The following is a 57,671-nucleotide window of genomic DNA, read 5'->3' on the forward strand; positions in this document are numbered from 1 at the left end:
TGGTTGGTTCCAACATTGTGGTTATTGTATTGCACCCAACTGAGAACCGCTATAGAACGCGAGTTAATCGACAACCTGCCTACCCCCCGTAAATCATTGTGGGGTTTATGTGCTGATTTGGGACAAGCACCTTCAGAATCTGAAATTGATGCAGCCCGCAGTGAGGAATGGGCTAACTTCCCACGGGAGGACATTTAATGCTGCGTGCTGTCGGTGATACTCACGCAGCAGTCATCTGGTACATTTTTGGTGATGAGACTAAGCCGTCTTAATTGTAAAAAAAAGTAACCAAAATATTATTTTTTCAGGAATGAAACTGCTAAGCACTGAAGTTTCTCAACAAAATGATTTTAGTGTTTAGCGCGATCAGGTCAATCATATGCTTGTCCAAGGAATTATCCTGCGTAATCGCTACGAAATTGCTGCACACCTGGGAGGCGGAGGATTTGCCGACACTTACTTGGCGAGAGACAGAGATTTACCTAACCATCCCTATTGTGTCGTAAAACACCTTAAACCGACAAGCCCCGATCCAGCTGTTTTACCCATTGCCAGACGTTTGTTTGAAACGGAAGCGCAAGTTTTGTATTTATTAGGTCAGCATGATAAAATTCCAAAGCTTTTTGCCCACTTTGAAGAAAATGGAGAATTCTATCTCGTTCAGGAATTTGTTGATGGGTATGATCTAAGCAAAGAGCTCACTCCTGGCAGGCGTTTTAGTGAAAACGAAGTCGTTAACCTGTTGCAAGGAATCTTGGAAGTATTGGTGGTTGTCCATCAACGGAATATCATTCACCGAGATATCAAGCCTCAAAATCTCATCCGCCGCCGAACAGATAGCAAGATTGTGCTCATTGACTTTGGTGCAGTCAAAGAAATTGGAACTTTAGCAATGAACACTCAAGGTGTTGTTAGATCTACCATTGCTATTGGGACTCCTGGCTATATGCCGAATGAACAAGCCAATCGTGATCCTAAATTATGTAGTGATGTATATGCCGCAGGTATGGTTGCTGTCCAAGCGCTGACAGGCTTATTACCTCAACAGTTACTCCAAGATCCTACAACAGGTGAACTCATCTGGAGTCATTATGTACAAGTCAACAAGAAGCTAGAAGAAGTTTTAAACAAAATGGTGCGCTACCACTTTAATCAGCGCTACCAATCAGCATCTGAGGCGTTACAAGCAGTCAATGCTCTACCGCCACAACAACACACTCTACAACCATCTTCACTATCGCATAGAGTTGCTCATGTCATCTCACGAATTCCTCGATCATTTCTATGGGGAGGTTTAATTGGACTGGGCGGACTAGCAATAGGCGTCGTTGCTACTGTTGCTCTACTCAGTCGCCCTCAATCTCCATCTGCGCTACCTGTCACAACTCAACCTCAAACACCAATAACCTCTGCACTACCGACAACATCTTCATCAACAACCCCAACTGTATCGACACAGAATGTTAACTGGGCGAGCAAGCCACAATTCGATGGGGCTTCTGGTTTTTCCGACGGGCTGGCACAGGTAAGAATTGATGGCAAGTGGGGCTATATCGACAAGAATGGCACCGAGGTAATTCGACCGCAATTTGATGAAACTGATGATTTTTCTGAAGGACTAGCGCGAGTGTGGATTGTGGGACAGAACTGGGGCTATATCGACAAGGCTGGAAAGTTTGTCATTCCACAGCAATTTACTAAAGACAATGCTGGGAATTTTTCTGAAGGACTGGCACGGGCATGTTTTGTAGATACTTGTGGCTATATCAATCAGAGAGGGGATTTTGTAATCGAGCGGAAATACGGTGGAGCTCGCGACTTTAAAGAAGGGCTGGCAGTCGTAAAGATTCGTAGCAAATGGGGTTACATCGACAAGAGCGGTAACATTGCTATCCAGCCGCAATTTGATGATGCTGAGAACTTTTCTGAAGGACTGGCAGATATAAAGATTGGTGACAAGTGGGGTTACATCAACAAGAGTGGTGATATAGTCATTAAACCGCAATTTGATGACAATTTTAGATTTTCTGAAGGGCTAGCGGCAGTAAAGACCAATGGCAAGTGGGGCTATATTGACAAGAGCGGCAACATCGTCATCAAGCCGCAATTTGATGACGACTATGGGAACTTTTCCGAAGGACTAGCGGCAGTAAAGATTAATAGCAAGTGGGGTTACATCGACAAGAACGGAAATCTCGTAGTCAAGGCGCAGTTTGATGAGGTTCGTGAATTTTCTGAAGGGCTAGCGGCAGTAAAGACCAATGGCAAGTGGGGCTATATCGACAAGAATGGCAACTTCCTGATTCAATCACAATTTGATGATGCTGGGTTTTTTTCCGAAAGCTTGGCGTGGGTAACTCTTGACGGCAGCACGTTCGGCTATATTCGCAATCCCTTAAAATAGGGTGTGTTATTACTTTGTCCGTAACGCACCGAAATTTCATTTTTCATTTTTCATGGTTCAATTTTCACTACCCGCCTTCTCATCCACAGCGCCAGCACACTCAAAAACACCAACCCAATCACCCCTGCCAAAGGATTATTATTCACTCCCGTCACCCAATCGGGAACTTGACCAGAATATTTCATCAATCCCCCAACATCAACAATATAGTATCCCCAGACTAAACCACCATGTAGACCAATCGGTAAACCTAGGCGTCCCCTAGAACCCCGCTTTGCCCACACTAGTGTTAACCCTAACAACAATAAGCCAAAAAATTGCGGTGAGGTACGAATGACTTCTGGAATTGGTTTAATAAAATGCGCGATCGCAAAAATAATAGCATTTGCCCAAAGTACCACAGGGGGGCTGTAATCTCGCTGCAGTTCATCCAGTATCCACCCCCGGAAAAACAATTCCTCTGCAAACGCCACACCCAAACTAGTAATTAACCCTTCTAAAACGACTCTAAACACAAAAATATTTGGTTTTTGCCACACCAGCCAACCCAGCAATCCTTCCAAGCTAAATAGAATCAGAACAGTAATCAGCCCAATAGCCAAGCCACGCAGCAGTTCTACTCCATTGAGGGGCGTTCTTTCTAAACCATAGTGCCGAAATATTTGTGATTGCTGGTATAAATATTTGCCCCAAAGGGGTAGAAACAGGAAAAATCCAATAGCTAGGGGCACCATTGTTAAGATAGTGACTAAGTTAGAGTCATCTACTAACAAGTAAATAGGTACAGCTATGGGCAACCATATTCCCAACAAACTCAACACAAAACAACCCAGCCTTATCGGGGCAGGGCGTTGGGATAACCGAAAGAGATTTTTTTTCAATTCAAATCGCCTAGCTATTCCTCAGGTTCAATTGTGCTAGTCAAACCATGAGTTTTCAAAGTTTCACAATAGAACTCAGCGTGTTCTTGAGCGCAAGTAATGACTAAGGCAAACCCATTGGTATGTGCTTCCATCATTATACTGACAGCCTGAGGCTGAGTCAGGTTTGGCACTGTGGTTAATAGAACCTGTACCACATACTCCATAGGGTTATAGTCGTCGTTATGGAGCAAAACGCGATACCGAGGCGCTAGCTTGCGAGATGTTGAACTCTTTTGTAAAGTTTCGACAGACACGGCTTTTTGCTCTCGTTTGACTGAAATGACTGCAACAGAACTTTTGTCCAAATATTGCTTAACACTTATTCATTTATTGTATAGCATACTCACACAAATATGGGGAAAGTCAAAATTTTTGCGATTTTGGGTTGAGAACTACATGAGTTTCCCTGTGCCTGAACACGCTATTCCCTTAAAATTGATAAAAATATGGTTGTCGCCTAAGCTGCATGACTATGAAGATGACCCTAGAGTTTCAAACAGGACAAATTGTGTCTTTAGAGCACAGTGACAAGAAACTGTACGCAGAAGTTATTCAAGTCGTCGTTTCTCGTCAGTTGTGTTGGGTACGTCCCCTACTGCTGATCGCCTTCACCCAAGAACCACCGCTTATCATTGATTTACGAGACGCCTCTGACTTGCTTTGGTCTGTCAATTCATTTCAGCCTGCTTTAGACACAGAATTCATGAGTTTTTTGAGTCAGATTTTGGTCAAAGAACCAAAACCCGAACACTCTTTTCATACTAAGCAACAACTCAATCAGTTTCTTCATGAAATTTGGCAAGCACAAAAAGGAAGTTCTGAGTGCTAAGAACTCAGGTGACTATAGTCTTTGCTTTTACAAAAAATCACTGAAATTTCAGGAAAAAGCTATAAAGCCAAACACTTAGAATAAGTAACCTGCACTTGGAATCAATTGAATACGACCAGCATCCATCTCTGTCATTAAGAGCTCTAAAGCTTCATAGTCAACGTCTGAAATGTAACCTGTTTGTGTCAATTCTAAGTTAATTTCATTTTCTATTTCTGGAGTCAACTTTTTAATATCAAGAGCTTTTTCTACCAATCGACGAATAGAATATCCTGTTTTCATACTGATTACACCAATTCATATCGGTAATCATTATCTCTGCTAGAATTTAGTATAAAAAGTGATTTCAAGCTTTCTGTGTCAGCGAGCTCGATCACAATAAAGACAGCGGTACAATTGCCCACAAATTACTGCAACTTGTTCAACTTTCTCTAAAATGTCCCGCTTATCACCTTTTACCCAACTGTTCAACTAGCGAGACATAGCTTTAGACTGATGTTTGTTTTTGTGGGTTTAGTCAAGCCCTGAGATGGTCAAGGAAAAGGGAGTAAGATGTAAAACGAGCGTTGCTCCCGCTTAAGTTTTTCGGTAGCAATCTAACCAAAATTTTATGATAAGAAAAACTTATAATTAACTGGTATACTCAGCTGTTCATCCCCACCCCTACAGCAATTAGAGATGATTATATTTTCCGGAATCTGAAAAAAAAGTATCTAAAAATACAGTTACCTGAGCGTTTGTGACAATCTTTAAACAGTCACTCTACAGCAATAAAGATTTAGCAAAGAGAAGTCAGACGAATGGTCGATGTGAGACGAAAAAGTTTATGTTCAAATACATCTATCTTTAAAGTTCAATAACTTTAATAGGATGTAATGATGCACGCAGTACTAGACTATCCAAAGATAAGTGTTATTAGTCCTCAAAGCTGCCTAAATGCCACAAATGCTTTAGAATTTGAAACAAATTTAACAAAAGCACTAGCACAGGATGGGATTTCTTTCTTACTCGTTGATTTAGAGTCTGTGGAATCATTAGACAGTGCAGGTTTAATGGCACTAGTGTCTACGCTGAAACTAGCTCACAAGCTGCAACGGCGCTTTAGCCTTTGTTCGGTCTCCCCTTGTCTGAAAATTATATTTGAAATGACCCAGCTAGATAGGGTTTTTGAGATATTTGAAGGTAGAGCCGCATTTGAAGCAGCTTGCCTGTCAATGGAAGAAGTGACATTGAACTAATGCCAACAATTGTTCCAAAGAAAAACGAGTGCCTCTGTTGAAACACCATTAAAATGCTAATGTTGGAGGTGAATAGCTGTAATTTTAAGGTAGCTAAAAGATAGCACAGTGGCTGTTGCAGTTGAAAAGTTAATCACATCGGAGATCGTAAAACCAGCTCGTTACTTAGGTAACGAGCTATTAGCGATTCACAAGCCTTGGCATACGGCAGAAATCCGTTGGGTTCTAACATACCCAGAAATTTATGAAGTGGGTGCATCCAATTTAGGACACATTATTCTTTATAATATTCTGAATTCCCAACCGCGCCAGTTATGCGATCGCGCTTACCTACCAGGACCAGACCTCGCAGCAAAACTACGGTCAACAAAAACACCATTGTTTGCCGTAGAATCTAAGCGCTCACTAACAGAATTTGACATTCTGGGGTTTAGCCTGAGTTATGAACTCGGAGCAACCAACATTCTAGAAATGTTGGACTTGGCTGGTATACCCCTGACTTGGCAAGAACGCCTAGAAGTGGAAACCACTAGAGGATCTCTTGAAGCAGAAGAAAAAAATACTTTCTCCTGTGCTTCATCCTCCAGTTACCCGTTGATTTTTGCAGGAGGACAGACGGCGACATCCAATCCTGAACCATACGCTGACTTCTTCGACTTCTTCGCTTTAGGAGATGGCGAAGAACTACTAAGCGAAATTGGCTTAGTCTTGGAAGAAGGTAAAAAAGCACGATTGAGTCGTAAAGAACTTTTGCTGGATTTAGCGCAGATACCAGGCGTCTATGTTCCTCTGTTTTATGACATGGCAGAGGATGGATCGGTTCATCCGAATCACCCAGATGTACCAAAACAAATAGTACGGCGCTTAGCAAGCCCAATGCCAGCGTATTCTATAGGGTTAGTTCCCTATCTACAGCCAGTGCATGACCGCCTGACAATTGAAATCCGGCGCGGTTGTACTCGTGGCTGTCGTTTTTGCCAACCAGGAATGCTGACTCGACCAGCACGGGATGTGGAACCAGAAAAGGTCGTGGAAACGATAGCCTCGGGAATGCGGCAAACAGGTTACAATGAATTCTCTTTATTGTCCTTGAGCTGTTCTGATTATTTATCCCTTCCAGCAGTCGGGATGGAAATCAAAAATCGCCTCAAAGATGAGAATATTTCTCTTGCTTTGCCAAGTCAACGAGTTGACAGATTTGATGAAAATATTGCCAACATTCTGGGTGGTGTGCGGCAAGGGGGACTGACTTTTGCTCCAGAAGCAGGAACTCAAAGAATGCGAGATATTGTTAACAAAGGATTGACGAATGAAGAACTGCTGCGGGGTGTAAAAACAGCTTGGGAACAAGGCTGGGACAAAATTAAGCTTTATTTTATGATTGGCTTACCAGGTGAAACGGATGCTGATGTGTTAGGCATAGCAGAAACGGTAAGTTGGTTACAAAGCGAATGTCGAGCAAAAGGTAGAAGAGCACTCTCATTTAACTTAACAATTTCTAACTTTACTCCTAAGCCTCATACACCTTTTCAGTGGCACTCCGTTTCCACTGCGGAGTTTCAGCGTAAGCAAAATTTACTGCGGCAAGCATTCCGCCGCATCAAGGGCGTGAAGGTGAATTTCACTGATGTCCGGATTTCAGCAATGGAAGATTTTGTCGGACGAGGCGATCGTACTCTCGCCCCAGTGCTGCGACGTGCTTGGGAATTAGGTGCAGGCATGGATGCTTGGTATGATAGTGTTGAAAAAGCATTTTCAGCTTGGGGACAAGCAATTTTAGAAGCTGGTTTAGATTGGAAATACCGCCAAGTGGAAAAGGGCGAGTGGAATGTTATGGAGATAGGGAAATCGAGCAGTGAGGTGATGGACAAACAAACTTCACCCCATGACCTCATTTCAGATTCGCGCCTCGATGCACCACTGCCTTGGGACCACATTCACACTGGTATTGACAAAAAATGGCTCAAAGAAGATTTGCAACGTGCCCTAGAAGCAGCAACTGTACCAGATTGCTCTTTTGATAGTTGTTCTCACTGTGGTGTCTGTAGTGTTGACTTCGGTCATAATATTGTGATCAAGCCGCCTTCTATCCCAGCATTTGCGGGTGAATTTGTCCCTAATACAACCAAAGCACAACGGCTGCGTGTCTGGTTTGGGAAACAAGGGGGGTTAGCTTTAGTTGGGCACCTAGATTTAATGCGCCTATTTGATAGAGCGCTGCGGCGAGCAGGATTGCCAGTTTCTTTTACTGGTGGGTTTCATCCAACCCCTCGCATTTCTATTGCCCATGCCTTACCTTTGGGAAGCACAAGCAGTGGTGAAATTGTCGATTTTGAACTGACACAGTTAGTAGACTTAGAGACTTTTCGCCAAAAATTAGCTGATGCTTTGCCATCGGATCTTCCTATTTATCAGGTGGAACAGCTAGATTTAAAAGCAAATGCTGCTAACCAAGTTCTGGAAGCTGCCGAATATTTGATAACCGTGGCTTGCCTTCGTGAAGCGACACCTGTAGAATGGCACGGCTGGATTGCAGCAATCAAAGCCAAAGATGAGTTTTGCTGGGAACACACAACCAAGTCAGGCAAAACTCAGTTGGTAAATCTGCGCGATCGCTTGTTTGAGTTAGAATTAGTAGAGTTGCCAAAACACCGAGAGCATCAGGAAATGCCCACAGTTATCCTACGATATGTAGGTAGCTGTCGTCATGATGGGGTGCTGTTGCGTCCCGAACAAATCCTGTTTATGCTAGAGCAAATAGCAGACACCGAATTCCATCTGCTACACATTCATCGGAATCGACTGATTCTGGCAGTTTAATTTTCTTGGGGGCAATTTGCTAGTAGTTGCCCTCGTGTAGTACATCTTAGGAATTGATTTTTAACAAGGTTGCGTTAGAATGGGATGAAGAGAAATTTTCTGGCGCTGCATTAAGTGAACTGATTCACCACCCTGTTACTCAGGGCGTAAAAGCAAAGATATTAGAGTGAAACTTCTAGGGTTGTTTTATCCCAGACAAACACCAGGCAGATTAATAACACTCTCTTTAAGCTCGAATCGTGAATCAGCAATCACTAACAACAGGTTCGTCGGCTTCTCTGATTCTATGGTTTTTAAAATTAATTGAATGCCCAACCCACAATTAGGTAGTACCAAGTCACAATGACCGAGTGTAGAGAGAGTGTTGAGTTACAAAGAGTAGTGAGTGCTGAGTGTAAATACCCAGAACTTAAAACTTACAAACTTAGGAACTCTTAACTCTTCAACTCAGGAAGACCACTTGCTACGACGGGGGACTTTGGGTTTTCCAAGGAGCAGCTAGTCGCCAAAGCGCGTGAAAATGCCACTTGCACCGACTGTCGGGCATCACCAGACATCAGTCCCCTCTGTCAAGAAAGCCGTCATTAGCAATGACTCAATTGACAAGTGCGGGGCAGTCGGGATATCGTTTCGGCAGTTCCTCATGGGCAGCTACTGCGCCCAAACGAGGTCTCCAAAGTTGAGTGCAACTGGTGTGGAAACCTCTGATGAGCAACTACTGCCTGACCACGGCACAGTCCTCCCCTATACAGTGGTTTATTAGGGCTCTCTAATGAAAGGGTATTGCATCAAAAATTAACCACAGACGGGTTGACAGCAGATTGCAAATCATTGAAGTACAAAGAGTAAGGTCTAAAAGCCAGACAGAAAGCCTTTTTGACTTCTGACTTCTGACGAGTGACACCTCTACTCTGATGTAATTGCTGAAATAATATGCAACCGTTCTGGATGAATCAGGCGTGTCAACGCAGTAAAGCGCGCAAAGAGCTCCTAGGTTTGAGCAAAGAAGCGCAACTTTTACCAGCAGTGTATAAGCGGGCTTGTCGCGGCGAGAAGTGTAACAAACCGCTAAGTCTATTTGTGCTGCCAGTTTTTGAGGAAAATAATTGAATGCCAAAACAAATTATCATCGCGGAACAGCATCAAATTGCTGCAGTCTTTTCTGAAGATCAAATACAGGAACTTGTTGTAGCCACAGGTCATCACCAAATCGGCGATATTTACTTAGGAGTAGTAGAAAATGTACTACCTGGGATAGATGCGGCTTTTGTGAATATAGGGGATCCAGAACGGAATGGTTTTATTCATGTCACTGACTTAGGACCACTACGACTGAGGCGTACAGCAGCGGCTATTACAGAATTATTAACACCGCAGCAAAAAGTATTAGTACAAGTGATGAAAGAGCCAACAGGTAGTAAAGGACCAAGGCTCACAGGAAATATTACCTTGCCCGGACGCTACGTCGTACTGATGCCATACGGTCGGGGAGTCAATTTATCACGTCGGATTAGAAGTGAAAACGAGCGTAACCGTTTGCGTGCGCTCGCAATTTTAATTAAACCAGCAGGAATGGGTTTGCTAGTTCGTACTGAAGCCGAAGGCAAACCAGAAGAGGCGATTATCGAAGACTTAGAATTGCTACAAAAACAATGGGAAGTGATTCAGCAAGAAGCGCAATCAACACGTCCCCCAGCACTCTTAAATCGGGACGATGATTTTATCCAGCGCGTCTTGCGGGATATGTATGGCGCAGATGTGAACAGAATTGTAGTAGATTCCAGTACTGGTTTGAAGCGAGTGAAACAGTACTTGCAGAACTGGAGTGGCGGACAAACACCACAAGGGGTGTTAATTGATCATCACCGCGATCGCACTCCTATTTTAGAGTACTTCCGGATTAATGCTGCAATTAAAGAAGCCCTCAAACCCAGAGTAGACCTACCTTCTGGAGGTTACATCATTATTGAGCCAACAGAAGCATTAACCGTGATAGATGTCAACTCTGGCTCATTTACGCGATCAGCAACAGCCAGAGAAACTGTTTTATGGACCAATTGTGAAGCCGCCACAGAAATTGCCCGTCAGCTGCGGCTGCGAAATGTTGCAGGAGTGATTGTCGTTGATTTTATTGATATGGAATCGCGGCGTGACCAATTGCATGTTCTAGAACATTTCAACAAATCACTAAAAGCAGATAAAGCTCGTCCCCAAATTGCTCAACTGACTGAGTTAGGTTTAGTAGAACTCACCCGTAAACGTCAAGGTCAAAATATTTATGAATTGTTTGGTAGAGTTTGTTCTACTTGTGGTGGTTTAGGGCACACTGTCCATTTACCAGGAGAAACTGAAAGCCGACCTCTAGCACCAACAGAATTACCAGATCGCTTTGCATCCTCTTTGCCTTATAGAGAACCACGTCTGCCAGTTGCTCGACCGACTGAATCACGAGAAACTTCTGAAGGATATAACGAAACATACGAGAATGACAATAATTTTGCACCTTTAAATTTAGTCAATCATCCTAGTTACCAAGAAATTAGTGATAACAGAAAGCGTCGTACTCGACGTAGTACTCGTATCGAGAGGTTGAATGGCGGGAATGGCAAAGATGAGCCACGGATTGGAGCTAACTCTTTGGCATTTTTGAACGAGCCAGATTTAGATATGGATGACGATTCAGAAATTGGAGTTCCATCATCAGAAGTATCCTTACCTAGTATTAGTAAACCTTCTTGGGGTGAGCGAGCTGAACGTAGCCATAAAGTGACAAAAGTAGAACCAGTCAAGCCAGTGGTAGAACCACCGGAAATTGTGACTGTAGAAATGTCTTCTGAAGAACAGGATGTCTACGCCCAGATGGGAGTTTCTCCGTTGGAAAAGTTGAGTCGGGAAGTCAGAAATCCAAAATCTGTGATTATCAATGTCACTCTGCCTGGGCACAGTCCTGTAACACCGACTGAATCAACCTCAGAAGTTCCTATTTCTGAAAGAGTTAGCAGCGTAATCACAGCCCAGCCAGAAAACGAAGACGTTCCAGAAGCGACATCTTCTGATATGTCGGAGGATTTTGCCGCAATGACAGATGAAAGTGAAGTGAGCAGCAGCGGTAGTGATAAGCGCCGCCGTCGCCGCCGTTCTTCCTCTGTGGAGACAGATACATCTACCACATCTGAAAGTTAACAAACTTATGATAGAAACGGAGCAAACTGTTGCTTCTATTAAGTTATCAGCACCCACAAAAGAAGTGGGATGGTTAGAGTTTTCTTCCATGCACTCTAGCATTCAAGGGCTGATTGCAGGTGTAGATGAAGTGGGACGAGGTGCTTTGTTTGGTCCTGTGGTAGCAGCAGCAGTCATACTACCTGATAGCGCTTTGCCAGAACTCATAGCAGCTGAAATTAAAGATAGTAAAAAGCTATCCAGTTCTCGACGAGTACAGCTAGCCCAACAAATCTGTGGGCTGGCTATAGACTGGAAAATTGGTTTTGCTTCAACAGCCGAAATTGACCAAATGAATATTCTCCAGGCAACAATGCTAGCAATGAAGCGGGCTGTTCTCAAGCTAAAGGTACAGCCTGGTTTGTGTTTAATTGACGGCAATCAATCAGTAAAAGACCTGCCAGTATCACAACAAACAATAGTCAAGGGAGATGAACGCTCTGTTGCTATTGCCTCTGCTAGCATTGTTGCTAAAGTTTGGCGTGATGACCTTATACTTCGCCTTGCCTCAAAGTACTGTATGTATGATTTAGAACATAACAAAGGTTATGGAAGTCAGCGACATCTAATGGCACTGCAACAGTATGGACCTTCACCATTACATCGTACGTCCTTTCGTCCTTGTCAAATGACAGTACTCAGTTCTCCTGAGCGAGTATCTTCATACAAGCAAGACAAAACAAATCATTTTAGGACTTGACAGATGAGCCAATGCACACTTCACTTATGAAAAGTCTGTTGGCACAATCATTGAGTCAAACCAGTTTTCTCAATTTTGAGTTATGAATGACTGATTTAGTGGGGTATACGTTATGTAACGCTGGATAAATTTTTATGATGAATGTAACCACAGATTTACACAGGTAAACATAACTTTCTTTATCAGGACTTACGCAAAACTTACCAGGTTTATAACAAAAATCCTCTGTTTTGCAACCAAATACGAACGAAGAAACTGGTTTAGAAGCAGAGTGCGTAAGTCCTATTTATGAAGAATTCCATGACTTCTTCGTAAATAGTGTATACGTAAGCGCCTAAGCAAAGCTGTAAATCATAAAACCACGAATTTATGAAAGGCTGTCTTCACATCTGGAGAAATCTATGTACATCTGTGGTTAATCACAGCAATGTGTTCAGAACTCTTAAAACCTTCTCATAACTACTCTGGGTTGAAGATGGGTATACTTTTGTCATCAAGCCCTCTTTGTTGGGTTTGCAATATCACCCAACGGCAATAATCTGCTATCAGTTGATGTAGTAATCTTTGCTTAATTGTTAACAGAACGCTTTTGAGCAAACCATTGCCTGTTGCTTCTAATATTGCCTTGGGTGTATAGGAAAATGGTGGTGGTAAGTCTACTAACACTTCTAAATCAGCTCTTCCCTTAAGAAGGGTGCTATTAACCTGCTGTTCAGGCGATAAATACCCTTTTAAATTCAATGAAAAGCGCTGGTTAATATACTCCATACCAAGAATTTCACAACGTACTGAGCGAACCAAAATTGTTCCATTTGATTCAGCCCAAACTCTCATATCTACAGTTGGTTGAATGCTCAGTGACATAAAGTTCAGAGGACGCATTTTCAAGCGAAAAACTTCATCACCAAGCTGTTGAATGCGACTAGGATCAACTAAAGCGTTAACCAAGCGTTGAGGCTGACGCAGGTAGTGTTGAATTGGAATTGGCTGTTGTGGGATAGTAATTTCAACTGATTGAGAGGCACTAAAGCGGGTAGGCATGAGCGTATAAAATACTTATTAAGTAATTGTAATCTTTTCTAAAGAAATTGTGTTTTTAGTGAGCAAACGTAATTTATGAGTGTGGAAAGAATTTTATGATGTCTGATGACAAGCGTTCCCCCTGACGACTCCGGAATTCTGGTCAAAAAACTCAATACAAATTGAACTGTCCACACAAAACTAAACTTCATGACTTTATCAATTGCACATTTAGGACCTCCTGGTACTTACACAGAACAAGCAGCTCTTCTTTATCTCAACTGGCTGACGAAAAGTACGGGAGTTGAGGGTATATTATGCCCTTATCCCAGCAATGCTCAGACACTACGAGCTGTCGCTCAAAAAGAAGCACAAGTGGCTGTTGTACCAGTGGAAAATTCTATTGAAGGCAGTGTGACCATGACACTGGATACGTTATGGCAACTAGATAGTTTGCAAGTTCAATTGGCTTTGGTTATGCCGATTTCTCATACATTAATTTCCTGTGCTCAAAGCTTGGAAAATATCAAAACAGTTTTTTCTCACCCACAAGGCTTAGCACAATGTCAAGTCTGGTTAGAGAGGTTTCTCCCAAATGTACAACTGATTCCAACAAATTCTACGACTGAAGCACTCCTGCAATTGGAGCAAGACTTAACTGCTGCAGCTATCTCATCCCAACGAGCTGCACAATTGTACAACCTACCCATAATAGCTAGCGGGATTAACGACTATCCCGAAAACTCGACTCGCTTTTGGGTAGTCAGTCAAGGTCATTTGCCAGTCTCTCATCCCAGTACTTTAGAATCTACTCGTTATACATCTATTGCTTTTAGCGTTCCTGCTAACATACCAGGAGCGTTAGCAAAACCTCTACAGGTATTGGCTCGTCTAGGTATTAATCTTAGTAAAATTGAGTCTCGCCCAACAAAGCGTTCTCTGGGAGAATACTTATTTTTCATAGATATGGAAGCAGATGCATCCGAACCACAAATGCAATCTGCTTTAGCAGAAATATCTCCTTGTACAGAGATTTTAAAAATTCTTGGCAGTTACAGTGTTTTTCCAATCAGCGTTTTTCAGTCATCAATCCAAAATTTCTAGTCACAAGTCCATAAACCAGAGTTTTTTTGACTCTTGAAAGCAACTCACGGGCGGCGATCGCTCTTGGAGTAAGAAACGCCAATATGCGTGTTCGCCATCCGTAATCAATGAAACACTTTCGTCCCTAACTCAAGTGTCTTTTTTGACCAAACAATTGCACTCAACGGGTACTTGGTAAGTTCCCGTCGGTACTCTTTTGCCAGAACCCTACGCTTAGGGTACATCTAAGCCGCAAGCATTGTTCCTTCGTTTATGGGAAACAAGACTGTTGACTCACAACTTCTGATTAAAGGTGTCCTTGAGAACGGTACGAGCTGCTAAGTGGTTACGAGTAGAAGTCAGAATTTCTGCTTCCCGTTCTAGACGAGCAGCAGTATCCTGCATTTCTAGCAATGTTTGCTGCTCTGTAGCGACACCGTAGAGGTTACTCGCTACCCAGTAAGATAGCTCTATTGGTAAATCTGGCAAATCTTCTGGCAATTCGATACTTTGCTCGGTTAGCTTAGCTGACAGACGCACAACATCTCTGAGCAATTGTTCTACTTCAGTAGCCAAAGGTTGCAAATTTTTGGTTGGAGGGTTGTCTTCAATCCACTCAACTAAACCAACTCGATACGGCTTTTCACGGATATACTTTAAAAGGCGAAATCTTTGTTGACCCAATGTCAGCATCTTCATTCGGTCATCTGGTAGTCTCTGATAATGAACAATTTCTGCACAGCAGCCAACGTTAGCAATTGTGCCTTTGCTCGGATCTATCATCAAAACCCCGAACCTGCGATCGCTCTCTAAAATCGTGTTCATCATGATTCGGTAGCGAAGCTCAAAAATGTGCAGGGGTAAAGGTCTTGTTGGAAACAGAACTACTTCTGGTAACGGGAACAGAGGTAGTTCGCAAACTGCAATTTTAGAAGAGGATGTCATTGTTACCTTGGTATAATTTTAATCTTAAAAAGCTCTTATTATCTGCTTTTTCCCGCACTTTATTCTACATTCTATCATCTTGACTTCAATGCTAAGGCACTTACAAGTCATAAAATGTCCAACTATCGGAGTTCTTTGAGAATCAGCGAACTGCTCAAGACACGTTGGTTTTACCAAGATATGTATGAAACACCTGGGCATTTTATTTTTTGGATCTCCCTAATAAAAAGCCTTGAAGAAATATATTTCTTCAAGGCTTTGTTTTAATTTACACAAAATATTTTCGTCAGCTGTTGGTGAGCTAGAACGACTAACAAATAACGAATTACAGCTTAACTTCTATATCCACACCGGATGGTAAATCCAGTTTCATCAAGGCATCAATAGTTTTAGAGGAAGGTTGGTAGATGTCGATAATCCGACGATGAGTACGGGTTTCAAAATGTTCCCGTGAATCTTTATCTACGTGAGGCGATCGCAAAACACAGTAGATTCGACGTTTTGTGGGTAAAGGAATCGGTCCTATGGCTGTTGCATTGGTGCGGTTTGCTGTGTCTACAATCTTCTCGCAAGACGTATCCAGCAAGCGGCGGTCAAAAGCCTGTAAACGAATTCTAATCTTTTGCTGCTGTAGAGTTGCCATCTTAAATTTTCCAGGTTCTGATGAAACGTTGTAATTTAGGCATTAGGGACTAGAGACGAGCGACTGGGAAACAAGTTTTCCGATGCCCATTCGCTAGTCTCCAATCACTGCGCGTTAGGCGTTTTTGGACGCGAAAAGAGCAGAGTGGACATTATACCATCTCTGCTCCTTTTTTAGCTAAGGTGCAAAGGTACTACTTAAGAATTTTAGAAACGACACCAGCACCGATTGTACGACCACCTTCACGAATTGCAAAGCGCATTCCTTGCTCAATCGCGATTGGGTTGATGAGTTCCACAGTCACCTTAATACGGTCACCAGGCATCACCATTTCAGCAGCACTGCCATCGTCAGCTGTGAAAGCTTTGATTGTGCCGGTCACGTCGGTTGTCCGCACATAGAACTGAGGACGATAGCCAGCGAAAAATGGAGTCTTGCGACCGCCTTCTTTTTCTGTTAAGACGTATACTTCACCTTCAAATTGTGTATGCGGGGTGATTGAACCAGGCTTAGCAATAACCATGCCCCGTTCTATATCAGCTTTTTGTATACCGCGCAGCAGTATTCCGGCGTTATCACCAGCCATACCTTCTTCAAGACTCTTCTTGAACATCTCGATACCGGTTACGGTGGTGCTACGAGTATTTCTAATGCCTACTAACTCTACGTTATCGCCGATTTTGACTTTACCCCGCTCAATACGTCCGGTAGCTACGGTACCACGACCTGTGATGGAGAATACGTCTTCCACTGCCATCAAGAAGGGTTTATCTACATCGCGTTCTGGTGTGGGGATATAAGCATCTACAGCATCCATCAGTTCGTAGATTTTATCTACCCACTCATCTTCACCCCGTTGTGTCTTGGGATTAGCAGTCATTTTTTCCAGCGCCTGTAGACCAGAGCCTTTGATAATTGGAATGTCATCTCCAGGAAAATCGTAGTCAGATAGCAATTCTCGAAGTTCCAATTCTACCAGTTCCAACAGTTCTGGATCATCCATTAAGTCTTCTTTGTTCAAGAAGATCACAAGACTCGGAACACCGACCTGTTTTGCTAGCAGGATGTGTTCACGGGTTTGGGGCATAGGACCGTCGGTAGCAGCAACCACGAGGATCGCTCCATCCATCTGAGCCGCACCTGTGATCATGTTTTTCACATAGTCAGCGTGTCCGGGGCAGTCCACGTGAGCATAGTGTCGATTTTCGGTTTCATACTCAACGTGAGCGGTATTGATGGTAATACCCCGTGCCTTTTCTTCTGGTGCGTTATCGATCTGATCGTAGCCTTTAGCCACAGCTTGACCCATAGCTGCCAAGGTCATGGTGATGGCTGCTGTTAACGTGGTTTTACCGTGGTCAACGTGTCCAATAGTACCAATGTTAACGTGGGGTTTATTCCGTTCAAACTTTGCGCGTGCCATGAATGCTAATTTCCTTTACTAACTAAGCGTTCCCTTTGCTTTTAGCTATGATTGCCTCAGCCACGTTGCGAGGTACTTCTTCATAGTTGCTAAACTCCATTGAGAAGATGCCCCGACCTTGGGTTTTCGACCGGATATCAGTGGCGTAGCCAAACATTTCTGCTAGTGGAACTTTCGCAGTGACTTTGGCAAGACCCTGCTCAGAACCCATTCCCTCAATTTGCCCACGACGGGAATTGAGGTCGCCCATCACATCCCCAAGGAAGTTTTCGGGAACTTCTACCTCAACTTTCATCATAGGCTCTAACAGGACGGGTGCAGCTTTCATCACTGCTTCCTTCATCGCCATTGAGCCAGCGATTTTGAAAGCCATTTCTGAAGAGTCTACATCGTGGTATGACCCATCAACCAGCGTTGCTTTGACATCAATCAGCGGATATCCAGCTAAAACGCCTGATTCACAGCTTTCTTTCATTCCTTGTTCTGCTGGTCCGATGTACTCTTTAGGTACGACACCACCAACAATTTTAGAGACGAATTCAAAGCCGGTTCCCGCCTGTCCTGGCTCCAAGTCAATCACAACGTGACCGTACTGACCTTTACCTCCGCTTTGACGGATGAATTTACCTTCAACTCTGGTAACGGGCTTGCGAATGGTTTCACGGTAAGCAACCTGTGGCGCACCGACGTTTGCTTCCACTTTGAATTCGCGTAGCATCCTGTCTACCAGAATTTCCAGGTGTAGCTCTCCCATCCCTGCAATCACTGTTTGATTGGTTTCCGGATCGACATTGACGCGGAAGGTGGGGTCTTCTTCCGAGAGAGATTGCAGAGCCTTGGACAATTTATCCATGTCATTCTTAGTTTTGGGTTCAACCGCCACTGAGATGACAGGCTCAGGAATGAACAGGGATTCCAGAATGACTGGTGCGCCTTCGTCAGAAAGTGTGTCACCTGTCAAGGTGTCTTTCAATCCCAACGCGGCTCCTAAATCGCCTGCTCGCATTTCATCTACGTCAATCCGTTCATCTGCTTTCAAAATCACCAAACGAGAAATCCGTTCTTTCTTGTTTTTAGTGGCGTTGAAAACATAACTGCCCTTTTTCAGAACACCAGAATAGACGCGAACGAAGGTCAGGCGACCATAAGGGTCAGCCATAATCTTAAAAGCAAGAGCCGACAGAGGTTCGTTGTCGTCGGCGCGGCGCTCAACAGTTTCACCATTTGGCAGTGTACCTTGAATTGGTGGTACATCGATTGGTGCTGGCAGGTAATCTACAACCGCATCCAATAACAGTTGTACACCTTTGTTTTTGAATGCTGAGCCACAAAGCATTGGTACGATGGTACCTGTAACTGTGCCTTTACGCAAAGCGGTACGGATTTCGTCTTCGCTCAGCTCCTCGCCCTCGAAGTACTTGTTCATCAGGTCATCATCAGTTTCCGCCACTGCTTCAATCAGTTTGGAGCGGAATTCTTCAACCTGAGCCGCCATATCTTCGGGGACATCTGTTTCCTTGATATCAGTTCCCTGATCGTTGTTGTAGATGTATGCACGCATCCGCACCAGGTCAACAATACCTTGGAACTCGCTTTCACTGCCAATAGGCAACTGAATGGGAATAGCATTTGTCCGCAGGCGATCGCGCACTTGCTCGTAAACCTTGTAGAAGTTCGCGCCAGTGCGATCCATTTTATTGACAAAAACGATGCGAGGCACTTTATAGCGATCTGCCTGACGCCATACAGTTTCTGTTTGCGGCTGCACGCCACCTACAGAACATAAAACTGTAATCACACCATCCAGTACCCGCATGGAACGTTCCACTTCAATTGTGAAGTCCACGTGTCCTGGAGTATCAATAATGTTAATTTGATGATTTTTCCAACTGGTACTAATAGCAGCAGCGGTGATGGTAATTCCTCGCTCCCTCTCTTGTTCCATCCAGTCAGTTACAGCGGTTCCTTCATGAACCTCACCAATCTTATGAATTATCCCAGAGTAAAATAATATTCTCTCTGTTGTCGTTGTTTTGCCCGCATCTATATGCGCCGCAATACCTATATTGCGTACTCTCTCTAGCGGGTTTGTACGTGCCACAGCTGCCTCCTATAGTTTTCGCCTCATGATATCTTGTATATTACACTTTGTTAAGATATTATACTCTTACGGAAAACCGTCTTTTCCTAAGTAAATATACATTACATTGCGCTACAGTCACGATGATAAGCCTTGCCAAGACGCGCTATGGCGCGTCTTTATATTAGTAGCGATAGTGAGCAAAGGCTTTGTTTGCTTCTGCCATCCGGTGTGTTTCTTCACGTTTGCGAATTGCGTTTCCGCTTTCGTTGGCAGCATCCATTAATTCATTTGCCAGTTTACTTGCCATTGTGCGACCTGGACGTTGTCTGGAAAACTGTACTAACCAACGCAGTGCTAAGGTTGTACCTCGTTCAGAACGCACTTCCATTGGAACTTGATATGTTGCTCCACCAACACGACGAGCTTTGACTTCTACCAAAGGCGTCGCGTTACGTACAGCTCTTTCAAAGGTTTCCAACGGATCACTACCAGTTCGTTCCTCAATTGTTTTCATCGCATCATAAACAATGCGTGCGGCTAGAGATTTTTTGCCATGATGCATGATCCGCCTAGTAATCATGCTGATGAGGCGACTGTTGTATACAGAGTCCGGTGGAACCGGACGCTTTTGAATAACACCACGACGAGACATACTTAAACCTTTAGTTCTAAATCGCTAATGAGACTATATGCTATTGAACACCAACATTTGTGAGCTGCAAATGCCGCAGTCCAATTTTCTGAGGCTGTTTCACTGCAACTGCAGTGACACCGACTTACAAAAATCGTTGCTCTCAGGGAGGAAGCGACAAAATTATCTACTGTGATTGACTCTACTAATTCAACTTCCTTGACATCTTTCCTCACCTGAGGTGACAGTTGTCGCCGAAGATTTCATTGAGGCTTCCAAGAGTTGCTTCCCGGAAATTCCTGCTTCATTCCCTTTTAACTAGACAAGGAAAACTAGGTTTTCACTCGTCCCCGCTAGATCGAGTCAGCAGGCATGTTCATGTAACATCTACCAAGTACCTCTAGGCAGATGGTACGAAGTCGCGCGTACTTTTAGCTTTACATCGGCAGATACAGTTCATAGTCTTGTGAGACTCTCTGTACCAGTTTCACGCCTCGTTTGCCAGACCGACCGATGGGTGTTACCAAAAAAATCTTATCGTGCTTTTATCTCGACTCTAAGCCAAGTTTTGCGCAAACACAAACTCATCTTTAAGAACAAAGCTTCCCGCTTAAGGAACTCATCTAACTTAAATTTGTGTCAAAAAGGTTTTTTGTTATGAGTCATAAAGTGCTGGGTAGACATAGTGCTTCTTTTAATCAGCCACACCAACTCCTGAGTCTATGCTTACAGCACGCTACGCGTACTTTGTCAGCGCCTGACCGAGTAGAAACGGCTACGGTGAAGGAGAAGCCGCTCTACGGAAGGCACTTGCACAGAAATGGTTGCCCAATTTGGGCAAAGTGTCCGTTGGCGTCTAGAGCACTCATAACTCATAACTATTCTATTTTTTAGGACGCTTGGTTCCATATTTGGAACGACCTTGCTTGCGGTCTTTGACTCCGGCTGTATCTAAAGTCCCACGGATGATGTGGTATCTCACGCCTGGTAAGTCCTTAACGCGACCGCCGCGAATCATTACAACAGAGTGTTCTTGCAAGTTATGACCAATTCCTGGAATGTAAGCTGTGACTTCAAATCCAGAGGTTAATCTGACCCTTGCGACTTTACGTAGAGCTGAATTTGGCTTTTTCGGTGTTGTCGTGTATACTCTTGTACAAACACCCCGACGTTGAGGGCATTGCTTAAGAGCTGGGGACTTGGTTTTCTGACGCGCTTTTTCGCGTTCGTTACGTATGAGCTGCTGTATGGTTGGCATGAGTTACAGCGCGAGAAGCTGCCTTTAGTCTAAGTTTTTACAAATCCTAATTATATCTTTTTTTATGCTTTTGTGTCAAACTTGTTTGGGCATGAGTTCAGAAGTTGTAGAAAAAGAGTTACCACATCCACAAGTTGCATTTGCGATGGGGTTGTAGAAGCGAAAGCCACCGCCCATTAAATCCTCTGAATAGTCTAGGGTCAAATTATTGACGTATTTTAAGCTTTCGGCATCTATAGTTATTTGAATACCATAACACTCAAAAACACGTTCGTTCTTTTGGAACGGGTGTAAATCATCATCGCCGTCTGAGCTACTCCTAGAGGACGCATCATCCATTTGGGGTGGGAGTTCTACATCATTAACGTGCTCCGCTCGATCAAAAGACATATCGTAATACCACCCAGAGCAACCTCCAGGTTTAACAGCCAAACGAAACAAGACATTTTGCTGTTGCTTTGACTTTAAGCGCCTGATTTCATTAGCGGCAGATTGACTTAATTGAATCATAGAAGTCGCAAAGCAATTTCAAAACCTATCAATGGTGTTGTCACTGAAACTTGTACATGAGCTAAGAAATTTATAAAAAACTCGGCTTCTTGAAGAAACCGAGTTTTTCAAAAATAGCATATTTTGCCTTACTTTTGCTTCCTGCTTATTTCACAAAAGAGCTGCATAGTTGTTGATATTCAAGGTGTGGACAACTATCCTATTCCTATGTAATGGGGGTATCATTGATTTTTATCTTCAACGCGGGCGTAGTCGTCCTGAAAACGGATAATATCATCTTCTCCTAAATATTCCCCATTTTGAACTTCAATTAACACCAAAGGAATAACGCCAGGATTTTCTAATCGGTGAGCTGTACACTGAGGTACATAGGTTGACTGATTATTGCTGAGGAAAATCTCTTGTTCACCGCATACAACCTTTGCTGTACCACAGACGACAATCCAATGTTCGCTGCGGTGGTGATGCATTTGCAGGCTGAGGCGGTGTCCAGGCTTAACTTCAATGCGCTTAATTTTGTATCCACGCCCTTCTTCTAAAACAGTAAATGAACCCCAAGGACGAAGTTCAGTTGCAGCCACACCTCTTGGGGTGACAGCGGGCGGAAGGGGCAATGTGTTGGGCAATGTGTTAGTAGTTTGTATTGCTTCTTGAAATTGAGCCATATTTACCTCGTGTTATGACACAACAGACCATCAGTACTCTTAAATCATTGAAAAGCTAAGGCGTGACTTTGCGACGGTGGAGATGAGCAATCCACGCCACCTCTGCCAAAGATAACAAACTCAGTTCGCACAGTGTGATCAATAATCCCTGAAACAACTGTGTCTACACCAAGTCTTCATTAAGTCACATAGCAACTTATTCTCAGCTTTAAAGTTAAGGCTCTAGATTTCAAAACTGGACTTTACATGAAAGTTAAAGATGTGCTGAAAAAGTTTTTTGGTTTGACGAATCTTCGCTTGACAAATACAAGTTAAATTGCTCAAGTGCTCCACTAGCATGAGACTGGCTTGGATTTTGCGGATACATTTCATCTCGCCCAGAGCAAGAATTCTAGGCAATTCCACACGCTTAATCATAAATTTGCGAATCGTTATTACTGCCATTTTGAGTAGATGTCAAACTTTTTTAATAAATAATAAAGATTAACAGTATTGGCTGGAATTAAAGTGGTTTTGCGACGACTGAAGGCGATAAGCCAGAGGCTTGACGCAAAGCTTATCGCAAGTGATGGAAAGATAAGCAGCACTGGTAAAAGCCTGAAGTACAAGTACTTACCAGGTGTGATACTGACAAAATTGACTCTTAAGTTTTAAACAAATGACTAACAGACGACAATTCTTAAAAAAAATAGCAGCAGCAGTTTCTAGTTTATCTTTAGCTAGTTGTGGCTGGAGACTCGGTAATGTGCGAGCTTCTGTGACGAAAGGTCATAGTGACCAACTTTTCATTTATACTTGGGAGCAATATACAGATAAAGAATTATTCAAAACTTTTAATGCGCAAACAGGAATCAAGCTACTGGCAGATGTGTTTGACTCTAATGAAACTATGTTAAGTAAGCTGCAAGCTGGGGGTGGAGGCGCTTATAGTGTCATTTACCCAAGCGACTACATGGTGCGGAAAATGGTGAACTTGGGGTTATTAACAGAATTAAAGCATGAACTCCTAAGTGGTTTAGATAATTTATTTACCCAGTTTCAAAATCCTACTTACGATCCCAACAACCGCCATAGTTTACCTTTTAATTGGGGAACAACAGGTTTTCTTTATAATTCCGAAAAGCTCAAAAATCCACCAGAAGATTGGGACTATCTTTGGCAAAATCAAGAACAACTGTCAAAACGGATGACGTTGATGAATGATGTTCGAGAAGTCATGGGTGCAGCGTTGCGGATGCTAGGTTACTCTTACAACTCAAAAGACGAAAACGAAATCAAACAAGCATATGAAAAGTTGAAGATTCTAAAACCGTCACTTGCAGCCTTTACAACAGATGCTTGGCGCAATCAAATTTTGGCAGGAGATTTACTCTTAGCAATGTGTTACTCCTCAGATGCTGTGAAAATCTCTCAAGAGAACCCTAAATTAAAATATGTGATTCCTAAAAGTGGTTCCTCATTATGGACAGATACTATAGTTATTCCTAAAACAGCCCCAAATATTGAGGGGGCTTATGCTTGGATTAATTTGATGCTACAACCAGAAGTTGCAGCCGAAACGACTCAACGCCTGAGTCTTTCTACACCCAACCGCGCTGGATTTGAGCAATTACCAAAAAAAGTGCAGAATAATTTCAGCTTGTTTCCTCCAGAGTCAATTTTAAGAATGTGTGAACGGATTGCTCCTTTAGGGCAAATTGAAGAAATTTATGAACGTTACTGGACACAATTAACAAGTGGTTAGAATGGTGAAGCTGTCATCCAAAATCTAAGAGCTAGCATTTTCTTGTTTGTGAACGCCGTTCTTATCTCGTTTCAGACTTTCTTCTAGGGCTTGAATTTGTTCTCTACGCGCTTCCAATTCTAATGAACGACGTGCTAAGTCTTGGTTTTGCAATGTTAAGTTTTGTCGCCACTGTTCTGCTCGTTCAGCTTCCTGTCGCAAGAATTCTGGAGTAATACCAGTGGTCAAATAAGCTTTTACCAAATTTAGTACCCAATTTGTGGCATCTTCTAATCTTTCTATATCGCCTGTCGGTGAAAGCTCCACCAAAAGGAGTAAGTTTTCAGTGAAAGGTTTGCCTTTTCCTAAAAGAATGAAAGCTTCTTCTGGAATGAGCGTCCACATAGTTTCAGTTTCTTCACGTGCTAATAATCGCAACTGGAACTGATTTAAAAATTCGTTCTTATGGACTTGAGCTAGATATAGCATAGAAGTTCTAATGTATGTTGAAATACATTTAATCGATAAAGATAACGTGAATTTTTTAGTAGCTAGTCGTTAGTAGTTAACAGTATTTTTACAAAACTAACTACTAACAACCAACAACTAAATCATCCCTCAAAACTATGCTAGCCTACGTAGGCGATCGCGCAAAATTTCTGCTTGTTTTTCCGCCTCTGCTAAAGAATTCCTAGCTCCTTCTACCACGTCTGGTCGTGCTTGTTCCACAAAATTAGCATTATTTAACCTATGACTCAAAGCTTGAATTTCCCCTTCTATCTTCTTCAGGCGTTTTTCTATTTTGGCTTGCAGCACCTTGATATCAACAACACCAGCAAGGGGAAGTAGCACTTGCACAGTACCAACAACATCAGCAAACGTTTCTTTATTTTGCTCACCAGCAAAGACTAAATTCTCAACCTTTGCCAAATCTTTAATATAAGACTGTCCAGCAGTGAGAATTTGTCGTTCATTCTCGTTTTCAGTTTGCAAATTCACCGTCACTTTTATTGCTGGTTTCACATCCGCTTCTGCGCGCAAATTGCGGATTGTGCGAATTATACCAATCAGCAGTTCAAACTGTTCCTCCAAAGTGGGGTCAATTAAGTTTGTCTCAACCTCAGGGTAAGATTGTAAAGATAAACTTTGCTTAGAATCCTCGCCTTGTTGCGTGAGAGTTTGCCAAATCTCCTCAGTAATATGAGGCATGAAAGGATGAAGTAATTTCAAAATCCCTTCCAGCACATACGCGAGAGTTTGTTGTGCAGTGCGACGAGACGAAGATTCAGAATCTTTTTGCAGACGAGATTTAACAAGTTCAATATACCAATCGCAGAAGTCGCCCCAAAAAAAGTCATAGAGTCTCTTTGCTGCTTCCCCTAATCCATAGTTATCGAAATCATTATTGATTTGTTTAACAACTTGGTGGTAGCGAGAGAGAATCCAGCGATCGCTTAATTCACTCGCGATTGGTTTACCCAATTGTTGCGGCGTTTCCCCATCCAAATTCATCATCACAAACCGCGCCGCATTCCACAACTTGTTAGCAAAATTGCGGGATGCTTCCACCGATGACGACTCATCCGTCTTACGATTGTAATCCATGCGGATATCTTGACCTGCGCCAGCGACTTCCTTAATCAGGGTATAGCGCAGTGCATCAGTACCGTATTTGTCAATAAGTAGCAGTGGATCAACCCCATTACCAGCCGACTTTGACATCTTTTTATTATTTTCATCCAAGATTAAACCGTGGATGTAAACTGATTTAAACGGCATTTGCCCTGTAAAATGCCCGCCCATCATCGTCATTCTGGCAACCCAGAAAAAGATGATGTCAAAACCTGTCACAAGAGTACTGGTAGGATAATAAGTAGCCAAATCTGGGGTATTATCCGGCCAGCCCAAAGTAGAGAAAGGCCAAAGCCCAGAAGAAAACCAGGTATCCAACACATCTGGGTCTTGTTCTATCTTGACATTCTCCCCAAACTGTGCTGCTAACTTCTCCTGTGCTTCTGCTTCTGACTTCGCCACGACAAACGGCGTATTGTCAGTAATTTCTCCGCCTGTTTCACTTACCGCATACCAAGCAGGGATTTGGTGTCCCCACCATAGTTGACGAGAGATACACCAATCTTTCAGCTTCACCAGCCAGTCACGATACACCTTTGTCCAGCGTTGCGGGACAAACTGCGGAGAATTTTTCTGGTCGAGAAATTCTAGCGCATTATCTGCCAATGGACGAATTTTGAGAAACCACTGAGTCGAGAGAAGAGGTTCAATAGGAACTTTACCACGTTCACTGTAAGGAACCGTATGCTTATAATTCTCCACCTTCACCAAAAACCCGTCAGCTTCCAAACGAGAAACCACATTTTTTCTGGCAACAAAACGGTCTTGTCCTTGGAATGAACCAGCATTTTCATTCAGAGTGCCGTCCTTATTCATAATATTGATAAACGGCAGATTGTGACGCTTGCCCATTTCAAAGTCATTGAGGTCATGTGCTGGAGTCACCTTCACGCAACCCGTGCCAAAAGTGGGGTCAACCAACTCATCAGCAATAATTGGAATCTCCCGATTCATAATTGGCAAAGTCAACGTCTTGCCAATAAGATGCTTGTAACGCTCATCATTAGGATTGACCGCCACCGCAGTGTCACCCAGCATTGTTTCCGGTCGAGTTGTCGCCACCTCCACATAACCAGACTTATCCGTGAGAGGATAGCGGAAATGCCAAAGATTACCATCGACCTCCTTCGAGTCCACCTCCAAATCGGAGACAGCTGATTGTGACTCTGGACACCAATTTACCAGATACTGACCACGATAAATCAGCTTTTCTTCAAAAAAGCGGACAAAAGCTTCCATAACAGCTTTGGATAAGCCCTCATCCAAGGTAAACCGTTCCCGCGTCCAGTCTACCGAGACACCCAAGCGCCGCAATTGACCAACAATCGTTCCCTCAGATTTTGCCTTCCATTCCCAAGCGCGTTCCAGAAATTTCTCGCGTCCCAAATCGTAGCGAGTTTTCCCCTCTGCTTTGAGTTGCTTTTCCAGAATTGTTTGCACAGCAATGCTGGCGTGATCAGTTCCGGGGAGATAAAGGGCGTTAAATCCCTTCATCCGGTGATAGCGCACAAGGGTATCAATCAGCGAATTGTCAAAGGCGTGTCCCATGTGCAGGCTGCCAGTAACGTTGGGTGGCGGGATAACGATACAGTAAGATTCGCCACCTTTATTGGGATCAGCTTTATAAACTTGGTTTTCTTCCCAAAATTTTTGCCACTTGGCTTCTGTGGAGAAGGGTTCGTAAAGACTGGGGAGGTTAATGTTTGATGCGGTCATGCAGGGAAAAGGATACTGTGGAAGGACTTTTATAAATTTTGCCACAGGGTTAAGGAGTGTTTTATGGAAACGAACCGCCAAGACGCCAAGAACGCCAAGAAAAGAGAGCCAAGTGAGGAAGTGGATAGATTAGCGTATGCTGTGATTGGGGCGGCGATTGAGGTGCATCGGTTGTTGGGACCAGGATTTTTAGAGTCGGTTTATCACCAGGCTTTAGAGGTGGAATTTCGGATGCGTGGGATACCTTATATGTCTCAGCATCCAGTAAGTGTAAATTATAAAGGGCATTCCGTCGGTGAAGGTAAATTAGATTTTCTGGTTGATGATGTCTTGATTGTTGAATTGAAAGCTGTTGAGAACCTAGCCCCCATCCACGAATCCCAAGTAATCTCTTATTTGAAAATGACCAATCATTCCCTTGGTATTCTAATCAACTTCAACGTCCCTGTTCTCAAACAAGGTATCAAACGCATTATCCTCTCTTCTTAATCTTCTCTTGGCGTTCTTGGCGTCTTGGCGGTTCGTTAATTCAGTCAATGAAAAATCCAACAATGTCCCGTTCCCCTTGGACTTTCATCCCTACCCTATACTTTACCTCTGGCGTACCTTACGTCATCATCAACACAGTTTCTGTTATTTTCTACAAAAAACTCGGAATAGGTAATACTCAAATTGCTTTATGGACGAGTTTTCTTTATCTTCCTTGGGTCATCAAAATGTTCTGGGGACCTGTCGTTGATACTTACTCAACCAAAAGAACATGGATTCTTGCCAGCCAATTCGCGATGTTCTCTTGTTTGGGTTTGCTAGCTTTTTCTTTACAGTTTCCAAATTTCTTTTTTATCTCTTTTGCAGCTTTGACCATAGGAGCATTTATTTCTGCAACTTATGATATTGCGACTGATGGTTTCTATCTATTAACTCTAAATCCAGCACAACAAGCATTTTTTTCTGGTATTCGTTCACTTTTTTATCGATTTGCCGTTATCTTCGGTTCAGGATTTTTAGTTTTTTTAGCTGGTCAGCTTGAATTCTCCCTCAAAAATATTCCTTTAAGTTGGACTGTTGCTCTCAGTTTTTCAGCTTTAGTTTTAGCAATCCTGTTTATTTTCCACTATCTTATTTTACCTTACCCTGAGTTCAATTCTCAACACCAATCCCAAACAGTAAGAAACAGGATACCTTTTGGGAATATCATCGGTTCATATTTTAGACAGGAGAAAATTGGAGCAATCCTAGCATTTATCTTGCTCTACAGATTTGGTGAGGCAATGCTTGTTAAAATCGCCTCGTTATTTTTATTAGACAAACCAGAAGCAGGAGGTTTGGGATTATCAACATTAGAACTTGGTTTAGTCTACGGAACTTTTGGGGTCATTTCTCTAAGCTTAGGAGGAATTCTAGGAGGATTGGTCATTTCTAAATATGGATTAAAGAAGTGTCTTTTGCCTATGGCTTTAGCATTAAACTTGCCTGATATTTTTTACGTTTACATGGCTTATGCTAAACCATCACTTACATTAGTCTATCCCTTGGTTTCTTTGGAGCAACTTGGTTATGGTTTTGGCTTTACGGCTTTGAGCGTTTATCTTATGTATATTGCCAAAGGTCAATACAAAACTTCTCATTTTGCCATATCTACAGGCATTATGGCATTAGGCATGATGTTGCCTGGACTCATTAGCGGCTATATTCAGGAAAAAGTTGGATATCCATTATTCTTTATCTTAGTTTGTTTACTCACAATTCCTGGTATGATAACTCTATGTTTTATTCCTATAGAGGAAGAGAATAATCACTCAACAAGCTAAGCTAGATATTGCTCTTTTAGATAAGTATAGATGGCTGATAAAATAGAAAATTATCTGCGTTGCTCTGCGGTGGAAAATTAAAAATTATATGAGCTATGTTCTAGGAATTGATGGCGGCGGAAGCAAGACAGTTTGTATTTTAATGGATGATACAACTAAAGTACTAGGTCGTGGTGAAGCAGGAGCATCTAATTATCAAACTATCGGTACACAAGCAACAGTACAGTCAATTCAATCTGCAATTCATACTGCTGTAGTTGAAGCAGAAAAATTGACGAATATCAAGATTGAAGCCATTTGCATTGGGCTAGCAGGTGTAGGTCGTCCCAAAGATATTGAAGTCGTAAAAGGTATAGTACAAGAATTACAAAATAGCAGCTTGCTTCCGATAACTTGGGAATTACCTGCATCTAATATCATCATTTGTCATGATGCTTTAATTGCTTTAGTAGGGGGAGTTGGTTATCCTGTAGGAATTGTGGTAGCAGCAGGTACTGGTTCTATAGTTTTTGGGCGAAATCATAATGGACAGACAAAACGAGTTGGCGGTTGGGGCTATCTTTTAGGAGATGAAGGTAGCGCTTATCAAATTGCTGTTGCTGGTATGCAAGCAGCATTAAAAGCTTATGATGGACGAGAGATATCAACAAGTCTTGTTGAAGCGTTCAAACAGTATCTCGAACTTGCGACTATAGAAGATTTAATAGAAGTTATCTATCGACGAGGATGGGGTGTTAAAGAGATAGCTGCTTTGGCACCTATTGTTGATAACGTAGCAGCTTGCGGAGATGAAGTCGCTCAGCAAATTATCGATGATGCTGCCAAAGAGTTAACCAAAGCTACTGCTACAGTTATTGATGCAATTTTTAGTCATAATGCACGTTTTGAAGTCGTCACCACTGGAAGTGTGTGGCAAAGAAAATCGAGAATTCGTGATCAATTCACTGCATCTGTTCTCACTATCTTTCCTTCAGCAACAGTGATTTTTCCTCGATATGAACCTGCTTATGGTGCTGCATTGTTGGCGTTGCAAAGGTTAGCAGATAAAGAGATTTAAATTCTTTCTTTTGCCTTTTTATTTTTAACTTTTGACGTTCTTTGAAGTGACGGTGATTCCAGTCCAACTGCGCTATTTCACTTTTGACTCTGGACCCCGCGCTGTGGTAAAAATATACCAATACCGTTATGAACGCGAGCAGCTGTATTCGGGGAACGGTCAAGAAGTTGTCCTCCTAAGTAAAGACTGGTAGAACTACCACCATCCAAATTAAGAGCGTCTACACAACCTAAAAGCTGCATGAGTTGAGCATGTTCTGCTAAAGTAGGTCCTGCACCGCCAGCACGATTGTGTACAGCCGCAATAATCAGATTTCCTGTTGTTGTTGTACAAATACCACTACGAATAGCTTTTTGGGCAATAAAGGCGTTGCTAAATTTTTCGCTCTTTGCATCAAGCACTATTTGACGATTTTGCAATAACAGTGGCCCTGCTCCTACAATGTAGGGGTAACGGCTAAAAATATCAGGAGCCACAGAACTAGTAATTTTCATAGAAGAACCAACGGGTAACACAGCAGCATTGCTCACAACGTTACCTCGTAATGTTAGTAAATAGCCATCTTGTGGTATGGAAATGGCTATTTCACCAGCTTTACCTCCTGTTAGCTGATTGATAACTTGGTTTTTCTGCACAACGAGAATGATTTCATTGTCAGTTAGGGGAGTGTAGTTTGCTCCCCATACTCTGGTGTAACGAGCAATACCGCTCTGAACGTAACCACTATTGAGAGTCAAAATCGGCAATTGTAAATTGTTGTTGCCTGTTAGAATTTCTAACCAGTTGAGACGATTAATGTAAAATTGCCCAGAATCGTTCCAGGCGATCGCCCCTCGGTTAAGAATCGGACTTGATAACCATACACCATCCCGACGAATCGCACCCAAAGGTAATTGATTATTCCGGTTAAAATAACCACCGTTAATTGCTGCAACTGCTGAGTATTGTTGTGCAGTTTGAATTAAAGGAGCTGTACCTACTAAGCTGTTAGTCATGATCGAGATCGGTTTGACTTTTACCCCTGAGGTACGAGGATTAATTTCTAACCACACTATCGGAAAGCGTTCTTTACCTAAGTTGACAAACCGCTGTCGCCAGTTCAATCCTGATACCCATGTTATATTTCTTTCCACCATTGCATCTGGTCGAATTTCAATGATCAAACGATTGGGATTAGCGACAGTGGTGATCCGAGGAGCTAAATCAGAAGGAATATTTAGACGTATTATTGTTTTGTTGTTTACTACCTCCACCTGCTGTATGAGTGATGAGGATGACGAGGATGAGGAGGATAGGGGAGTATAGCGTTGTACCAATACTGGATTGGCTATTCCATCAAGGCTAATTATCCACTCTCTATTGGGTGGCGAGGAAGAAGGTGAGGACGATGAAAGAAGTTGTGTAGGGGAATTTCCCTCAACTTCTTGAAGTTGAGGTTTCTTGACTAATAGCCCTTGTGTCAGTTGCCAAGGAGTTGGATGATCCAAATCTACAATAACGCGATCGCCCTTCTTTGCCCAGCCAATCGAAGATTGGCTCCCTGAACTTTGTTCACGGGAAGTACGAAGTGCTTCGGGCATAGAGTCGGCGAAGCCATCGCCCACAGGTTGCTTATCCTGAGATATATTTGTGACTTTTGCGCTTGGTGTCGTAATGACTAAAGTGTTATTGGTAACTTGTGTCTGCCATTTGGCTGCTTTTGCAAAATTCGTAATATCTAGATATCGATGTCCTGTTGTCAGTAAACTTGTTAAAATAAATGGTTTAGTCTGAGGTGAAAACCATTGTGTTGGCTGTCTGTCTGGATTGCTGCTATCTAAGAAATCTACCCCGAAAAATTGTCTAACTGCTCCGTCGCTAAGATGAATACTCATCGAGCCTGTTTTTCCACGTTGCTGTAACCAAGCTCCAGATAAAATGCGACCATTGAGAGAAATTTGGTTACCATAAGAAATTACCCCTGGTAAAACAGGAGGTGGAGGTAATGGTTGCTCAAGAGGACTTACAGAGGAAGCAGCCCCCTGTTGAGGTTCCTTTTTTTGAGCCAACCGTTGTTGGGAAACGAAGAAACCAGGAGAAGTCTCTATGTTCCCATGTTTGTGTGTTCCTGTATCTTTACCAAGCGCATCGTCTGTTTGTCCCTGTGTCCCGTTGTTAGTTTCTAATAAGTACTGCGCTTTTGCATTCACACAGGTAGCTGTTAAATACAGTAGTGTCACCAATACTTGTAACACGAAAATCATGACATGCCTGCCATTGCTTTTATTCACAATAGCGCTCTTGTCTTGTTGGCATAAAGTTGGTATTTTTTCCATAAATTAGCAATTTACTCGCTCAAAGCAATTCCTGAAAGCACTGAATAACTCATCCAAGATGTCACTTTTGAGTATAAATAAAAATTTGTATACTCAAACTTCGTTGTCTACACTTACTTTTCATAGAAAAGCTAAGTACACCAGTTGTCAAAATCAAGAAATACTGACATGAGTTTTGCTGCTTAACGGGATGTGATATTGTATATATGGGCTTTTTATCTCTTGAAAACAATCAAACAAATTTCTTTCAGTACAACTATTCATCAGGACGAGCGCTAAGTGACATGAGTGCTCTTATATATCTGACAACAGCTTTAGTTGTCAAAATAAAAGTTATGGAATTTTCCATCCTCCCTCAGAATTGCTATGCAAGTCATGCTACCAGCAACACAATAAACAACAACCAGTCAACAAACTTTAGAAAACTTAAGTGTATATGGAATAGGAATTGTCAAATGATCTGATAGTGTAATACGCTAATTTTGTTACCAAATCGTGATAATTGTAAATTTAAAAGTAGTGAAGACATATGTTTGAGTTTTTTTCAGGTAAGCCATACAAGGCAAGACCTGGAAATCAGCCCTCGTCGAGAATCTGAGAATTTGAGGAATCGAATTTTATAGACAAAAAACTGCTGGGGCAAAAGTCGTCTCCTTAATTGAGCAGAAACACAAAAATAACGAGAAGATTTTAACACGGGGACAGCGAAATAGAACCCGCAGTTAAAATTTTTTTTCCCTAATTTTCAAGTGATTCTGTATTTGTTCATATCTCTTCATTTCTGATTTAGCAAAATTTCTTAACAAGAAGTTGTAAAAATTGTAACCAAGAACTCAGGGGTGGTCTATGAATCAAAAACGAATGAATCAGGGACAGAAAATGACATCGTTAAATGCTTCCTCAAGGTGTAATTATCAAGGACAAAGATGGCTTGTAGAGGAACGAGATGCCTGTGGTGTGGGTTTTATTGCCCATCGCCAAAACTATGATAATCATGAAATAATAGAAAAAGCTTTGGCTGCTTTGACTTGCTTGGAACACCGAGGCGGTTGTAGTGCAGATCAAGACTCTGGTGACGGCGCAGGAATATTGACCGCCATACCTTGGGCGTTATTCCAACAAGATTTTACAGCACGTGGAATACAACTTCCCTCCACACAAAAGACTGCTGTGGGGATGATATTTTTACCCCAACAGCCACAAGCAGCACAAGAAGCACGTGCAGTGGTCTCGCAAGTCGCGGAGTCGGAAAACTTTACTGTACTGGGCTGGCGAGTTGTACCAGTGCAATCAACATTTCTAGGGGTACAAGCAAGAGAAAATCAACCTCAAATTGAACAAATCTTTTTAGCTTCTCTAGATAAAAGCGGCGATGAACTAGAACGTCAACTGTACATCACCCGCCGCCGAATTGGTCAAGCGATTCGCAATACAATCGACTGCAATTGGTCAGAAGACTTTTATATTTGCTCCCTATCTAGCCGCACAATTGTCTATAAAGGCATGGTGCGTTCGGCTGTCTTGGGAGACTTCTATGACGATTTAAAAAATCCAGCTTACACAAGCGCTTTTGCAGTCTATCACCGCCGCTTTAGTACCAATACCATGCCCAAATGGCCCCTCGCTCAACCTATGCGGCTTTTGGGACATAACGGAGAAATCAATACTTTACTAGGTAATATCAACTGGATGATGGCACGAGAAGCCAGTTTGTATCATCCAGTGTGGGGCGTTCGCATCAACGAACTCAAGCCATTTGTCTACATTGACAACAGCGACTCAGCTACTTTAGATAACGTGTTCGAGTTGCTGGTGCGTTCTGAACGTAGCCCATTGGAAGCCTTGATGATTATGGTTCCAGAGGCTTATCAGAATCAGCCGGAGTTGCGTAATTACCCAGAGATAGTTGATTTCTATGAATACTACAGTGGTCTTCAAGAAGCATGGGATGGACCAGCATTGTTGGTGTTTAGTGATGGGCGCAAAGTTGGTGCAACACTAGACCGTAATGGCTTAAGACCAGCTCGTTACTGTATTACCAAGGATGACTATATAGTCGTGGCTTCTGAAGCAGGAGTCGTGAATATAGATGAAGCTAATATCCTCGAAAAAGGTAGACTTGGTCCTGGGCAAATGATTGCTGTGGATTTAGAAACTCAAGAGGTGCTGAAGAATTGGGAGATTAAGCAGCGCATTGCCCGAAGTAAACCATACGGTGAATGGGTGCGCCAGTACCGCCAAGAACTCAAAACATTATTGAGTGAATCGTCAGCAGTTAATGGTCATGGTGTCAATGGGAACGGACATTCCACAACTCACAAAATTGAAAGACAAGGCTTGCTGCAACACCAAGTCGCCTTCGGTTACACCACAGAAGATGTGGAAATGGTGATTCAACCAATGGCGATGGAAGGTAAAGAGCCAACTTTCTGCATGGGGGACGATATTCCCTTAGCAGTATTGTCTGAAAAATCTCACCTGCTTTATGACTATTTCAAACAGCGTTTTGCTCAAGTGACGAACCCAGCGATTGATCCCTTGAGAGAAAGCTTGGTTATGTCTTTGAAGGTAGAACTGGGTGAACGCGGTAACTTACTCCAACCACAGCCAGAATATGCGCGCAGAATCAAGCTGGATTCACCAGTGTTGAATGAGACAGAATTGGAGGCTATTAAGTTATCGGGATTTGCAACAGCAGAATTATCCACCCTATTTGAAATTGCCACACGTCCAGAAGGATTAAAAGCAGCAGTTCAATCTTTGCAAGTACAAGCTGCTGAATCAGTACGCGCGGGAGCTAAAATACTCATCCTTAGTGACAGGATAAGTAATGGGATTGATACTGAATACACCTATATTCCCCCTCTACTTGCAGTGGGAGCAGTACACCATCACCTAATCCGCGAAGGACTGCGGATGAAAACATCCCTCGTTGTTGAGACAGCGCAGTGCTGGAGTACACATCACTTTGCCTGTCTAATAGGCTACGGTGCAGCTGCTGTTTGCCCGTATATGGCTTTGGAGACTGTGCGGGATTGGTGGTTTGACCCGAAAACCCAACAGTTCATGGAACGGGGTAAAATCACAGTCATCAGTTTGGAGCAGGCGATCGCCAACTATCGCAAAGCAGTAGAAAGTGGTTTGCTCAAGATTCTCTCGAAAATGGGGATTTCCTTGCTCTCTAGCTATCAAGCCGCACAAATCTTTGAAGCAATTGGGATTGGACAGGATTTATTAGAGTTGGGATTCTATGGAACAACTTCCCGCATTGGTGGCTTGAGTATTAGCGAACTCGCTCAAGAAGTGCTGGCTTTCCACAGCAAAGCTTTCCCAGAATTAACGACTAAGAAGCTAGAAAATCTAGGGTTTGTCAATTACCGTCCTAACGGCGAGTACCACATGAACAGCCCAGAACTGGCGAAAGCGTTGCACAAAGCCGTTGATGGAAAGAAATACGATCACTACGAAGTTTATAAGAAGTATCTCGCAAATAGACCGCTGACAGCGTTGCGTGACTTGCTGGATTTCCAAGGCGATCGCTCACCCATTTCCATAGAAGAAGTCGAGTCTGTCAGTGAGATTGTCAAGCGCTTCTGTACTGGTGGGATGTCATTGGGAGCATTGTCAAGAGAAGCTCATGAAACTTTGGCGATCGCCATGAATCGTCTTGGTGGTAAATCCAACTCTGGAGAAGGTGGCGAAGATCCCGTACGTTACAAAGTCCTCGATGACGTCAACGAGTCTGGTCATTCGCAAACCCTACCACACTTAAAAGGATTGCGCAATGGCGACACCGCTAGCAGTGCAATTAAACAAGTCGCGTCAGGACGCTTTGGTGTGACACCAGAGTACCTGATGAGCGCCAAACAAATTGAAATCAAAATCGCTCAAGGTGCAAAACCAGGAGAAGGTGGACAGCTCCCAGGACCAAAAGTCAGCCCCTACATTGCGATGTTGCGGCGCTCTAAGCCTGGAGTGACACTGATTTCACCACCGCCGCACCACGACATCTATTCGATCGAAGACTTGGCTCAGCTCATTTTCGACCTGCATCAAATTAACCCAAAAGCTCAAGTATCGGTGAAGTTGGTCGCAGAAATTGGTATTGGTACCATCGCTGCTGGTGTGGCGAAAGCAAACGCTGATATCATTCAAATTTCTGGTCACGATGGTGGTACGGGAGCCTCACCACTCAGTTCTATTAAACACGCCGGCTCTCCGTGGGAACTCGGTTTAACTGAAGTGCATCGTGTGTTATTGGAAAATAGCTTGCGTGACAGGGTGATTTTACGCGTAGATGGTGGCTTCAAGAGTGGCTGGGACGTGCTGATGGGCGCATTGATGGGCGCAGAAGAATTTGGTTTTGGTTCGATCGCCATGATTGCTGAAGGTTGTATCATGGCGCGAATTTGCCACACTAATAACTGTCCCGTGGGAGTCGCTTCTCAGAAAGAAGAACTGCGCAAGCGGTTTACCGGAATACCAGAACACGTTGTCAACTTCTTCTACTTTATTGCGGAAGAAGTTCGTAGCCTCTTAGCAAGACTTGGCTATCGTTCTTTATCAGAAGTGACTGGACGTGCTGACTTGTTGAAAGTTCGAGAAGACGTACATATAAATAAGACAGCTGCGCTGAATCTAGATTGCTTGCTTGGGCTACCAGATACAAGAGAAAATCGCAGTTGGTTAGTGCATGAGCAAGTCCACAGCAACGGCGTGGTTTTGGATGACCAATTACTGGCTGACTCAGAGATTCAAGCTGCTATCCGTAACCAATCTTTTGTCACCAAAACAGTTACAGTAGTAAATACCGACAGAACTATTGGCACACGGTTAGCAGGGTTCATTGCTTCCCAGTATGGCGACAATGGCTTTGAGGGACAAATTCACCTAAACTTCAAAGGGAGTGTTGGGCAAAGTTTTGGTGCTTTCAATCTTCCCGGTATGATTCTTACTTTGGAAGGGGAAGCAAACGACTACGTTGGTAAGGGAATGAACGGTGGTGAAATCATCATCAAACCCCCAGCAAATGCGAGTTATGACCCTGCACAAAACGTGATTATTGGCAATACTTGCCTTTACGGTGCGACTGGAGGTGTTTTGTTTGCTCAAGGTTTAGCCGGAGAACGTTTTGCTGTACGCAATTCCAAGGGAACAGCAGTCATTGAGGGGGCAGGAGATCACTGCTGTGAGTACATGACTGGTGGCGTGATTGTTGTTCTGGGAAAAGTGGGACGCAATGTTGCAGCTGGGATGACAGGCGGATTAGCCTACTTCTTAGATGAAGATGGTTTGTTCCCTGAGTTAGTCAACCGGGAAATTGTGAAACTCCAGCGGATTATGACTCCTGCTGGTGAAAAGCAACTGCAAGATTTAATTAAAGCTCATGTTGAACGTACAGATTCACAAAAGGCGAGGATAATATTAGAGAATTGGCAAGAGTTCTTGCCTAAGTTCTGGCAATTAGTTCCGCCTTCTGAAGCGGATAGTTCACAAGCTAATCCCCAAGTCGTGGAAGAAAAACAGCTCAGCTCAGTTTAGTTTGAAATTTTATAGTACTCTTGTACTATAAAATCTGGGAAACTTGGTAGGTGGTAAATAGAACCACCTACCTTGAGCATGTTATCCCATGTCATTGTTGATTTAAAGGCTTTTTTGTGTAGTCGAAGTCGTTCGCTTTTGTAGTTTTCCCGAAAGATCAATCCTCGAACCGAACACGAGTGGATAAAGGAAGTCATGTTTGTATTCAAGATACAAGCCGCTGAATAAAGCACAACTTTATATAGAATTGGTATGACTTGGTTCTTGTTACTTATTAGTAATAACTAAGAATTATTTTCTATTACTCTTTCGTGCTGCGGCCAACTGTAGTTCTTGGTTCTCTATTTCAAATAGTTCTGGTATAGTAACAAAACGATAACCTTGTTTCCTAAAATTGCTAATAATTTGCGGTAAAGCTTGTACAGTTCTAGAGCGATTTCCACCGCCGTCATGCATTAATACAATTCCACCTGGTTTGGAATCCCTCATGACGTTTTTAATTAATCTTGGTACAGCCGGACGACTATAGTCTACAGAGTCAGCAGACCACATAATTACAGAATAGCTTCTGTTTTTAGCATAACTAACCAAACCATTATGCATCATTCCACCAGGTGGTCTAAATAAAGTGGTTTTTGCACCTGTCAGTTCATAAATTAAGTCTGTTGTGCTGTCAATTTCAAATGCCGCTGCCTGTGGGTTAAAATAGTGATACCAATGATGCCAAGTATGATTGCCAATCACGTGACCTTCTGCTACAATTCGTTTCCCTAGCTCCGGATAAGTCTTCAGCATCCGTCCAACAACGAAGAATGTAGCCTTTATATTATTTTTTTTCAGGATATCCAACACCTCTGCAGTAGATCCAGCCCAAGGACCATCATCAAAAGTAAGTGCAATAACTTTTTCTCCTTTCGTCAGTTTTGCACTCTGGATAACAGCACCTTGAAAACGCGATGGTATATTGTAGGAGAATCCCTTTGTTTGTGCTTCTTGCTGCCAACTTGTCAGCATCGCCGCCTTTAATTTTTCCATGCGCTGTTGAGTTCCTACTTTGGCTGCACCATCCTTCGTGTTTGTCGCTTGTTTTGTCTGAGCTTCCGAAGTACTTGGATTTACAGGCATAACCAAGCCAATGCTTAAACTAGCGCAAAAGCCAACGAGGGCAATCAGTATTCCATGTGACCAAACATACGATTTATTGGTTTTATTGGTTTCCACGTCAAAGCTCCTTGGGGTGGAATTATGATTTATGTGTATAACAGCGTGCTCTCGCACATTTTCTCTATATACTTAGATACTTAAGCGGTTTCTGGTAATCTTAAAAAATTTAAATACAGATTAGCAGAAATATAAGAATTAAGCTGATAAATAAAACAGGTTTAGAGGAAACCAAGACGATTTAGCTTTAAACTAACATATCCACTAATAGTTAGAAGTTATGAGAAACCTTTGTCATAAATTATATTTTGCATTGTTTCTGTTTAAGTATGAGTCACAGAAATCACACTGTGTATTTTTCTGCTAAATATTCTACTGCTAAAAGTTATCTAAGACAGAAAAAAAGTTAAATTTTTAACTGATTGTCTGTAATCATTAGCCAGATAAAATGTTGTGGACATAGTGGACGCTCATAAACCAAATAAAGTTTCTCATGATCAAAGGTATCTTTTTCCCGGAACGCAGAATGTATTGAGAATTATACTTCTCTCAGTACATTTTGACTAAGAAATTGTATGTAATATTTTTGAAATACTAATGTTTCAATTAAGAAATTCATAAGTTTTTCCTAATTTTATTTAGTGACTTTAGTAAGCTAAAACACATATTCGTTGCACAATCACTTATGAAAGTCGTTGACGGCTGACAGTCAACAGTCAACAGTACACGCTCTCCACGATGGAATATACAACTTTTTAGTGAAACAGCTTTGTGAATCTACAACCACAAATTTCCTAGGATTCTTACTTCATTCTTATTCAAGTTTCATGTTTCTGTTTTCAGTAAAAGTACGGAAAATATAAGAGATTACTATGAACGAAAGTCTTTGTAATGATGAAAGAATGTGGTAAGAATTCAGGAGTCAGAATTCAGGAGCGGAGCAAGGAAAGCTCCGCCTCCGGTCAGAAGATTTAAAGAATCAAAAAAACATTTGAGAAATTAATTTACCAAATATACTGGATTCCTAGTATATTCTGACTTCTGACTCCTGGGTGCTGAATTCTTACAGAATGTGCATTGATTAATGCATATAATTTAGTGGAAACTATGTGATAACATACACTAATAAATACTTTGTTTCTTAAAAAGAATATTTTGATAGGATAATTAAGAGTTAACCTTTAATCATCCCTACTTTCGTAGATGAAATACTACTGCGAAAAACTCCTTTCACAAACAAATACACACCGTCTTGTTGGTAGCGCAGTTGAAATAACTGAGTCTTTTTAAGATTATTTACTAAGTTGGCAGCAAACTCTTGATCACTTTGCCAGCCAGGATGACTTAAATTCAACAGTATATAGTCAAACTTTGCCAAATTAGCAGGTGGTAACTTGGCGCTTGTCAACTCGACAACTGGTCTATGTGTGATGTGTGGGGCAATCTCAGCAGTTGTCAAAACAGGTCCTTTTGTTTGGACTAGGGCAACTGCCTGTCGTGTTGCTTGCCAAGTGTCCAGTGAATCTGAGTAGATAGACCAGAAGTATCCGTATTTGGCTAAAGCAATAAATGCCACCAAAGACCACAATATTATATTTCGTTTATTGCGTAACCATCCCTGACCTGTAGCAAGGGTAGAAATAATGCTTAATACAAGAAATGGTACTGCTGGTAGAGAATACTGATGGATCAAATCTTTTTGGAGTGGGTAATCGGCAAGAAGATTCATCAGCAAAGTAGGAAAAGCACCAATCAAAGGCAGCATTCCTTGCAGTGAAAGTCCCCAAATCACAGGCGCTAGTAACAGCAGCAAATATCCTAGGTTAGTGAGTGAAAAAACTTGTCCCAACACAAGTCCTGGGTTGAGGAGTAAATTTTTAGCAATCTCTGGAAACGAGTTTCCCAAATAAGCATATCGAGAAATATGGCGTTCCACTGACGCCGCTTGAGTACCAAAAAAGGGGATGACAATTTTAGTTGCTATGACAAACCAGATGATACCGCTTGCGAGAGCGATCGCACCACATCGTCGTTTCTTTTCAAACACCAGTAGCCAGACTCCCAGTGCTATGACTGTTAGAGATAATACAGCTTTACATCCTAGCACCAGGAAGATACATAAACAAAACCACCCAATGCGTTCCAATCTAGCTGCTAAAACAGCTCCTAACAACGCTGGCACAGCAATCACTTCTGGGTGGAAATCAAAAAGATTAATATTGAATACCAGCGGATATAGCAAATACACTGAGGCGATCGCCATAGCTTGTCCAGTCGTAAGACCAGCATGACGCGCTAGATGCCATATAGGTAAAGCAGCTAATGCCAAAGCGCCTGCTTGGATTGCAAACAACCAGTAAACGCTGGGGTATATTTTATAAAATAAGGCTAAAACATAAAAAATCCAAGCGGCATGGTCACCAAGAATGTGGAAACCAATGAGAGAAGAAATCGGTGACTGTCCTTGACTAATTAAGTAAATTGCTTGGTCAAAAATGCCTAAATCAAAAGCAGTTGACTGAAACAACTCATGTCTTAAACTGCTGCACCCAAATAAAATCAGCGCACTCACGCCAATCATCCAAAACACAGGATTAGGCGAAATCAGTTTTTTGTTCATCCCCATTTGTTCATCTCCTTGTCCCCTTGTCCCCACTCGCTGACGCTCAAATTCAAAATTCTAATTTTGAACTTTGAATTTTGAATTTTGAATTATTTATTCCCCTCGTCCCCATCTACCCTACCCAAAGTTCTTGAGCAAATCGAACAGCAAAGCTTGCCAGTAAGATAGTAAAAAATAACAGCGTTAGGTAACCCCAACGAGGATAGCGAGACAATAGCACACCAAGAGCAACACTTGGAGACACAATACCGTACACCAGACGACTTAAAGAGATAGTGCTTCCAGATGCTAGCAACAAACCTACACCGCAGAAGCCATAGATAACAGTGACGGGAGTCAATTGAGCGCGTAATTGCCATAATAAGTAGGCACTGCCAAAAACAGCAACTGTGTTAATCAACGGATCGCCTGCTAGTATCCACGCAAGAAAGACCAAAGCAGCAAAGCCATAGTCCACTTTCTGTGAACCTAATTGTTTACGGAAGTACCATAAACAAGAACCAATGCCAAGAATCATCGTAAACAATAAGGGATGCAGGGGGTCTTTAATCCCGCCATGCTTCCAATTCAATGTCCCGACTGTCACTTGCATCAGCATTTTCCACCAATCCAGCCAATCAAACCCTAGCGAGGATCGCCATCCCCGCTGTGCATGAAGAAATCCCAAAGGGTCGCCAAATTGAATCGCACAGTAGATGCTGAAAAGAAGTAGTCCAGCCGCAGTGGCAAAAGACGCAAGGTAAGCAATAGGGGGTCTGCGTTGTTTCCAAGCTGCTAAGACAAACGCTGGGATCAATGCCATCCCTGTCGGACGTGTTGCTGTAGCCATTGCACCCCAAAAGGCAGTCCAGCCATACTGCTGTTTATCAAAAGCTCGCAAAGCTGCTGTACTCAATAATAGATATAGCCCTTCAGTGTAAATCACTCCTGCAAATAGTGATAATGGACACCAAGCAACTATTGCAGTTGCCCACCGCGCCGCACTTTCACCAGCTTGTCCCTTAACCCAAAAGTATAAAAAGTAAAGTGCTGCAAAAAAAGCTAGATTATTGACTAGCGTCCCTGCTATTTCAAACGGCAAGCCCAAGTTCATCAAAACTCGGATAATTAAGGGAAACAGGGGAAAGAAGGCAAGGTTGTGTCCCTTACCATCATTCACAAATTCATATCCGGAAGTGACAATTGCACGGTAATGTCCGCTGTCCCATGCATGAAACACTCCCCAACCAAAAGTGGTGGGAGTGCTTCCGGGTGGTACTGGTAGCAATGGCGCAATCAACAACATTGCAATCCAGATGAGGAGTCGGCTAGTAAGCCACATGGCTGCTGGAAACAAGAAGGTTTTAGTCCATAAAGCTTTGCTCAAAAATGTCTGACCTTTTATCATAAGTTTGAGTGTTTACATGCGGGGTAGGGTGTAGGAATCTTTTTTTGAATTTCTCCGGATTGCGAATGCGTGAATTATCAAAGTCCTACACCAAATAAAATGTTTTTTAGGTTACCCCACCCAAAGTTCTTGGGCAAATTTAAGAGACAGTCTGACAAGTAAGATAGCAAACAAAACCAAACTTAAGTATCCTTGACGAGGATGGCGAGACAGAAAGACACCATAAGCCACACTCAATGATACAAGACCGTAAGCTAAACGACCCAAGGATATCGTGCCTCCAGAAGCAAGCAGCAAACTTATGCCACACAAACCATAGATAACAGTGACTGGGGTCAATTGAGTGCGTAAATGCCACAACATATAAAGACCACCCAAGACCATAACTGCATTCAGTAAGTTATAGATAAACCAATCGTCTCCTAGTATCAAAACAAGCAATAGTAAACCATAAAAACCGTAGATAACAAGAGAATTAAGGTTCTTACGGAAGCGCCACAGACAAAAACCATAGCTGACAACAATCCCAAAACACAGAATATGAAAGTAGTATTTTGTACCAATTTTTTCCCAATGAGATGTGCCGACAGTAATTTGCAATAGCATATCCAACCAACCCTGTCCATCAAATCCCAACGAGGGTCGCCATCCGCGTTGTGCATGGATAAATGCAAAGGGATTGCCAAATTGAATTGTACAGTAGAGGCTAAATAGAAGCACTCCAATTGCAGTGGCGCAGCCAGCAACGTAAGCCATTAAGGGTCTACGCTGTCTCCATGCGGCTAACAAAAATGCTGGTATGAGGGCTAATCCTGTGGGACGTGTTGCCGTTGCCATTGCACCCCAAAGGATAGTCCAGTGGTATTGCTTTTGATCAAAAGCTCGCAAAGCTGCAGTACTCAACAGTAAGTATAGCCCCTCAGTATAAATGACTGTGCCAAACATAGACAACGGACACCAAGCCACCACAGCAGTTGCCCAACGCGCCTCCTTTGTGCCGCAATGTTCCTGTATCCAAAAGTAGACACAATAAAGCGCTGCAAAAAATGCCAAATTGTTTATGAGCGTACCTGCTACTTCAAATGACAAACCAAGGCGCATGAAAACCCAAATAGTCAGAGGAAATAGAGGAAAAAATGCAAGATTATGTTGTTTCCCATCATCGGTAAATTCATAACCAGATGTTGCTATCGAATGGTAGTGTACACTATCCCATGCATGAAACACTCCCCAACCAAATTGAGGGGCACTCCCTTGTGGTGGTGCTGGCAGATGTGGAACAACTATCAACATAGCCGCCCAAATAAATAATCTGCTGGCAAGCCAGATTACCGTAGGAAAAAGAAAATCATTTTTCCATAAAACTTTTTTGATAAATATTTGAGTTTGAGCCATAAGCTTGAGTGTTATTCAAACTCCTCTATGAATCCACATACCTATGGCTGTCATTTGGTTATTTTTTAGTAAAATTGCGCACATCCCACTCCTCCACCAAAATGAGTAACTAGATAAAAATAACCATAGCTGAAAACTTTGTCAGCTATTTACTATCAGTAGTTAGAATTTAGCTAATATCAATACTATTCTAAGCAGTTATATTTAACTACATAGTGTATATAAACACATTTTTAACTCCTGAAAATTAACTTGCAAAGAAGTGTAGAGACACAAGGTATTCTTTTTGTACAGATATTATATAGTCCTCACAGTTAGGTAATGAACAAATGTTTGCTAGAAACCATACTTCCCACCTCTTCCCTAAGCAAAGTCAAAAATGCCAAAGACACAAAGGGATGATGGTTTGTGTTTATTTCTTTCATACCTTATTTGAAAATGCTGTAGGAGAGATCAATTCAAAAATTCACCTACACCCCTACTACTCTGTTAACTTTGAATTGACAAGTTTAGGTAGCACAAGGCAAGACTTGGTAGACATTCTTAAAAATTTCCTCCTCAAGTGAACCTTGATACTCTAAGCTGTCGCGCTTATGATTATGCATCTTTATAACCTGGATTTAGGCAAAAAAACTCGGTTAAGAGCAAAAATCGTCTGTTTCGCTACCAAAGACGAATGAAGAAACCGGGTTTCTCGCAGATGGTGCGTAAGCCCTATTAAGTTTGAAGAAAAACGTCAAACCCTCCCTCTCTCACTCCCGCACTCCTTCACTTCCCACTTATAGGCATAAGCGCTCACTACACTCTATCCCCCTTTGCATATCTTTATTTTTGGAAATAATCGCTCAATTCCTTTGCTCATCTTCTAATTTCCTCATCTATCAATTTCCCTATCAGCCTAAATCAGTAAATTGGATGCCAAGACGCTTACTTGTGTATCCCAAGCAATTTATATTAATGTTGTCTGTCAATTCTTAAACAATTGTGAAAGCAATCACTCTTCTTGGTTCCACTGGTTCTATTGGTACTCAGACTTTAGACATTGTTGCTCACAACCCTAATCAATTTCGGATTGTGGGTTTAGCCGCCAGAAACAATGTAGAATTATTGGCTTCTCAGATTCGGCAGTTTCGACCAAGTATAGTAGCTATCTGCTCAGAAGAAAAGTTGCCAGCACTCAAAGAAGCAATCAACGACTTTGCTCCCCAGCCGATTATACTGGCTGGTGAGGCTGGAGTTATTGAAGTTGCCCGCTACGCAGATGCCGACACTGTTGTTACAGGTATCGTTGGTTGTGCTGGGTTGCTACCTACTATCGCAGCCATTGAAGCTGGTAAAGATATCGCCTTAGCAAACAAGGAAACCTTAATTGCTGGAGGTCCCGTAGTTTTACCTCTCATTAAAAAACATGGTGTAAAATTATTGCCAGCGGATTCAGAACATTCTGCTATATTTCAATGTCTACAAGGTATTCCAGATGGAGGTTTGCGACGAATTTTATTAACTGCATCTGGTGGTGCTTTCCGTGATTGGACAGTAGAAAAGTTAGCACAAGTCACAGTTGCTGATGCTATTAAACATCCCAACTGGTCAATGGGGCGTAAAATTACTGTTGATTCTGCGACTTTAATGAATAAAGGTCTGGAGGTGATTGAGGCTCACTTCCTTTTTGGGTTGGATTACGAGAATATTGAGATTGTTATTCATCCTCAAAGTATTATTCACTCCCTGATTGAACTACAAGACACCTCTGTTCTTGCTCAACTTGGTTGGCCTGATATGCGCTTACCTTTACTTTATGCTTTGTCTTGGCCTGATCGTATCTACACCAACTGGGAACGGCTAGATTTAGTAAAAGTTGGCAGTTTAACCTTCCGTGAACCAGATCATCAGAAGTATCCTTGCATGAAATTAGCTTATGCAGCAGGGAAAGCTGGTGGTTCCATGCCAGCTGTATTAAATGCAGCTAATGAGCAAGCTGTGGCTTTGTTTTTAGAAGAAAAAATTCAGTTTTTAGATATCCCTCGGTGTATCGAATGGGTGTGCTCACGCCACCAGAGCGATAATCATCCAAATCCTTCTTTAGATGACATTTTAGCAGCAGATAAATGGGCAAGGCAGGAAGTTTTAAAAGCAACTGAAACCTTGGAAAATCATTCGCGTATAATATCTTTGCGATAAAAAACGACTAACAACGTTAGATTTTCATTGTCTCTCCGTTCAGCGTTCAGCAGTAAGCTGAACGCTAAATTATTTTTATTCGTCATTTTTACCTTATACTAATGTATAAGAATATGAGTATATAGTTCTGTTATTTCTTATTAATTGCGTAATTTAGTCCTTTATTTATCACTCATGACAAGTAGCCGTCATGACGAATTCGTCACCAGAACAAATGAACAAATCATTATCCTTTTTTCTTTCCTTTTGCTCTGGAACCCTTTGCCCAGGAGGCTTTTTCAAGCTACGTGGAGAGAATTCAACGTCAAATGCAAACCAATGAAACCCTGTAAGACAAAGGTTTTTCCTTTTGTCTTCTATTTACAGAGAAAAAAGAATAAGTCATTTTTGATTGCATAAGTTTTTTCTATAGACTTTATCAAAGTCTTATACAAAAAATTAAGAATCAAAACTTAATATCTTTTTTAAAGAAGGTTTTGCGGCATACTAATTTTTCAGATTTTTTAGTGTATAGTAATCGCAGAACAACTACGGGAAAAAGCTCCAGTCAACTCAACATTCTCAGCGAAACATTGCTGAGCGATGAGGAGGTTTTGTCTGTAGAGGTTCCACGTCAGTTGCTACTTTACAGGTAGTGACTGGGGTTGCCGAGAACTGAATTTAAGGTTTTCACATCTGTACTCTTTGAACAGTAAGTTGCTCTTATAGTGCAGACTATGGTTGTGGAGTTCCACTTGAGAACGCCACTTGCAACAACGGGGAAGACCCCATCCGGGTATGCGCTCCTTTGCATATCTGGAAGGCAAAAGTTGTGCGTTTTCTGTGGATTAATGCGTCCGTTTCATCGCTCGTACTGAAAAACTGCGGTGCCCTTCGGGAACGCGGGTCGCCTCTGTCGGGAAACCAACGCCAGATACCTACGGAGGGAGACCCTCCTGCAGTACTGGCTCCTCCTGCAGCGCTGGACTCACCTCATTACAAGTTAACGGGTAAGAAGTCCACAAACAGGCGCGGAAAAATCGCACAAATGTTAACTGGTATACAAAAATCACAATCTTTCATAGGGCGATTTTTCCGGAGGCACCGCAGTTTTTCTAGGTTTTTACCCAACCCCGCAAGGACGCAGTGGCTGCCCTATCAAGAGCGCTGAACTCACTCAGGGTGCAGTGGCTTCTCAATGCTCACCACGACTCAATTTCAACAAGAGAGACTTTATGTCTGTCATGGTTACACTCATAAAATTTTCTCTCTTCTAATACCTTCATTGGTAAGACTCTGTTTGAAAAAGGTGTATCTATGTTTGCTACCCTCATTGTGTCTTGGATTGTTTATACACTATTAGTAAAAGTCGTGAAAACGACGGTGAAAACTGCGTTTATTAGTGCTACTACTATTGTTTTATTGCATGCTGGTCTTGGGGTTAGCCCTCAAGATATTTGGCATCAAATAATACAGTTAATTCAAGCCTTCTCTCAAGTCATTAGAGTGAGGTAATATCGCTTTGGATGTTAATCGTCATTAGTCATTTGTTGAGTACAGAAGACAAAAGACTAATGACAAAAAACAATCCTCACTAATTAATTTTACGTGTGCCGAATTACTTATTTGTTGACGCTGAAAGCCTTATCAAAGCATCCATAACAGTCGTAGGCAACTGACGCATAATCTTACCTCTATCTTTGTCTACTGCTACTAAAGTAACCTGGGCAGTGACATATAGTTCTTGCCTATCTAGTGATTCAATTGTATAATCCCAGTTAATACGGACACCACTCACTTCAGCCATGCGCGTTCTTACAATCGCTCCCATACCCAATTGAAGCTGACGATGATAGCGTATTGAGAGTTCTACAACTGGTAAATCACAGCCCAAAGCCACTAAATCAGCATATTCGATACCGATAGCTCGCAAGCATGCTACCCGCGCTTCTTCCAACCAAGCTATGTAGGAACCATGCCAAACGAAACCTGCATAGTCTGTATGATGTGGGTTGACTCTGATGGGATATTCAAACCAATTTTCTAAAGAATTACTTGCTGGAGTGTCAATTGCAGTGGTTGATGGAAGTTGTGGTTGTTGTGATTTTTCCTCTGACATATGAAAGTTTTTTAAAGCAAAAGATAGACTTTCCAAATCTGGAATAGCATAAAGTTAGACGTCTTGTGCAATTTATTCATCTAGTCAGTAGGTGGGCACGAATAAACATAACTATGTTGGCGCAAACCTCCGCAGGAATTACGCTGTAATGCGTGTACTTTGCGCTTACGCGGCGTTCGTTGCCTGGCTTCGGCTGACCTTCCTGTAGCAGGTTGTTGTCATCATCGCCCACAGCACTGTCCTCCCCAACGCACAACCTCACCAAGGGCACGCTGACTCACATGCTACGTCCAGACACACCACCAAATCTCACCGAAAATCCTGAACAGCAATCGTATTGCCTATTATTGCCCATTATTGGGCATCATTTATTTTGATTGGAAATGGTTTGTAATTCTTTTAGCTAGCTCGCTCATTTACGTTTATGCGTTGCTGCCGATTGTTAAGATGCCTACCAAAAATGTCGATGAATATTCAACAACTATTGTAACTAATGACGCGCTGATACCACAGTGGTCATGGTAGCAATGTCAATAAGCTTTGAAATAACGTATTAAAGTTATGAGTTACGAGTTATTAGCTAATGTTACGATTTTTTAACTGTTAACTTTATAACTCTGAACTCTTAACTTTTTACTGTCTAACACCGCTTAGCCAAAATTTTGTTACTTACACAGCTTGGTACGGGATGCTTGACTATATTGGCAAGTTCCTGTAACTGGTTCACTGCCTCTGCACCCTCTAATTTCATTAATTCACGATCATCGCGCATCTCTGTCCAAGTGATCCCGTAATCAGAGACTAAAAAGCGAATGAGATGGTTTTCTCCCAGGCTAACCATAAACGAAGCACTATTCATCTGGTCACCGCAGGTGTAGCATGACGCAGGATACCCACGCCTCTCTAGAACAATTGCTAATGCTTGCAAGTTCATCACTAAGTCCTGGACGAATTGCCGATGTTGTTGTGCTAGTCTCAAAAACATTTTTCCCTCCAAACACCACAGTTATTTGGTCTGTTTTATATTTTCTTTAGATTCTTCCACCAACTGGTATTGTAAACTATCCATTACAATTCACAGATACATATATATTTATGAATTAGCTACCTAGCTTAGGGTAGTCGATATAGATATTCAGTGTCGTATCAAAGTATTCAGTTTGTAGACCCGAAATATCGAACAGAATAACTAAACTTTGTCTTATCTTTACAAAATCAGTCGAAGTAGATGGTACATTTAAACAATCCGCTATAAGGCTAACTCATATTTAGCACAAGTCAACTCTAAAAAATACCGATTTTGCATTTTTTCTCAGTGACTTTCTGAATATAGTTGCTACTTTTTCCTTCTACAAGGCAGCTGTATGTCTTTTCGGATTGTTTAAAGACGCAGTTATCAAAATCAAGTATGTCACAGTGATTAAGTCACAGTGATTAAGCAATGTAAAAATCTTAAGCTATCTATACCAACTTCTCCACCAGAGTATGGCGAAACTGGTAGATGATCATGGTTGTTTAAGGTTCTCGCTTGAAATAATTCACTTGTGACAGTGCGAAATCCTGAAGATTTTTACTCAGTAGTTAAGACTCAGCAATCAGCGCTACCGTTAGGAGTTAACACTCTTGGTATAGGAGTCACAGCGTTACCGAGGACACTGCCAAAATGAGGCAGTGCAGGACTGTTATCTGTGGAGACGCACAAGTCCGGTGTTGTTCACAAAATAGCGTCTGGTGGAGGAGATAGAAAGTGACATCAAGCGACTGCCAACCTTGACGGTAGCTGTCTGTAAGAGAAAATCTCCTTATCCACAATCCCAAGTGTAAAGCCCAAATCGTTTGACTTAAGACTGACAATAACTGAACTGAAGATAATTATGTTGCCATTTCGGCAAGTATTTTTATCGCCCTGAGTCCTTACGGACACACTGGTTTGTACCTCTTGCGGGGTGCTTTGTGTTTACAGATCAGGCACAAGGAGTTCATTAAATAGTAAATAAATCAACAAATAAAAATCAGTACAGCTAGGAAAACCTAGCTGTTGTGGTCAAACTATTATCCAAGCTTGGGTTTAGACGACTTGCCACCAACCGAAAGCTGGACCGATGAAACGAACTATAACCCAAGCGGCGACTAAACCGCCAATACCAATCCAAGTCATCCGATTTGACCATTTGACGAATTTTTCTGCTTGGGTTTTGGAGATAGGAACCCACGGCAAGATTCTAGTTGTATCTTGACCGTATTTTTCTCCCAATGTAGCTTTACGACGCTTTGCTTCGCCCATAATGTAAAAATAAATCCCTGCTAAGGCTGATAATAACGCTTGCTTGAAGCAATTGCTCAAAAAGACTCAAGAATTTTAAACTTAATTGTCATCTGTTCTTTGTCTAAAGTGCTTGACAAATGACAAAAACTGTAGATAAGTCAAGTTTATTTAACGCGCCAAATTTTGGCAGTCTGATCTCCACTTCCACTGGCAAAGCTTTGCCCATCAAAATTAAAGACAACAGAGTTAACAACACCGGAATGCCCAAGAAACGTGCGAATGATTTTTCCTGTATGCCAATTCCAAAGCTTGATTGTTTTATCCTCACTCCCACTGACAAGGATTTTCCCATCACGGCTAAAGGCAATAGAGTTTACCAAATTCGCGTGTCCTTCAAGAGTTTGAATAAGTTTTCCTGTACCTGCATCCCATAGCTTGATTGTTTTGTCATTACTACCAGTAGCCAAAGTTTGCCCATCTAGACTAAAAGCAACTGTTCTGACTGAATCTTTATGCCCAGAGAGAGTACGCAGAAGTTGTCCAGTCTTTGGATTCCATAACTTAATTGTCTTATCTTTGCTAACGCTAGCGATTGTCTGACCATTAGGGCTAATGGCAACTGCAAACACTCCCTCAGAATGACCTTTAAGGGTATGAAGGACTTTGCTCGTTTGCACATTCCATACCTTGACTGTATTGTCCCAACTACTGCTAATAAGCATTTGCCCATCAGGACTGAAGACTACAAATCTAACATTTTTGGGATGTTCTTCTAGAGAACGAATCAGTTTCCCAGTTTGCAAATCCCACAGCTTAATAGTGGCGTCTTTGCCACTACTGGCAAGCATCTGTCCATTAGGACTAAAAGTTACTGATAAAACACCTTTTGTATGCCCAGAAAGCGTACGAATCAGTTCTCCAGTCTTGAAATTCCAGAGTTTAATGGTTTTGTCTTCGCTAGCACTTGCAAGCTTTTGTCCGTCAGGACTTATAGCAACAGACCAAATTCCGTTTGTATGACTTGTGAAGGTTTGTGGAATTTGAACATTTTCCCAATTTGCTCTTGCTTCAATCTGAGAATTTGTCTGCCATTGATGAACTCCATAAGCAGCACCACAAAGTGCTAGTACAATCGCAATACCAGTTCCAAGAAATTTTCTAGAATTTTTGCTAACAAAATGCCTATTGTCTGTCGTTTGATCTTTCATTGCAACCCTCCATGCTGAACTACTGCCATATCTTGATAGTCTTGTCACGGCTACCACTGATTAAGGTGTGTCCCCAAGAACTTGTTGCGACAGACAAAACCCAATCAGAATGTCCAGAAATAGTTTGCCGTACTTCTCCTGTTTGGAAATTCCAAACCTTGATAGTTTTATCAATACTGGCACTCATAAGGCTTTTGCCATCAAAGCTGAAGCTTACACCAACGACGCGATCGCTATGTCCTTTGAGTGTACGAATTAACTCTCCAGTGTGCATATTCCAAATCTTGATAGTTTGATCCCAACTACCACTAGCAAGGCTGTTCCCATCTGGACTAATGGCTACAGATCTGACTGCATTCGTATGTCCCTCAATCGTACGGAGTAACTTTCCAGTTTGTACATCCCATACTTTGATAGTTTTATCTTGACTACCACTGATGAGGGTAAAACCATCTGAACTCAGAGCAACGGAGTAAACAGAAGCAGAATGTTCTTTGAGAGTACGAACTAACTCTCCTGTGTATGCATTCCAAACTTTTATGGTATTATCTTGAGAACCACTTACGAGAATTTGACCATCACGACTGAGGGCTACAGACCAAACTGGCAGAGAATGACCTTTGAGTGTGTGACGTAGTTCCCCAGTTCGAGATTGCCAAATTTTGATAGTATCGTCTCCACTACCACTGACTAGCGTTTGTCCATCCGAACTAAGACTTACCGTTCTCACGTTATCAGAATGTGCTTTTATAGTGCGACTCAGTTGTCCGGTGTTTGGATGCCAAATTTTGATAGTCTTGTCTTCACTACCACTGACAAGCGTTAGCCCATCACCACTCAGCGCAACTGACCAAACAGAGTCAGTATGTCCAGAAAGAGTTCTCACAAGAGTGAGTTCCTTTTCCTTTATATCTGGCTTTGTATCATGCTTTGGAAAGTAGTAAAATACTGCTGCGATCGCAAGTGCAATTCCTCCACAAATTGACAGCCAACTGACAAGCTGACGACGCTTGATTGGGTTATAGTTGACAGCTGTTGAAGTTTCACTAGATAAGTGAGTGTTTGCAGTTTTTGAAGCTGGCTCTTCAGAGGATGGTTCTGGTAAATCAATTGCAGTATGACTGGTGCTTTGGGAGACAGAGTTGGAAGTTGGTGCTGATGCGGAAAATACTGTCGTTTTTGGAGTAGAGGTTGACACAGGTACACTAACAGTAGTTGGTACTGTACTTGTATCGATATTTTCCAAATCGGACAGAACAGACGCTGCGGTCTGATAACGTTGGCGGAAGTCGGAATTAGTCATTTTGTCAAGTATCGCTGCCAACTCAAGACTCACCGAACAGCGACTCTGCCAACTTTGGATTCCTGCATACGGACTGAGGGGATCAATCAGAGATCGGATTTCTTGAGCAGATAACCCACTCAGTGCTTGTATGCCTATGACTCCCACCGCATAAATATCACTATTGAGTTGAGGATAGCCATTGAATTGTTCAATGGGCATGTAAGCTGGTGTACCAACTGCCAGCGTTAAATTCAGTTGACCTTGGGAATTGAGCGTACGGATTTGTTTTACTGCTCCAAAGTCAATTAAAACTAATTTGTTATCTGTCTGTCGTCTGATGATATTGGATGGCTTAATATCGCGGTGAATCACACCCTGACTGTGTACATAGACCAAAATCTCTAAAATCTCTGTCAGTAGACAGATGACTTGATTTGAGTTCCATGATTGTCCTGGCACCAGTTCATGACTGAGAGTGTGTCCTGGGATATACTCTTGAACTAAATAAAATTCTTTTTGTTCTTCAAAATAAGCTAAGAATTGGGGAATTTGGTGATGTAAACCGAGTTTTTCTAAAGTTTCCGCTTCATTTTTAAACCATGTGTGAATTTTGGGCATTAATTGCGGACTTTGATTGGTAGGTCGCAATTGCTTAACAACACACAAAGGATGACCTGGACGATGGGTGTCAGCAGCAAGATATGTTTGTCCAAAACCTCCGCTGGCTAGGACTTGAGTAATTTGGTAGCGCCCACCTAGAAGTTGACTGTTCATAGCAGCACTCACGGGTTAAGCAATTTCAAATACGGGCTGAATTCCCCATTCAAAAGAGTCAAGCTTGTTACTGTATGGCAATTTTCAATTGAAAGTAATCCCTTTGTGGAGGGACAAGATTTTGCCCCTTTATGCTTGGGTGTATTTAACGCAAATGAAAACAGCTATCAGTCCTAGCTAGTGTATGCATACATAGCTACAAAATTAGGTTGGGCTATTTCGGATTCAGCGCGTTCTATAATTTTAGAGTTTAACAGTAAAGACGACTTACACTGAATCTTCTTCACTGTCAGAAGAAAACAGATTGGGGTCGAGGTAGTTGATACGTGCCAGGGGACTGAGGGCAGCCAAAATTTGAGCACCATAGCTACGGATAATCACACGACTATCTAGTAAAGCAACGATGCCTTTATTGTCGCGTAATGGGGCGATCGCCCGTTGCAATTCATTCATCGCAATTGGCAACAAGTACAAACGAAACCAGTCTTGATGCAAGCGTTTGTGGTGTGCCACTCGACCTGCAACTAAGGGATTTTCTAGAGATGGCAAGGGTAAAGTCGCGATCACCAGAAGCTGAGGAGCTGGCAAAACCTTTTGATGCTCACGCCAAAATTCCCAACCACTGACCAAAATACCATTTTCATCCAAACAAGTTTTTTCCACCTGTACCCGTGAACCAAACTCAGAGGCAAGAATTGTCCCCACTTGTGATTTGAGAGGTACATCTCCCACAAGCACAACTGTCAACCCTGATGCTGTAGCGCTTAAGCAGACTAGGGTTAGAACTTTATGAAGAAACGCTGCTTGAAATTCTGGTGTGTTGGGTAGGGGTAACTGGTAGGGTATGTACAATTGAATCGCTTCTGTTTGGTTATCAGAGGAAAACTTGAGGCAAGTTAACTCGTCTTCCAACCCCAAACGCTGGCGGAATAAGGGAGCTTCAGTTTCCGGTTCTAAAGCACTGCCAATGAATACCACAGGCTGACGCTGCCAAATAGGGGATAGTATTTTTCCTAATTCAATGGGGACACAATGCAAAGAAAATAAACCATGACGACGAGTAATAGTCGCCCAGAGTAGGGATGAGAAAGATGAGGAAGATAAAGAAGGGAAATTTTCGTTTCTATGTTGAAATTGCTGAGCGAATTGTTTCCAGGCATCGGGCAGGCTAGATATATCTAAAGCTGAATACAGATGACTCAAAATTTCTTCTTCTGCTTGAGAAATCAGATAACATTCGTAGGGATTTGCAGGGTGCTTGAATAGTTCGTGTGTGAGTTGCGCCCGTGCAGAGCGAATAACTTCAGCTTGGGTTGGCTGGGCAAGCATGAGTTGCTCCCAGTCATTTGTTTCTAAATTCACTGTGAGTTCAGAACGTACCCAATCTTCCAAATCATCCACTCCATCAATAATTGTGGGGATACCATTCGGAAAATTCTCACAAGAACTCAGCTGTGCTTTTAACCAAGCTGCGGGGGAGATTAAGAACAGTCCTTGAAATTCATGACCAACCGGCCAAGCGTCACCTGTTCTGATTGGTTTATTAACTTGCAACCATTGTTGTAGGCGGGGTATTTCTACTTTAATCAGCCGTTGCTGTATTGCTGGGGGGGCAACAATAATCACAGGACCATGCCACATCAATGCCGATGCTACAAAGCTGGTGCGATACCGTCCTTGATAACCGCAAGCTGCCCCGACTTGAATCAGGGCGCTACGTCCTAGGCGCAAGGCACGAGCCACCAACCGTGCCATTGTCAAATGATGTGGCCACGAAGGGAAACCCGCCTGCGATCGCAGGAAGTTATGTAGTGACAAATGAACTTCTGCTTCAATCACACGCTTTTAATTCCATACAAAGTGATGTTCTACTTACTTTTATCCCTATTACTATTATGTTGTCAGTTTTAGGAGTGAGTTGTTATGTATTAGTTGTTGGTTGTGATATTAACTACTAATGACTAACTCCTAATTTGTACACGATGGATGGAAAGAAAGCTACCATTCAAAGAGGAGCAAAAAGCTTGTGCTGTAAGCTTTTTGATCGCTCCTTTGTGGCACGAAGTGCCATACTTGGAATTTTGACTTCCGCAAAGTGGTACTAATATCCAAATATCCATCAATTATGCCAACTTACACAGGAATCTCCAGCGAAGCCTTCAGACATCCTCTAGATCGCCAAGCTGAACAAGCTTTACGCAATTTACCAGGATTTGATTTTATCGCGCGTAAATTTGTGGAATTTTTCGTAGAACGCCCCCAATTAGTCTATTTAATGGGCAACACCATCCAAGTTGGGCCACGCCAATATTCCAGTATTTACCAGATGTTTCGGGAATGTGTGCGGGATTTGGATATTTACCCAGAACCTGCACTATTTGTTGAACAAAATCCCCTAGCAAACAGCTATGCGCTGGGGCAAGACCATCCTTATATAGTCATAAATACAGGGATATTGGACTTGCTAAGCGAAGCCGAAATCAGGGCAGTGCTAGCTCATGAGCTGGGGCACATTAAATGTGGTCATACTATTCTAATTCAAATGGCGATGTGGGCGATGAGTGCTGCTTCTGCCATTGGGGAGTTGACTTTGGGTATAGGTAATTTTGTCACTCAAGGTTTAATTTACGCCTTTTATGAATGGCGGCGTAAAGCCGAGTTATCCGCAGATCGTGCTGCATTGTTAGTGATGGATGACTTGAACTCTGTCATGACTTCTATGATGAAAGTCTCTGGAGGTAGTATCAATTATGCTAACGAATGTAGTTTACAAGAGTTTATCCGTCAGTCAGAAGACTACCAAGCACTTGATGCAGATGGACTGAATCAAATATACAAATTCTTGATTTACAACGGTGCTCGTGGTACGATGCTCAGCCATCCTTTCGCTGTAGAACGTATACACTACTTGCGTCAGTGGGCAGAATCAGAAGAATATCAGCAAATTAAGCGCGGAAATTATCAACGAGCAACAGCTGCAGGTGCAGTGAATGTAGAAGCACAGACTGCTCAAAATGAAGAAGTTGAAGCTTTGCGCCAACAACTTGAAGAATTACAAAGGGAAATTGATCGTATTAAAAAGTCTGAGTAGAGGTGTATTA

42 protein-coding genes are annotated in these 57,671 nt (G+C 42.3%); 17 read left to right on the forward strand and 25 right to left on the reverse strand.

The window, feature by feature from the left end; translation table 11 throughout:
- A partial coding sequence (locus tag DP117_RS02120) for a hypothetical protein (protein ID WP_169216688.1) occupies positions 1-198 on the forward strand: 198 nt, incomplete at its 5' end.
- A 181-nt stretch (positions 199-379) separates the two neighbouring features.
- A complete protein-coding gene (locus tag DP117_RS02125) occupies positions 380-2,404 on the forward strand; it encodes a WG repeat-containing protein (RefSeq protein WP_169216689.1) in 2,025 nt (674 codons plus the stop codon).
- Positions 2,405-2,454: 50 nt separating this feature from the next.
- Here DP117_RS02125 and DP117_RS02130 read toward each other — a convergent pair whose 3' ends face one another.
- Positions 2,455-3,285 carry a type II CAAX endopeptidase family protein gene (locus DP117_RS02130; RefSeq protein WP_169216690.1) on the reverse strand — a complete coding sequence of 277 codons (831 nt, stop codon included), beginning with the start codon at positions 3,283-3,285 and terminating at the stop codon, positions 2,455-2,457.
- 14 nt (positions 3,286-3,299) lie between these two features.
- Positions 3,300-3,581: an ATP-dependent Clp protease adapter ClpS gene (gene clpS / locus DP117_RS02135; protein ID WP_169216769.1), complete on the reverse strand. Its 282-nt coding sequence runs from the start codon at positions 3,579-3,581 to the stop codon at positions 3,300-3,302.
- 218 nt (positions 3,582-3,799) lie between these two features.
- Between clpS and DP117_RS02140 the strand changes: the two genes are divergently transcribed.
- A complete protein-coding gene (locus DP117_RS02140) occupies positions 3,800-4,156 on the forward strand; it encodes a hypothetical protein (protein WP_211175867.1) in 357 nt (118 codons plus the stop codon).
- 75 nt (positions 4,157-4,231) lie between these two features.
- Here DP117_RS02140 and DP117_RS02145 read toward each other — a convergent pair whose 3' ends face one another.
- Positions 4,232-4,438, reverse strand: coding sequence for a hypothetical protein (locus tag DP117_RS02145; protein ID WP_169216692.1), 207 nt, complete (start codon positions 4,436-4,438; stop codon positions 4,232-4,234).
- A 596-nt stretch (positions 4,439-5,034) separates the two neighbouring features.
- Here DP117_RS02145 and DP117_RS02150 point away from each other — a divergent pair.
- The 5 genes from DP117_RS02150 to DP117_RS02170 all read left to right on the forward strand — a co-directional run bounded on the left by DP117_RS02150 (position 5,035) and on the right by DP117_RS02170 (position 12,136).
- Positions 5,035-5,394: an STAS domain-containing protein gene (locus tag DP117_RS02150; protein WP_169216770.1), complete on the forward strand. Its 360-nt coding sequence runs from the start codon at positions 5,035-5,037 to the stop codon at positions 5,392-5,394.
- Between the two features lie 108 nt (positions 5,395-5,502).
- Entirely contained in the window at positions 5,503-8,214 is a 2,712-nt protein-coding gene (locus DP117_RS02155; protein ID WP_169216693.1) for a TIGR03936 family radical SAM-associated protein, read from the forward strand.
- Between the two features lie 520 nt (positions 8,215-8,734).
- Positions 8,735-8,977 carry a hypothetical protein gene (locus tag DP117_RS02160; protein WP_169216694.1) on the forward strand — a complete coding sequence of 81 codons (243 nt, stop codon included), beginning with the start codon at positions 8,735-8,737 and terminating at the stop codon, positions 8,975-8,977.
- A 347-nt stretch (positions 8,978-9,324) separates the two neighbouring features.
- Entirely contained in the window at positions 9,325-11,397 is a 2,073-nt protein-coding gene (locus DP117_RS02165) for an Rne/Rng family ribonuclease (RefSeq protein ID WP_169216695.1), read from the forward strand.
- A 7-nt stretch (positions 11,398-11,404) separates the two neighbouring features.
- Complete coding sequence (locus DP117_RS02170; RefSeq protein ID WP_169216696.1) at positions 11,405-12,136, forward strand: ribonuclease HII; 732 nt, start codon at positions 11,405-11,407, stop codon at positions 12,134-12,136.
- 459 nt (positions 12,137-12,595) lie between these two features.
- Here the strand turns inward: DP117_RS02170 and DP117_RS02175 are convergent, their stop codons facing one another.
- A complete protein-coding gene (locus DP117_RS02175; RefSeq protein ID WP_169216697.1) occupies positions 12,596-13,177 on the reverse strand; it encodes a DUF1997 domain-containing protein in 582 nt (193 codons plus the stop codon).
- A gap of 189 nt (positions 13,178-13,366) precedes the next feature.
- Here DP117_RS02175 and pheA point away from each other — a divergent pair, with 189 nt between their 5' ends.
- Positions 13,367-14,260, forward strand: a complete 894-nt coding sequence (gene pheA / locus DP117_RS02180) for a prephenate dehydratase (protein WP_169216698.1) — start codon at positions 13,367-13,369, stop codon at positions 14,258-14,260.
- A gap of 273 nt (positions 14,261-14,533) precedes the next feature.
- Here pheA and DP117_RS02185 read toward each other — a convergent pair whose 3' ends face one another.
- The 8 genes from DP117_RS02185 to DP117_RS02220 all read right to left on the reverse strand — a co-directional run bounded on the left by DP117_RS02185 (position 14,534) and on the right by DP117_RS02220 (position 22,397).
- A complete protein-coding gene (locus DP117_RS02185) occupies positions 14,534-15,184 on the reverse strand; it encodes an LON peptidase substrate-binding domain-containing protein (protein ID WP_169216699.1) in 651 nt (216 codons plus the stop codon).
- Positions 15,185-15,509: 325 nt separating this feature from the next.
- Positions 15,510-15,827, reverse strand: coding sequence for a 30S ribosomal protein S10 (gene rpsJ / locus DP117_RS02190; RefSeq protein ID WP_008232935.1), 318 nt, complete (start codon positions 15,825-15,827; stop codon positions 15,510-15,512).
- A 193-nt stretch (positions 15,828-16,020) separates the two neighbouring features.
- Positions 16,021-17,250, reverse strand: coding sequence for an elongation factor Tu (tuf, locus tag DP117_RS02195; protein ID WP_169216700.1), 1,230 nt, complete (start codon positions 17,248-17,250; stop codon positions 16,021-16,023).
- 22 nt (positions 17,251-17,272) lie between these two features.
- Positions 17,273-19,351 (reverse strand): elongation factor G, encoded by a 2,079-nt coding sequence (gene fusA, locus DP117_RS02200; protein ID WP_169216701.1) that lies wholly within the window; start codon positions 19,349-19,351, stop codon positions 17,273-17,275.
- 163 nt (positions 19,352-19,514) lie between these two features.
- Entirely contained in the window at positions 19,515-19,985 is a 471-nt protein-coding gene (gene rpsG / locus DP117_RS02205; RefSeq protein WP_169216702.1) for a 30S ribosomal protein S7, read from the reverse strand.
- Between the two features lie 862 nt (positions 19,986-20,847).
- Positions 20,848-21,222, reverse strand: a complete 375-nt coding sequence (gene rpsL / locus DP117_RS02210) for a 30S ribosomal protein S12 (RefSeq protein WP_016860906.1) — start codon at positions 21,220-21,222, stop codon at positions 20,848-20,850.
- Positions 21,223-21,297: 75 nt separating this feature from the next.
- On the reverse strand, positions 21,298-21,732 hold the full coding sequence (locus DP117_RS02215) for an iron-sulfur cluster assembly accessory protein (RefSeq protein ID WP_169216703.1): 435 nt from the start codon (positions 21,730-21,732) through the stop codon (positions 21,298-21,300).
- A 221-nt stretch (positions 21,733-21,953) separates the two neighbouring features.
- Complete coding sequence (locus tag DP117_RS02220; protein ID WP_169216704.1) at positions 21,954-22,397, reverse strand: phosphomannose isomerase type II C-terminal cupin domain; 444 nt, start codon at positions 22,395-22,397, stop codon at positions 21,954-21,956.
- Between the two features lie 658 nt (positions 22,398-23,055).
- Between DP117_RS02220 and DP117_RS02225 the strand changes: the two genes are divergently transcribed.
- On the forward strand, positions 23,056-24,141 hold the full coding sequence (locus tag DP117_RS02225; protein WP_169216705.1) for a spermidine/putrescine ABC transporter substrate-binding protein: 1,086 nt from the start codon (positions 23,056-23,058) through the stop codon (positions 24,139-24,141).
- 24 nt (positions 24,142-24,165) lie between these two features.
- On the opposite strand, the gene DP117_RS02230 is transcribed toward DP117_RS02225, so the two are convergent.
- Both DP117_RS02230 and DP117_RS02235 read right to left on the reverse strand, forming a co-directional pair.
- Positions 24,166-24,609, reverse strand: a complete 444-nt coding sequence (locus tag DP117_RS02230) for a hypothetical protein (RefSeq protein WP_169216706.1) — start codon at positions 24,607-24,609, stop codon at positions 24,166-24,168.
- A 135-nt stretch (positions 24,610-24,744) separates the two neighbouring features.
- A complete protein-coding gene (locus DP117_RS02235; RefSeq protein WP_169216707.1) occupies positions 24,745-27,468 on the reverse strand; it encodes a valine--tRNA ligase in 2,724 nt (907 codons plus the stop codon).
- A 63-nt stretch (positions 27,469-27,531) separates the two neighbouring features.
- On the opposite strand from DP117_RS02235, the gene DP117_RS02240 reads away from it, so the two are divergent.
- From DP117_RS02240 to DP117_RS02250, 3 genes are all read left to right on the forward strand, one after another.
- A complete protein-coding gene (locus tag DP117_RS02240; protein WP_169216708.1) occupies positions 27,532-27,957 on the forward strand; it encodes a GxxExxY protein in 426 nt (141 codons plus the stop codon).
- Between the two features lie 47 nt (positions 27,958-28,004).
- Positions 28,005-29,279: an MFS transporter gene (locus DP117_RS02245; protein WP_169216709.1), complete on the forward strand. Its 1,275-nt coding sequence runs from the start codon at positions 28,005-28,007 to the stop codon at positions 29,277-29,279.
- Between the two features lie 88 nt (positions 29,280-29,367).
- Positions 29,368-30,336 (forward strand): BadF/BadG/BcrA/BcrD ATPase family protein, encoded by a 969-nt coding sequence (locus DP117_RS02250; protein WP_169216710.1) that lies wholly within the window; start codon positions 29,368-29,370, stop codon positions 30,334-30,336.
- A gap of 77 nt (positions 30,337-30,413) precedes the next feature.
- Here the strand turns inward: DP117_RS02250 and DP117_RS02255 are convergent, their stop codons facing one another.
- The gene (locus DP117_RS02255) at positions 30,414-32,651 is read right to left on the reverse strand and encodes a phosphodiester glycosidase family protein (RefSeq protein ID WP_169216711.1); all 2,238 of its coding nucleotides are present in this window, start codon (positions 32,649-32,651) and stop codon (positions 30,414-30,416) included.
- Between the two features lie 846 nt (positions 32,652-33,497).
- Here DP117_RS02255 and gltB point away from each other — a divergent pair.
- Positions 33,498-38,192, forward strand: coding sequence for a glutamate synthase large subunit (gene gltB, locus DP117_RS02260; RefSeq protein ID WP_169216712.1), 4,695 nt, complete (start codon positions 33,498-33,500; stop codon positions 38,190-38,192).
- A gap of 291 nt (positions 38,193-38,483) precedes the next feature.
- Here the strand turns inward: gltB and DP117_RS02265 are convergent, their stop codons facing one another.
- The 4 genes from DP117_RS02265 to DP117_RS02280 all read right to left on the reverse strand — a co-directional run bounded on the left by DP117_RS02265 (position 38,484) and on the right by DP117_RS02280 (position 44,758).
- On the reverse strand, positions 38,484-39,365 hold the full coding sequence (locus DP117_RS02265) for a polysaccharide deacetylase family protein (protein WP_211175872.1): 882 nt from the start codon (positions 39,363-39,365) through the stop codon (positions 38,484-38,486).
- Between the two features lie 1,162 nt (positions 39,366-40,527).
- Positions 40,528-41,973 (reverse strand): DUF2079 domain-containing protein, encoded by a 1,446-nt coding sequence (locus tag DP117_RS02270; RefSeq protein ID WP_169216714.1) that lies wholly within the window; start codon positions 41,971-41,973, stop codon positions 40,528-40,530.
- A 115-nt stretch (positions 41,974-42,088) separates the two neighbouring features.
- The gene (locus DP117_RS02275; RefSeq protein WP_169216715.1) at positions 42,089-43,363 is read right to left on the reverse strand and encodes a mannosyltransferase family protein; all 1,275 of its coding nucleotides are present in this window, start codon (positions 43,361-43,363) and stop codon (positions 42,089-42,091) included.
- A 111-nt stretch (positions 43,364-43,474) separates the two neighbouring features.
- On the reverse strand, positions 43,475-44,758 hold the full coding sequence (locus DP117_RS02280; protein ID WP_169216716.1) for a mannosyltransferase family protein: 1,284 nt from the start codon (positions 44,756-44,758) through the stop codon (positions 43,475-43,477).
- 984 nt (positions 44,759-45,742) lie between these two features.
- Between DP117_RS02280 and DP117_RS02285 the strand changes: the two genes are divergently transcribed.
- Together DP117_RS02285 and DP117_RS02290 are read left to right on the forward strand one after the other, a co-directional pair.
- The gene (locus DP117_RS02285; protein WP_169216717.1) at positions 45,743-46,939 is read left to right on the forward strand and encodes a 1-deoxy-D-xylulose-5-phosphate reductoisomerase; all 1,197 of its coding nucleotides are present in this window, start codon (positions 45,743-45,745) and stop codon (positions 46,937-46,939) included.
- A gap of 1,296 nt (positions 46,940-48,235) precedes the next feature.
- Positions 48,236-48,433: a hypothetical protein gene (locus tag DP117_RS02290; RefSeq protein ID WP_169216718.1), complete on the forward strand. Its 198-nt coding sequence runs from the start codon at positions 48,236-48,238 to the stop codon at positions 48,431-48,433.
- Between the two features lie 103 nt (positions 48,434-48,536).
- Here the strand turns inward: DP117_RS02290 and DP117_RS02295 are convergent, their stop codons facing one another.
- From DP117_RS02295 to DP117_RS02320, 6 genes are all read right to left on the reverse strand, one after another.
- Positions 48,537-49,037, reverse strand: a complete 501-nt coding sequence (locus DP117_RS02295) for a thioesterase family protein (RefSeq protein ID WP_169216719.1) — start codon at positions 49,035-49,037, stop codon at positions 48,537-48,539.
- 640 nt (positions 49,038-49,677) lie between these two features.
- Positions 49,678-50,022: a DUF1815 family protein gene (locus tag DP117_RS02300; protein WP_169216720.1), complete on the reverse strand. Its 345-nt coding sequence runs from the start codon at positions 50,020-50,022 to the stop codon at positions 49,678-49,680.
- A gap of 1,083 nt (positions 50,023-51,105) precedes the next feature.
- The gene (locus tag DP117_RS02305) at positions 51,106-51,321 is read right to left on the reverse strand and encodes a DUF2839 domain-containing protein (RefSeq protein WP_169216771.1); all 216 of its coding nucleotides are present in this window, start codon (positions 51,319-51,321) and stop codon (positions 51,106-51,108) included.
- A gap of 146 nt (positions 51,322-51,467) precedes the next feature.
- Positions 51,468-52,511 (reverse strand): WD40 repeat domain-containing protein, encoded by a 1,044-nt coding sequence (locus DP117_RS02310; RefSeq protein WP_169216721.1) that lies wholly within the window; start codon positions 52,509-52,511, stop codon positions 51,468-51,470.
- 19 nt (positions 52,512-52,530) lie between these two features.
- A complete protein-coding gene (locus tag DP117_RS02315; RefSeq protein ID WP_169216722.1) occupies positions 52,531-54,570 on the reverse strand; it encodes a serine/threonine-protein kinase in 2,040 nt (679 codons plus the stop codon).
- Positions 54,571-54,837: 267 nt separating this feature from the next.
- The gene (locus DP117_RS02320; RefSeq protein ID WP_169216723.1) at positions 54,838-56,409 is read right to left on the reverse strand and encodes an ATP-dependent DNA helicase; all 1,572 of its coding nucleotides are present in this window, start codon (positions 56,407-56,409) and stop codon (positions 54,838-54,840) included.
- Positions 56,410-56,695: 286 nt separating this feature from the next.
- Here DP117_RS02320 and DP117_RS02325 point away from each other — a divergent pair, with 286 nt between their 5' ends.
- Positions 56,696-57,661: a M48 family metallopeptidase gene (locus DP117_RS02325; RefSeq protein WP_169216724.1), complete on the forward strand. Its 966-nt coding sequence runs from the start codon at positions 56,696-56,698 to the stop codon at positions 57,659-57,661.
- Positions 57,662-57,671 lie beyond the last annotated feature (10 nt).

This window comes from Brasilonema sp. UFV-L1, from assembly GCF_012912105.1.
Lineage (GTDB): Bacteria > Cyanobacteriota > Cyanobacteriia > Cyanobacteriales > Nostocaceae > Brasilonema.

Bases quoted from the DNA above. Each gene is read 5' to 3' on its own strand.
- DP117_RS02125 (WP_169216689.1), top strand. From the start codon at position 380: ATGCTTGTCCAAGGAATTATCCTGCGTAATCGCTACGAAATTGCTGCA.
- DP117_RS02140 (WP_211175867.1), top strand. From the start codon at position 3,800: ATGAAGATGACCCTAGAGTTTCAAACAGGACAAATTGTGTCTTTAGAG.
- DP117_RS02145 (WP_169216692.1), bottom strand. From the start codon at position 4,438: ATGAAAACAGGATATTCTATTCGTCGATTGGTAGAAAAAGCTCTTGAT.
- DP117_RS02150 (WP_169216770.1), top strand. From the start codon at position 5,035: ATGCACGCAGTACTAGACTATCCAAAGATAAGTGTTATTAGTCCTCAA.
- DP117_RS02160 (WP_169216694.1), top strand. From the start codon at position 8,735: ATGCCACTTGCACCGACTGTCGGGCATCACCAGACATCAGTCCCCTCT.
- DP117_RS02165 (WP_169216695.1), top strand. From the start codon at position 9,325: ATGCCAAAACAAATTATCATCGCGGAACAGCATCAAATTGCTGCAGTC.
- DP117_RS02170 (WP_169216696.1), top strand. From the start codon at position 11,405: ATGATAGAAACGGAGCAAACTGTTGCTTCTATTAAGTTATCAGCACCC.
- DP117_RS02175 (WP_169216697.1), bottom strand. From the start codon at position 13,177: ATGCCTACCCGCTTTAGTGCCTCTCAATCAGTTGAAATTACTATCCCA.
- pheA (WP_169216698.1), top strand. From the start codon at position 13,367: ATGACTTTATCAATTGCACATTTAGGACCTCCTGGTACTTACACAGAA.
- DP117_RS02185 (WP_169216699.1), bottom strand. From the start codon at position 15,184: ATGACATCCTCTTCTAAAATTGCAGTTTGCGAACTACCTCTGTTCCCG.
- rpsJ (WP_008232935.1), bottom strand. From the start codon at position 15,827: ATGGCAACTCTACAGCAGCAAAAGATTAGAATTCGTTTACAGGCTTTT.
- tuf (WP_169216700.1), bottom strand. From the start codon at position 17,250: ATGGCACGCGCAAAGTTTGAACGGAATAAACCCCACGTTAACATTGGT.
- rpsG (WP_169216702.1), bottom strand. From the start codon at position 19,985: ATGTCTCGTCGTGGTGTTATTCAAAAGCGTCCGGTTCCACCGGACTCT.
- rpsL (WP_016860906.1), bottom strand. From the start codon at position 21,222: ATGCCAACCATACAGCAGCTCATACGTAACGAACGCGAAAAAGCGCGT.
- DP117_RS02215 (WP_169216703.1), bottom strand. From the start codon at position 21,732: ATGATTCAATTAAGTCAATCTGCCGCTAATGAAATCAGGCGCTTAAAG.
- DP117_RS02220 (WP_169216704.1), bottom strand. From the start codon at position 22,397: ATGGCTCAATTTCAAGAAGCAATACAAACTACTAACACATTGCCCAAC.
- DP117_RS02225 (WP_169216705.1), top strand. From the start codon at position 23,056: ATGACTAACAGACGACAATTCTTAAAAAAAATAGCAGCAGCAGTTTCT.
- DP117_RS02230 (WP_169216706.1), bottom strand. From the start codon at position 24,609: ATGCTATATCTAGCTCAAGTCCATAAGAACGAATTTTTAAATCAGTTC.
- DP117_RS02235 (WP_169216707.1), bottom strand. From the start codon at position 27,468: ATGACCGCATCAAACATTAACCTCCCCAGTCTTTACGAACCCTTCTCC.
- DP117_RS02240 (WP_169216708.1), top strand. From the start codon at position 27,532: ATGGAAACGAACCGCCAAGACGCCAAGAACGCCAAGAAAAGAGAGCCA.
- DP117_RS02245 (WP_169216709.1), top strand. From the start codon at position 28,005: ATGAAAAATCCAACAATGTCCCGTTCCCCTTGGACTTTCATCCCTACC.
- DP117_RS02250 (WP_169216710.1), top strand. From the start codon at position 29,368: ATGAGCTATGTTCTAGGAATTGATGGCGGCGGAAGCAAGACAGTTTGT.
- DP117_RS02255 (WP_169216711.1), bottom strand. From the start codon at position 32,651: ATGGAAAAAATACCAACTTTATGCCAACAAGACAAGAGCGCTATTGTG.
- gltB (WP_169216712.1), top strand. From the start codon at position 33,498: ATGAATCAAAAACGAATGAATCAGGGACAGAAAATGACATCGTTAAAT.
- DP117_RS02270 (WP_169216714.1), bottom strand. From the start codon at position 41,973: ATGAACAAAAAACTGATTTCGCCTAATCCTGTGTTTTGGATGATTGGC.
- DP117_RS02275 (WP_169216715.1), bottom strand. From the start codon at position 43,363: ATGATAAAAGGTCAGACATTTTTGAGCAAAGCTTTATGGACTAAAACC.
- DP117_RS02280 (WP_169216716.1), bottom strand. From the start codon at position 44,758: ATGGCTCAAACTCAAATATTTATCAAAAAAGTTTTATGGAAAAATGAT.
- DP117_RS02290 (WP_169216718.1), top strand. From the start codon at position 48,236: ATGTTTGCTACCCTCATTGTGTCTTGGATTGTTTATACACTATTAGTA.
- DP117_RS02295 (WP_169216719.1), bottom strand. From the start codon at position 49,037: ATGTCAGAGGAAAAATCACAACAACCACAACTTCCATCAACCACTGCA.
- DP117_RS02300 (WP_169216720.1), bottom strand. From the start codon at position 50,022: ATGTTTTTGAGACTAGCACAACAACATCGGCAATTCGTCCAGGACTTA.
- DP117_RS02305 (WP_169216771.1), bottom strand. From the start codon at position 51,321: ATGGGCGAAGCAAAGCGTCGTAAAGCTACATTGGGAGAAAAATACGGT.
- DP117_RS02310 (WP_169216721.1), bottom strand. From the start codon at position 52,511: ATGAAAGATCAAACGACAGACAATAGGCATTTTGTTAGCAAAAATTCT.
- DP117_RS02315 (WP_169216722.1), bottom strand. From the start codon at position 54,570: ATGAACAGTCAACTTCTAGGTGGGCGCTACCAAATTACTCAAGTCCTA.
- DP117_RS02325 (WP_169216724.1), top strand. From the start codon at position 56,696: ATGCCAACTTACACAGGAATCTCCAGCGAAGCCTTCAGACATCCTCTA.